This is a genomic window from Paracoccus sp. (in: a-proteobacteria), assembly GCF_030604785.1.
Classification (GTDB): Bacteria; Pseudomonadota; Alphaproteobacteria; order Rhodobacterales; family Rhodobacteraceae; genus Paracoccus.
Genome location: NZ_JAUVVF010000014.1, coordinates 1 through 54525, shown reverse-complemented (window position 1 = coordinate 54525; position 54525 = coordinate 1). Strand labels below are relative to the sequence as shown.

Here is a 54525-nt window from a genome sequence, read left to right as displayed (position 1 = left end):
CATGGCGCGGCCCTCGCGCTGCCAGCCGATGCCTATCACCGCCAGGACAAGGCGGCAGACGACCTGGACATGCGGCCCCGTCCAGGGGCGGCGGGGGCCGTGGAGCACGCGTTCCACCCCGCGCAGGGGCAGGATCATCAGGACACCCAGCAGCAGGATCAAGATGGCGGGCAGGCCGCGCCGGATCACGCGCCACCAATCGCCCGCGCCTTGCGGGCCGGGCAGAGGCGGCGGCACCCCCTCGCGCCATGTCGCCTCACGGGCGGCCGAGGACGGGATCGGCGAGGCGGCGTCGCTCATGCGGTCTGCCGGCGGCTTTCGTAGAAATCGCGGTGCTTCGAGGACATGGCGGCGGTGTCCATCATCAGGAACACGTCGGTCGTGTTGAAGGCGCGGTCGATGAAGGCCCCCTCGCCCACCGTTCCGCCAAGCCGCAGATAGGCCTTGATCAGCGCGGGCATGCCCAGCATCGCCTCGCGCCGGTCCAGCCGGTCGGGGGCGATCAGGTCCATGCGCTGATAACCCTCGGGGCGCGCGACGGGGCGCAGTTCGGCAGGCGCCAGATGGTGGTGGTGCAGCCAGGCCAGCGAGGGCGCCAGCATCGGGATGTCGCTGCCGTGAAAGCTGGCCACGCCGAACAGGATCTCGATCCCGTGGTCCAGCACGTAATCGGCCAGCGCGTTCCACATCAGGAACATCGCCGCCCCGCCCCGCTGTTCGGGATCGACGCAGGACCGGCCCAGTTCCAGCACCGGCCGCCCCGAGGCGCGCAGCGGCGTCAGGTCATATTCGCCGTCGCAGTAGAAGCGCCCGAATGCCGCCGCCCGGTCGCCCGGCAGCAGGCGGTAGACGCCCACGACATGATCCAGCGCCTCGGCGTCGCGGCGGGTGTCGATCAGGCAGAGATGATCGACGACCGGGTCGAATTCGTCGCGTTCCAGCCGCTGGTCGTGATCGACCAGATCGCCGTCGCCGCCCAGTTCCTCGACAAAGACGCGATAGCGCAGGCGCTGCGCTGCCAGCAGGTCCTGCGGGGTCTTGGCCAGACGGATCTGGAAAAAGGCGGGTTCGGCACGGTTCACGGGCAGGTCCGGACTGTTTCAGGGACGGTCTTGGCGGCGGCTTGGGGGCGGTTCTAGGTAAACCGGCCCCCCATTGCAACAGAACTTGCCGCGACCCGGCGGCAGGGGCTTGCGCGGATCAACCTGGGGTTGCAAACTCGGGAGGAATAATCCCGAGGATTACATGTCGTTGAACCGGACCACCTCCAGCATGACGCGCCGCCCGTCGATCACCTGCTTGCCTGCTTCGGCGAAATTCACCGTGATGCGGTCGCCGATGCGCGACTGGACCTGCCCCTCGCCCCATTCGGGGGCCTGGGGGTGGCGCACGATCATGCCGGGTTCCAGAATGTCGTTCACGGCGTCGTCCTCTTGTTCGGCCGGCGCAGGGTATCAGACATGAGCGCGCGGTCAAACGCGATGGCTTCGGCGGATCTGGCGGGGCTGGTGGGATCGCGGCTCTGCCATGATCTGGTCTCGCCGTTAGGCGCGATCGGCAACGGGGTCGAGCTGTTGCAGATGTCGCCCGATTTCCCCGGCCTGGGCGACAGCCCGGAAATGGCGCTGATCGCGGATGCGGTCGCCTCGGCCCGGTCGCGCATCCAGGCCTACCGGATGGCCTTTGGTCTGGCGGCTGGCGATCAGCGCGTCAGTCTGGCCGATCTGAAGCGGCTGGTCGAGGGCGTCACCGGGTCGGGCCGGCTGGCGGTCACGCTGGATGCGGGGGGCGATTTCGCGCGGGCCGAGCTGCGGATGCTGCTGCTGGCGCTCATGTGCCTGGAAACGGCCATGCCTTGGGGCGGGCGGGTTCTGGCGCTGCGGGTGATGCCGGGCTGGCGGATCGTCGCGGAATGCGACCGGGCGCGGATCGATGCCGATCTGTGGGCCTGGCTGACCGGGGCGGGCACACCCCGCGCGCCCCAGCCATCCGAGGTGCAGTTCGCCCTGCTGGCCGAGGCCGCGGGCGCCGCAGGCCGGAACCTGCGGGCCGAGATCGACGAGAGGGGCGCCGAGATCGTCTTTTGACGCGGCTCAGGCGCGGATCGTGCCGTCGCCGGTGACCAGATACTTGAAGCTGGTCAGCTGTTCGGCCCCCACAGGGCCGCGCGCATGCATCTTGCCGGTGGCGATGCCGATTTCCGCGCCCATCCCGAATTCGCCCCCATCCGCGAACTGGGTCGAGGCGTTGTGCATCAGGATTGCGCTGTCCAGACCGGCAAAGAAGCGGTCGGCCACGGACTGATCCTCGGTGATGACCGATTCGGTGTGCTGGCTGCCGTGGCGGCGGATATGAGCGATGGCCTGCTCGATCCCGTCCACGGGACGCGCGGCGATGATCATGTCCAGAAACTCGCGCCCGAAATCGTCGGGTTGCGCCGGAACGGTGCCGTCGATCTGCAATTCGCCCTCGGCCCGGACCTCGACGCCCGCTGCGATCAGGTCGCGGATCAGCTGGTCGCCGTGGCGCGCCAGATAGGCGCGGTCGATCAGCAGGCATTCGGCCGCGCCGCAGATGCCGGTGCGCCGGGTCTTGGCGTTCAGCACCACGCGCCGCGCCTTTTCGGGATCGGCGGCGCCGTCCACATAGACGTGGCAGATGCCTTCGAGATGGGCGAAGACCGGGACGCGCGCCTCGGACTGGACAAGGCCCACAAGGCCCTTGCCGCCGCGCGGGATGATCACGTCGATCAGCCCCTGCGCGCCCAGCATGGCGCTGACCGCCGCGCGGTCGCGCGTGGGAACCATCTGGATCGCGGTCTCGGGCAGGCCCGCCGCGCGCAGCCCCTGCACCATGCAGGCATGGATCGCCGCGCTGGAATGCAGGCTTTCCGACCCGCCGCGCAGGATCACCGCATTGCCGGATTTCAATGCCAGCGCGCCCGCATCGGCGGTGACGTTGGGGCGGCTTTCATAGATCACGCCGATCACGCCGATGGGCGTCCGGACGCGGCGGATATGCAGGCCGGTGGGCCGGTCCCATTCCGCGATGACCTGCCCCACCGGGTCGGGCTGGGCCGCGACCTCGCGCAGGCTTTGCGCGATGGCCTCAAGACGCGGCGCATCCAGCCGCAGCCGGTCCAGCATGGCGTCCGACAGGCCCTTTTCGCGGCCATGTTCCAGATCGGCGGCATTGGCGCGCAGGATTGCGTCCTGCTGGGCGATGACGGCATCGGCGGCGGCGATCAGTGCGGCCTCTTTCGCGGGGGCTGGGGTCTGGGCCAGAACCACCGCCGCCTCGCGGGCAGCCGTGCCGAGGGCTTCGATCAGTTGCCGGGCCTGGACCATATCCGTCATCGCATCCTCCGATAAGACGTTCGCGCCCCCGAATAGCGGCTTTCGTGGCCGAGGGGAATGTCGGGATCGATGAATGAGAGAGGGGGAAGAAGTGGCGCGGTTGACGGGGCTCGAACCCGCGACCCCCGGCGTGACAGGCCGGTACTCTAACCAACTGAGCTACAACCGCGCTTTTCTTCCGGCGATATGATGAGTTGTGGCGCGGTTGACGGGGCTCGAACCCGCGACCCCCGGCGTGACAGGCCGGTACTCTAACCAACTGAGCTACAACCGCCCAACTCATCCCCCGGCTTGCATCGCCGGCCGGGGTGAGGGGGGGTTTACGCAGAGCGCCTGCCCCCGTCAAGAGCGCGCGCCAAAAAAGATCGGCGCGCGGTCCCTTCGCCATCTTTTACTGCGCCGCCTCGCCTGCCTGCTGCTCGGCCATGGCCTCGACCGCGTCCGAGGGCACGGCCAGATAGGCGCGCAGGACGCCGTCCGCGTCGCGCTGGAACGAGACCTCGTCCATGGGCAGCATCAGGTCGCGCTCGCCCAGTCCGAGGAACCCGCCGACGCCCACGAGGATCGTGCCCGAGGCCGCATCGGCGGCGCCGATCTGACCCACGACCTCGTCATCGCTGGCGACGACATCGGCGCCTTCCAGCCCTTCGGCAGCGGCCTCCTCAGGGGTCAGCGCCGCATTGCCCTCGCGCAGGAGGGGCTGGCCCTGCGGCGCCTCGGCGGGCATGCCGGCGGCCGGATCGGCGGCGGTCGCCGCGCCAGCGCCGGTCGCGCCCGGCGCGGGCTCGATCGAGACGGCACCGTCGGGCTGGCCCTCTTCGACAGGCATGCCTTCGCTGACGGGGCCTTCGGTCGCCTCGGCCTGCGTGTTCAGGGTGGTGGCGGGGGGCGTCTCATCGGTCGAGACGCCGGGCTGGACCGCGCCGGTGGGCCCGGCTGCGGAATCGCCGGTCGCTTCGGTCTGGGCATCCGCCGCATCGCCGTCCTGGGCCGGGGCGTCGGCACCTTGCGGCGCGGCTTCGGCCTCGGCAGCATCGGGCGCGGCGGTATCGGCGGCCTGATCGACGGGCTGCGCGGCGGCGGCGTCGGTTTCGCCGACCGTGACCGTCTCGCCCTCGCCGACAAGCCCGGCGGGCGGCTGGGCGGCCTGATCGCCGGTGGCCCCGGCTGCCGCCTCTTCGGTGGCGGCCTGTTCGGTCGCGGCATCGGCGGCGGCCAGATCGGCGGCCGCTTCATCGGCTGCGGTATCGGTTGCAGCCTCGTCCGTGGCCGTGCCGTCCGCGGCCGCATCGCCGGTCGCCGCCTCGTCCGCGGCGGCGTCCGCTTCGGCGGGGGCATCATCCGTGGCCTCGGTCGCCGTGTCGGCAGCGGCCTCGTCCGGGCCTACGCGGGTGACGACCAGTTCGGCGGTCTCGGCGGCGTTGACGACGATCTCGGCCTCGGCCTCGGTGATCTGCGCCTCGCCGCCGGTGATCACGGGCGGGCATTGCACGACCTCGACCACGGGCGGGGATTGCAGCACCACGACCTGCGGGTCGGCGGCGGCATCCTCGGGGATGGTGATGCGGATCTCGGGCGGGGTCTGGGTGACGGTCACGACCGGGGCGCAGGTCTCGACGACCAGCCCTTCGGCCTCTTGCGCGATGGCGGGGCCGCCCAGCAGAGCCAGCACCGCGACGCTTCCCTTCAAGTGATTGCGCATCCTCATCTCCTTGTCCGGCAGGTGAACGGGTCTGCGACCAAACCCCATGCGGGCGCCGGGGTTCCCTGACGCCCCGCCTGCGACCTTTGCGCCGTTTGCGCAGCACCGCCCCGCGCCCGATGATGGCGCGACAGCCGAGCGAGGCCCCGCATGACCCTGCCAGATCCCACCCGCGCCGAGGCGCTTGCCCGGCTGGACGCATTTGCCCCCCGGATGGGGCACCGCTACGCCGCCCGTCGCAACCACGATCACGGCCCCGGGTGCCACCTCGATGTGTCGGGCCTGTCGCCCTGGATCAGGCCCCGGCTGCTGACCGAACAGGAGGTCGTGGCCCGCGCCGTCGCGGCGCATGGCAGCGCGGCCGAGAAATTCGTGCAGGAGGTCGTCTGGCGCAGCTATTTCAAGGGCTGGATGGAACAGCGCCCGGCGATCTGGCACGCCTATCGCAGCGGGCTGGCCGCCGATCTGGCGGCGGCCGCGCGCGATCCCGACCTCGCCGCGCGGATCGAGGCGGCCGAGACGGGCCGCACCGGGATCGGCTGCATGGACGCCTGGGCGCGGGAGCTGCGCGAGACGGGCTATCTGCACAATCACGCGCGGATGTGGTTCGCCTCGATCTGGATCTTCACGCTCGGGCTGCCCTGGCGGGTGGGGGCGGATCTCTTCCTGCGCCACCTGATCGACGGCTGCCCCTCGTCGAACACGCTCGGCTGGCGGTGGGTTGCGGGGCTGCATACGCGCGGCAAGGCCTATGAGGCCACGGCCGAGAACATCGCCCGCTTCACCGGGGGCCGCCACAGCCCCGACCCGTCCCAGCTTGCGCAGGGCATCACCCCGCTGGACCATACCGAGCCCGAGGGCCTGCCCCGCCCGCACCTGCCCCCGCCCGGCCCGGCCCCCGATCCGCGCCTGCCCGCGCTGCTGCTGATCACCGCCGAGGATGCTTGCCCCGAGGATTTCGGTCTGTCGGCCCATGACATCCGGGGCGCGGTGACGCTGGCTGCGGCGCCGCTGCGTTCGGCCCGGCCCGTCGCGGATCGCGTGCTGGCCTTCGAGGTCGGCGCGCTGGCCGATGCCGCCGCCCGCGCAGGCATCCCCGCGCAGCCGATGAGCGCCGGGGATGCCCCTGCGCTGGTCGCCGCCGCACGATCCTGCGGCGCGCGCCAGATCGTGACCCCGCATGTGCCGCAGGGGCCGCTGCGCGACTGGCTGGACGACGCCGCCCCCGCGCTGGAGGCGGAGGGCCTGAGCCTGCGGCACTGGATGCGCGACTGGGACCGGGCCTTCTGGCCGCAGGCGACGGCGGGGTTCTTCAAGGTGAGGGAGCGCGTTCCCCGCACGCTGGCCGCCTTGGGGATCGAGATCCGCGACTGACCCGCGCCCCTTGGGGGCTTGCAACCCCGGCGCGGCTGGCCATGCTGGCCCCATGGCCCCGGATGCGCGCCCCGAATTGTCCCCCGAAATCCTGCCCCACGGGCTGGACGGGCTTCTGGTGCGCTTTTCGCTGTCGCCCGACCCCCGGGCGATGGCTGCGGTGCAGCGGCTGGCCGCCGACCTGTCCGACCGCCCGCCCGAAGGCAGCGTCGAGATCGCGCCGGCGCTGGTCTCGTGCCTTCTGCGCTTCGATCCGGCCCGCACCCGCCCCGAGGCGCTGGAGGCCGATCTGCTGGCGCGCGCCCGCGCGGCCTTGGTCGATGGCGCACCGCTGGCGCCGCGGCGCCGCTGGACCCTGCCCACGGCCTTTGGCGGCGCGGCGGGGCCGGAACTGGAGCCCATCGCCCGGCAGATGGGCCTGACCCCCGATCAGGCCATCGCGCAGATCTGCGGGACCGATCTGGCCGTGCTGGCCATCGGCTTTGCGCCCGGCCAGCCTTATCTGGGCCTGCTGCCCGAGGGCTGGAACCTGCCGCGCCTGCCCGATCTGGTGCCCGAAGTGCCTGCCGGCGCGGTGGTCGTCGCGCTGCGCCAGATCGTGATCTTCGGCAATCCCTCGCCCACGGGCTGGCGGCAGGTGGGCCGCATGGCCTTTCGCAGCTTCTGGCCCGACCGGGCCGAGCCGATGCCTCTGGCGCCGGGCGACGCGATCCGTCTGGTTCCGGTTCCCGCCGATCGCATCGCCGCGCTGGAGGCCGAACCGGACGGCATGGGCGGCGCGACCTGCGAGGCGCCTGCATGACCGCGCTGATCCTGGATGCGGTGTCGGGCCTGCTGAGCGTGCAGGATATGGGCCGCCCCGGCCATCTGGCGCGGGGCCTGTCGCGGGGGGGCGCGATGGACCGGCTGGCCCTGATCGAGGCCGCCGCCCTGCTGGCCAGCCCCGCCCCCCTGCCCGCGATCGAGATGGCGGGCGCGGGCGGGCGCTTTCGGGCCGGGGCGCCTCTGTGGCTGGCGCTGACCGGTGCGCCGATGCGCGCGGCGCTGGACGGGCGGCCCGTTCCCTGGAACGCGACGCTGCGGCTGGAACCGGGCGCGGTGCTGACCATCGGCGCGGCCGAACAGGGCATGCTGGGCTATCTGACGCCTGCGGGCGGGATTGCGGGACCGGGCTGGCTGGGCAGCAGGGCGGCGCATCTGAACATCGGCATTGGCGCGCCCCTTGCGGCGGGGGCGGTGCTGCCCTGCGGCCCCGACCCCGCGCCACAGCGCGGCCCGCGCCTGATCCGCCCCCTGCCGCGCTTCGCGGGCGGCACGCTGCGGCTGATCGACGGGCCGCAGACCGATCTTTTCGCGCCCGAGGAACGCGCCGCCTTCCTGGCCGCGACCTTCCACCGCGCGCCGCGCAGCAACCGCCAGGCCATTGCGCTGGACGGCCCGCGCCCCTTCCGGGCCGAAGGCGCGCGGCAACTGGCCGGGGGGCTGGCCTCGGACGTGATCGGGCCGGGCGACGTGCAGATGGCGGGCGAGGGCGTGCCGACCGTGCTGATGGCCGAATGCCAGACCATCGGCGGCTATCCCCGGATCGGCACAATCCTGCCCGACGACCTGCCGCGACTGGCGCAGACGCCGCCGGGCGGCACGGTCCGTTTCCAGCACCTGACCCTGGCCGAGGGTCGCGCCGTCCATCGCAGCGAAGAGACGCTGCTGCGCGAGGCGCGGACGCGCACCGGGCCGCTGATCCGCGACCCCTCGACCATGCCGGACCTTCTGGCCTACTCTCTGATCTCGGGCGTGGTGCGCGGGAACGAGGCGGATTAGCAGGATGCGGATCGATCTGAACGCGGATATGGGCGAAGGCTTCGGCCCCTGGACGATGGGCGACGACGCGGCCCTGCTGGAGGTCGTGACCTCGGCCAACATCGCCTGCGGCGCCCATGCCGGCGATCCCTCGGTGATGGCCGCGACCATGCGGCTGGCGGCGGCACGCGGCGTGGGGATCGGCGCGCATCCGGGCTTTGCCGATCTGCAGGGCTTTGGCCGCCGCCGCATCAGCCTGTCGGCCGAGGAGCTGGGCAACCTGATCGCCTGGCAGCTTGGCGCCGCACAGGGCATCGCGCGGTCCGTGGGGGCCGAGATCCGGCATCTGAAGCTGCATGGCGCGCTGTCGAACATGGCCAGCGAGGACCCCGCCATCGCACGCGCCTGCTATCAGGCCGCGCTGCGCGTGGACCCCGACATCATCCTTGTCGTGCTGGCCGCAACGCCGATGCAGGCCGTGGCCGAGGAAATGGGCGCGCGCCATGCCAACGAGATCTTCGCCGACCGGGCCTATCGCGACGATGCGACGCTGGTGCCGCGCGGCCAGCCCGGCGCGGTGCTGCATGACGTGGCCGAGATCGGCCCGCGGATCGAAAGGATGCTGCGGGCGGGGGCGATCATCACCGAAAGCGGGCGGCACATCCCCTGCCGGATCGACACGGTCTGCCTGCATGGCGACAGCCCCGGCGCGGTCGCCATGGCGCATGGCCTGCGCGCGCATCTGACCGGTCAGGGCATCCGCCCGCAGATGATGGACGGCTGAGCGAGACGCTCACGTTCTCGTGATCACGTACCAAAAGGGGGCGCGGCCCCGTAACTGCTTTCACAGGCGGCCCCGACCTCATGGCCGGCCCGCCGAACAAAGGGACGATCCGACCGATGACGCACAAGACCCGGACCACAATGGCCATCCTGCTGGTGCTGGTCGCCGCGCTGGCCCTGGGCTGGTGGCTCTGGCCGCTGATCAGCCAGCCCGAGCGGATCCGCGCGCTGGTCGCCTCGGCTGAGGCAGTGCGCGACGAGAGGCCGGTCACGATCCTCGCGCTCTACTTCCTGGCCTATGTCGCCGTGGCGGCGCTGTCGCTGCCGGTCGCGGTCTGGCTGACGCTCGGCGCGGGGGCGCTGTTCGGGCTGGCGGCGGGGATCGTGCTGGTCTCGCTGGCCGCGACCCTTGGCGCGGTGCTGGCCTTTCTGACCGCGCGCCACCTGCTGCGCGACCGGGTGCGCGCCCGGCTGGGGGCGCGGCTGGGCGAGCGGGCCGACGCGATCGAGGCCGGGTTGCAGCGCGACGGCGCGTTCTACCTGTTCTCGTTGCGGATCCTGCCGGCGCTGCCCTTCTTCGCGGTGAACCTGCTGATGGGGCTGACGCCGATCCGGGTCTGGACCTATGCCTGGGTCAGCCTGCTGGGGATGCTGCCGGCGACCGCGATCTATGTGAATGCGGGCACCCAGCTTGCCCAGATCGAGCGGCCCTCGGACGTGCTGTCGCCGGGAATCATCGGGTCTTTCGTGGCGCTGGCCCTGTTTCCCTGGATCGCGCGTTGGGGCCTTGGCCTGTGGCGGCGGCGCCAGCTGGGCCGCAGCGCCGACCGGCCACGCAGCTTTGACCGCAACGTCATCGTCATCGGCGCGGGCTCGGCGGGGCTGGTGGCGGCGAATGTCGCGGCCTCGGCGGGGGCGCGGGTCACGCTGGTCGAGGCGCACCGGATGGGCGGCGATTGCCTGAACACGGGCTGCGTGCCCTCGAAGGCGCTGATCGCCAGCGCAAAGGCCGCCCATGCCGCCCGCAACGCCGCCCGAATGGGCATTGCCGCCGGCCCGGTCACAGTGGATTTCCCGGCCGTCATGGCCCGCATCAGGGCAGCCATCGCCGCCATCGCCCCCCATGACAGCGCCGAACGCTATCGCGGGCTGGGCGTCGAGGTGATCCAGGGCCGCGCCCGGCTGGCCGATCCCTGGACGGTCGATATCGCCCTGCCCGACGGGCTGACACGGCGCCTGACCGCCCGCGCGATCATCCTGGCGACCGGCGCGGCGCCCGTCATGCCCGATCTGCCCGGACTGGCCGAGGCGGGCGCGCTGACCTCGGAAACGCTGTGGGACCGGTTGGCGCAGCGGGGCAGCCTGCCCGCGCGGCTGGTCGTCCTGGGCGGCGGGCCGATCGGTCTGGAACTGGCGCAGGCCATGGCGCGGCTGGGATCGGCCGTCACCGTGGTCGAGGCCGCGCCCCGCCTGCTGCCGCAGGAAGGCGAGCGGACCGCGAGCCTGATTGCAGGCGCGCTGGCCGCAGACGGCGTGACGGTGCTGACCGGCACGCGCGCACTGGCCGCCGGGACCGAAGGCGCGGCGCGCTGGCTGGAGATCGAGGCGGGCGGCACCACACGCCGCCTGCCCTGCGACGAGATCCTTGTGGCGGTCGGCCGCAAGCCCCGGATCGAGGGGCTGGGTCTCGACGGGCTGGGCGTCCCGATCAGCGGCTCAATCGAGACGAACGAGCATCTGCAGACGACCTGGCCGCATATCCTGGCGGCGGGCGATGTCGCGGGGCCGTGGCAATTCACCCATGCGGCGGGCCATCAGGGCGCGCAGGCCGCGCTGAACGCGCTCTTTGGCGATCTGTGGCGGCAGAAGGGCAAGCTGGCCGCGATGCCGCGCGTGACCTTCACCGATCCGCAGATCGCGCGGATGGGGCTGGGCCCGCACGAAGCCGCGAAACGCGGCCTGGCGCATGACGTGACCCGCTACCCGCTGGCCTCGCTGGACCGGGCCGTCGCCGAAGGCGCGACCGAGGGGCTGGTCGAGGTCGTGACCGCCAAGGGCCGCGACAGGGTTCTGGGCGTCACCATCGTCGCCCCCGAGGCGGGCGAGATGCTGGCCCCCTTCGCGCTGGCCATGCAGAACGGGCTGGGCCTGTCGCGGATGCTGTCCACCGTCCTGCCCTATCCCACCTGGTCCGAGGCCAACCGCAACCTTGCCGGCCAGTGGCGGCGCGCCCGGCTGAACCCGCGCCTGATGGCGATGCTGGCCCGCTATCACGAATGGAGACGCGCATGATCGACGCGGCCCTGCAACCGCTGCAGCGGCGCATGCTGGCGCCCGTCGCCGGGCGCATGGCGCAGGCGGGGATCGGCGCCGATCAGGTGTCGGTCGCGGGCTTCCTGATAGGGCTGGGCGCGGTCGCGGCGCTGGCGATGCAGGCCTATATGCTGGCGCTGGTGCTGCTGCTGGCCAACAGGCTGGCCGACGGGCTGGACGGCGCCATCGCGCGGCAGGGCCGCCCCACGGATCGCGGCGCGTTTCTGGATATCGCGCTGGATTTCGTCTTTTACGCGCTGTTTCCCCTGGGCTTTGCCATCGGCCAGCCGGATCAGGCGCTGCCCGCCGCCGTGCTGATCGCGGCCTTTGTCGGGACGGGCTCGTCCTTTCTGGCCTTTGCCGCCATTGCCGCGCGGCGCGGGCCGATCCCCGCGAGCCACGGACCCAAGGGCATCCACTACCTGGGCGGACTGACCGAAGGGGCCGAGACGATCGCGGTCTTCGTGCTGACATGCCTCTGGCCCGCGGGTTTCGCGACGCTGGCCTATCTCTTTGCCGCCGCCTGCCTGCTGACCACGCTGACGCGCTGGCATCAGGGTTGGCTGGCCTTTTCGCCCGAACATGACCGACCCCATCGACAGGAGTGAACGATGATCCCAGCCCGCCCGCTGGCGCTGGCGCTGGCCCTTGGCCTGAGCCTTGCCGCCCCCCTGCATGCCGAGACGACGGATTGGCAGGCCGTCCTTGACGAGGCGCGGGGGCAGAACGTCTTCTGGCACGCTTGGGGCGGCGATGCGCGCACCAACGCCTTCATCGAATGGGTCAGCGCCCGGACCAGCGAGCGTTACGGCGTCACCGTCACGCAGGTCAAGCTGTCGGACACCGCCGAGGCCGTGACCCGCGTCCTGTCGGAAAAGGCGGCAGGCCGGGATGAGGGCGGGGCCGTGGACCTCATCTGGATCAACGGGCCGAACTTTCTGGCGATGAAGGAACAGGGCCTTCTGCACGGCCCCTTTGTCGCGGACCTGCCCAATGCGCGTTTCGTGGACCTGTCACCCGAGGCGCCGGCTTCGGTCGATTTCACCGTCCCGGTCGAGGGGATGGAAAGCCCCTGGCGGCTGGCGCGCTTCGTCTTCGTCCATGACAGCGAACGCGCGCCCGAGCCGCCGCGCAGCATGGCCGAATTCGTGACCTGGGCCGAGGCCCATCCGGGCCGGGTGACGCATCCCGCCGTGTCGAACTTCATGGGCGCGACCTTCCTGAAACAGGCGCTTGTCGAACTGGCCCCCGACCCCGCCATGCTGCAAGCGCCCGCCACCCCCGAGACGTTCGAGGCCACCACCGCGCCGCTATGGGAGTGGTATGACGCGCTGCGTCCGAACCTCTGGCGCGAGGGCCGCACCCTGCCCGAAAATCAGGGCATCCAGCAGCAATTGCTGAACGATGGCGAGATCGACATCGCGATGTCGTTCGATCCGGCCTCGACCGCCGCCGCCATCGCCGAGGGGCTTCTGCCCGACACGGCCCGCGTCTTCGTGACCGAGGGCGGCATGATCGGCAATGTCAGCTTCGTGGCGATCCCCTACAACGCGGCGAACAAGGCGGGCGCCAAGGTCGTGGCCGATTTCCTAATCTCGCCCGAGGCGCAGGCGCATATGCAGGACATCACGGTGCTGGGCTCGTTCTCGGTCCTAGACCCCGCCCGTCTGGATGCCGAGGCGCAGGCGCTTTTCGACGCCCTGCCCAAAGCCGAGGCCCTGCCCCGCCTGGAGGATCTGGGGCCAACGCTGCTTGAGCCGCATGCCAGCTGGATGACCCTGCTGACCGAGGAATGGTCGCGCCGCTACACGCAATGAGGGCCGTTCCCGCGCTGATCCTGGCCGCGCTGGTCGCGCCGGTCGCGCTTGGGCTGTGGCAGACCGGGCGGGCGGCCTTTGGCATCATGCCCGCCCTTGGCCGCGAGACGCCGTCGCTGGACCCCTGGCGGCAGCTTTTCGCCTTGCCCGGTCTGGGCGGCAGCATCCGGCTGTCGCTGGTCAGCGGGCTGGGGGCGGCGATCCTGTCGCTGCTGATCGCGCTGGCGCTGGTTCAGGCGTTGCAGGGGCGGCTGTCGGCGGCGCGGGCCGCGCGCTGGCTGGCGCCGTTCCTGGCGGTGCCGCATGCGGCGCTGGCAATCGGCATGGCCTTCCTGCTGGCGCCCTCGGGCTGGATCGCGCGCGCCCTGGCGCCGCTGATGGACTGGACGCGCCCGCCCGGCATCGCCAGCGTCAACGACCCGTGGGGCATGGCGCTGATGCTGGGGCTGATGGTCAAGGAGATCCCGTTCCTGATGCTGGTGATCCTGGCCGCGCTTGGGCAGGTGCCGCTGGCGCGGATCATGGCGATGGGGCGGGCGCTTGGCTACGGGCCCGGGGCGGTCTGGCTGCGGCTGGTCCTGCCCGCGATCTGGCCGATGCTGCGCCTGCCCTTCTGGGTGGTGCTGGTCTATTCGGTCTCGAATGTCGAGATGGCGATCATCCTTGGACCGGCCAATCCGCCGGTTCTGGGGGTCGCGGTCACGCGCTGGTTCGCCAGCCCCGATCTGGCGATGATCCTGCCCGCATCCGCCGGGGCGATCCTGCAGGCGGGGCTGGCGGGCGCGGTCATCGCTGCAGCCTGGGGGGCCGAGCGTCTGGCCGCGCGGCTGGGGCCGGTCTGGCTGGCGCGCGGCCGGCGCGGCCCGGCCCGCGCGCCGGGCTGGCTGGTGGGCGCGCTGTTGCGGCTGGCGGGCGCTGCGGGTCTGGTGCTGATGGCGGCGGGGCTGCTGGCCATGGCGGCGCTGGCGATCTGGTCGCTGGCATTCCGCTGGTCCTTTCCGCAGATCCTGCCCGAGACCTGGTCGCTGAACGCGTGGTCCATGGCCGCGCCGGGCTGGCGGCGGGCGCTGACGACCTCGGTGCTGCTGGCGGGGGCGACGGCCGGCCTGTCGCTGGCGCTGGCTGTCGCATGGCTTCAGGCGGCGCCCGCGCGGATGCGGGCGGAATGGCTGATCCTGCTGCCGCTGCTGGTGCCGCAGATCGGATTCCTCTACGGGCTGAACGTCGTCTTCCTGCGCGCGGGGCTTCAGGCCGACCTGCTGACGGTGGGCATGGGGCAGATGCTGTTCGTCTTTCCCTATGTGCTTCTGTCGCTGTCGGGGCCGTGGCGGGCGGTGGACCCGCGCCTGATGCGGACGGCGGCGGCGCTTGGCGCGGGGCCGTGGCGGCGGCTGGTCGCAGTGCGGCTGCCGGTCCTGCTGCGCCCGCTGCTGACGGCATGGGCCATCGGCATCGCCGTCTCGGTGGCGCAATACCTGCCGACGCTGTATCTGGGCGCGGGCCGCGTCGCGACCCTGACGACCGAGGCCGTGACGCTGGCCTCGGGGTCGGACCGGCGCGTCTCGGGCGTCTATGCCAGCCTTCAGGCGCTGGTGCCGCTTTTGGCCTATGCCTGCGCCTTCGTGATCCCCGCATGGTGGCACCGCGACCGCCGCGCCCTTGCCGGAGCCTTCCGATGAGCCTGATCCTGGACGACGTCACCATCGCCCGCCCGGACGGCGCGGCGCTGATCCGGGGCCTGACGCTGAACGTCTCGCCGGGATCGGTGACAACGGTGATGGGGCCGTCCGGGATCGGCAAGTCGACGCTGCTGGACGCGATCGCGGGCAGCCTTGCGCCGGGCTTTTCGCTGTCGGGCCGGATCACGCTGAACGGGCGCGACCTGACCGGCCTGCCGCCCGAACGCCGCCGCATCGGGCTGATGTTCCAGGACTCGCTGCTGTTCCCGCATCTGAGCCTTGCGGGCAATCTGGCCTTTGGCCTAGACCCGCGCATCCGGGGCCGGAGCGCCCGCGCGCAGGCGGTCGAGCATGCCCTGACCGAGGCCGGTCTGGCGGGCCTGGGCCCCCGCGATCCGGCCACCCTATCGGGCGGGCAGAGGGCGCGCGCGGCGTTGATGCGAACGCTGCTGGCCGCCCCCGAGGCGCTGCTGCTGGACGAGCCTTTCGGCAAGCTGGACATGGCCCTGCGCGACGAGATCCGGCGCTTTGTCTTCGACCATGCCGCCGCGCGGGGCGTGCCGGTGCTGATGGTCTCGCACGATCCGCAGGACGCGGCGGCGGCGGGCGGGCCGGTGGTCGCGCTGGCCTAGCAGCGCCCGCGTGCCATGAAGCCCCGGTCGATCCGGTCCTTCAGCCGCCACAGAAGCGCGCTGCCCCCGGCCCCGCCAAGGGCCAGACCGCCCCAGAGCGCAATCGCCCGGCGCTCGCCCAACGAGACCAGCTTGAGGAAATCGCGCTGCGGGCGATGGGGCCGAAGCGGGCGGCCAGCGGCCAGCGCGGCAAGGTTATGGGCGAGATCCGGCCCCTGGCGCACGGCATGGACGCCCGCCTTGGGGCGCGGGCTGGCCAGCATCTCGGCGCAATCGCCCACGGCAAGGACATGCGGATATTCGGGATGCTGAAGCGTGGGGCCGACCGGGACGAAGCCGCGCGCATCGGTCAGGCCTGAGCCCTCCAGCCAGCCATGCGGCCGCGCGCCCGCCGCGCCGACGATCAGGTCGGCGCCGTGGATGCGGCCATCGGCCAGATGCAGCGCGTCCGCCTCGATCCGCGTGACGGCGGTGCCGGTGACGACCCCGATGCCGCGCCGGTCCAGCGCCGCCAGCACCATCGCCCGCGCTCGCGCGCCAAGGCCCGGCAGGGGCTGGGACCCCGCCTCGATCAGCGCGACGCGCGCGGCGGGGCCAAGGCGATGCGCCATGGCCAGCGCGATCTCGGCCCCGCCGAGGCCCGCGCCGATCACCGCCACGCGCGGCGCGGGCGGAGCCTTTGCCAGCCAACGGGCCCAGCCCTCGGCGAAGGCGCCCAGAGGCTTGACCGCCAGCGCGTGTTCCGCAAAGCCGGGCAGCGCGTCCATCCGGGCATGGACGCCGATATCCAGCGACAGCAGGCCGAAATCGTGCCAGGACCCGCCGATCCTGACACGGCGCCGGACGGGATCGACGGCATCGGCGGCAGCCTCGACCCGCGTCACGGCGGCGCGGTCGCACAGGCGCGGCAGGTCGATCATCAGCGCGCGCGCAGGATAGTGCCCCGCGACATGGCCGGGCAGCATGCCGCTATACCAGGCCCCCGCCCCCGGATCGGCCAGCAGGATCGGCCCCTCGGGACGGCGCGACGGACGCTCGGCCCACAGGCGCAGGACGCCGATATGGGCATGGCCGCCGCCAAGCAGGATGATCCGCATGACCCTAATCCCTCTCGCAGGCCCGCCTCACTTTGCCGTGATACCGCCACGGCGTGCGGCGGGCGGGCGTATCTAGCATGAGACAGATACGGAGGCACCCGATGAAACGACGCATGGCCCTGACCGTCCTTGGCGCCGCGCTGGCCGCGCCATGGGTCGCGCGCGCGCAGGCGGCGACCCTGGCCTTTGACGGAGGCTGGCAGGCGCTGACCTTTCCGCGCCTGACCCCGACGCGCTATGCGCTGGAGGGCGCTCAGCTGGGGATCGCGGCCGATCAGAGTTCCTCGCTGATCTATCGCGGGCTTGATCCGGCGCTGCGTGGCGCGCGGCAGGCGCGCTGGAACTGGTCCGTCAGCGAAAGCGTCCCCGCCACCGACCTGTCGCGCAAGGGCGGCGACGACCGCAACATCGCGCTGTACTTCATCTTCATGGATGCGGCCTCGGCCCGGAGCCTGCGCCCCGGCACCAGCCCGCAGCGGCTGCTGTCGAACCGCTCGGCACGGGTGATAATGCATGTCTGGGGCGGCAACCACGCCCCCGGCAGCATCCTGCCCAGCCCCTATATGCGCGGGCGCGGCTTCACCATCGTCCAGCGCCCGGCGGGCACCGGCGAGGGCCGCGTGGAGACCGATCTGGCACGCGATCACGCCCGGGCCTTCGGCCCCGAGCCCGAGGCGCTGGTGGGGGTCGCGGTCTCGGCCGACAGCGATGACACGGCGACGCGGCTGCGGGCCAGCATCAGCAATCTGAGCCTTGGCTGAGGATCGGGACGATCGTCCCCTCTCGGGACGGTCGTCCGCGAAAATAAGGAAGCCGGTCCACCACTCGGCGCCGATCAGGAACCATGTTCCGCGCTTCGCCACCATCGCGCAACATTGGCCGGGCGCGCGCGCCAAGGGTTGGTCGGATGTTCGCCCGCCCTCTTGCGCGCGCGAAGGCGGCGCACTTGTCCGGGGCCGGAGGCCGCTCTAGCTGCAAACGGACAGCATCGGAGAGGCGCCATGTCCATCACCATCAGCGCGATGACCAAGCGGTTCCAGAAGACCGAGGTCCTGCGCGGCATCGATCTTGACATCGCGCCGGGCGAACTGGTCGCGCTGCTAGGACCTTCGGGCTCGGGCAAGACCACGCTTCTGAAGATCATCGCGGGGCTGGAATGGCCCGATGCGGGCAGCCTGACCGTGAACCGGTCGGACTGGCTGCAACTGGCCGCGCGCGACCGGCGCGTGGGCTTTGTCTTTCAGCATTACGCGCTGTTTCCGCATATGAGCGTGCGCGACAATCTGGCCTTCGGCCTGAACGTGCGCCCGCGCGCCGAACGCCCCGGCAAGGCCGTCATCGCGGCCAAGGTCAACGAATTGCTGGGCTTCCTACAGATCGCCCATCTGGCCGACCGCTATCCGGCGCAATTGTCGGGCGGCCAGCGCCAGCGCGTCGCGCTTGGCCGGGCGCTGGCGATCCAGCCGCGCCTGCTTCTGCTGGACGAACCCTTCGGCGCGCTGGACGCGGCGATCCGGCGCGACCTGCGCCGCTGGCTGCGCGGCGTCCACGAGGCGACCGGATCGACCACGATCTTCGTCACGCACGATCAGGAAGAGGCCTTCGAACTGGCCGACCGCGTCGTAGTGATGGGCGAGGGCCGCATCGCCCAGATCGGCCATGCCGACGAGATCCACGACCACCCCGCCACCCCCTTCGTCGCCCGATTCATGGGGGCGACGGTGGAGCTGCCGGTGACGCTGGCGCAGGGCCGCGCACTTGGGGCGGGTCTTGACCTGACCGCGCTGCCCCGCCGCGCCCTACCTGACGGGTCGGCCACGCTGTTCGCCCGCCCCGCCGATATTCGCGTCATGCCCGATGCGGTAAGCCCCTGGCGGGTGGCGCAGGTCGTCTCGACCGGGGCCGAGCTGCGCGTCGCCCTGACCCATCCCGACCTGCCCGAGGCCGAGGCCGTGATGCCCCGCCGCGGCACCGCACCCCTGCACCAAGGGGATGCGGTGACGCTGCGGATCGAGGCCGCTGCCCTTTTCCCCGCCAGCCGCCGCGAGGCCGCGCCCGCGCCCCAATCCGAAAACCGCAAGAAAGAGATCGCCCGATGAAGACGCCGCTTCTGGCCACCGCGCTGGCCCTGACCCTTGCCGCCCCCGCCGCAGCGCAGGACCGCCTGCTGAATGTCAGCTATGACATCGCCCGCGAATTGTTCGAGGCGCTGAACCCCGCCTTTGCCGAACATTGGCAGGCGGAAACCGGCCGCACCGTCACCATCGACCAGAGTCATGGCGGCTCGTCCCGTCAGGCCCGTGCCATTCTGGAGGGTCTGGCCGCCGATGTCGTAACCTTCAACCAGGAAACCGATATCGACGTTCTGGCCGAAGGCGGCCTATTGCCCGTGGAATGGCGCGACGCGCTGCCGAACGGCGCCTCGCCCTATTATTCGCTGCCTGCCTTCCTCGTTCGGCAGGGTAACCCCAAGGGGATCGAGGATTGGGACGACTTGGCCCGCGAAGACGTGGCCCCGGTCTTTCCGAACCCCAAGACCAGCGGCAATGCGCGGTACACCTATCTGGCGGCCTATGCCTACGGGCTGGCGCAGAATGGCGGCGATCACGAGGCGACGCAGGAATTCGTGCGCCAGATCTTTGCTGGCGTGCCGGTCTTCGACACGGGCGGGCGCGCCGCGACCCAGACCTTTGCCGAACGCGGCATCGGTGACGTGCTGGTGACCTTCGAGGCCGAGACCGCCCAGATCGCCGAGGAATACGCGGCCCAGGGCTTCGAGCGCGTGACGCCCTCGATGAGCCTCTTCGCGGCCTTCCCGGTCGCGGTGGTCGCTGAGAACGCCGAACGCAACGGCTCGACCGAGGTCGCGACGGCCTATCTGGAATGGCTCTATTCGGCTGACGCGCAGCGCATCCTGGGCGATTTCGACTATCGCCTGACCGACGAGACCGTGGCCGCCGAATTCGCGGAAACCGTGCCCCAGGTCGAACTGGTCACGGTCGACGAGATCTTCGGCGGCTGGGACGCGGTGCGCGCCGAACATCTGGCCGATGGCGGCATCCTGGATCAGGTCTTCGTCAACCAATGATCACGGCGGCCGCCCCCATCCGCGCCAGACGCGTCCTGCCGGGCTTCACGCTGAGCCTCGGCACGACGCTGCTCTATCTGGTGCTGATCGTGCTGATCCCGATCGCCGCCCTGATCCTGAAAGGGGCCGAGATCGGCCCCGCCCGTTTCTGGGCCATCGTCAGCAGCGACCGGGCGGTGGCGGCCTTCCGCATCACGCTGATCGCGGCGGCCATCGCCACGATCTTCAACGCGGTCTACGGCCTTCTGATGGCCTGGGTGCTGACCCGCTACGACTTTCCGGGCAAGCGGCTGCTGGACGCGCTGATGGACGTGCCCTTCGCGCTGCCGACGGCGGTGGCGGGCCTGTCGCTGACGGCGCTCTTCTCCGCGAATGGCTGGTTCGGCGCGGTCCTGCACCCGGCCGGCATCCCGGTCGTCTACACGATCTGGGGCATCGCGCTGGCCATGGCCTTCACCTCGGTCCCCTTCGTGGTCCGAACGGTGCAGCCGGTGCTGGAGGATCTGGACCGGTCGCTGGAAGCCGCGGCCGAAACGCTCGGCGCGCGGCCCTGGCAGATCTTCGCAAAGGTCGTCTTTCCCGCGATCCTGCCGGCCTGGCTGGCGGGCTGCACGACGGCCTTCGCGCGGTCGCTCGGCGAATTCGGCGCCATCGTCTTCATCGCGGGCAACCTGCCCTTCCAGACCGAGATCGCGGCCCTGCTGGCCTATATCCGGCTGGAGGAATTCGACTATAACGGGGCCGCCGCGATCGCGCTGGTGCTTCTGGGCTTCGCGCTGGTCCTTCTGGTCGCATCGAACCTGCTGCAGAACTGGGCGGCCCGTCACCGCGAGGCCCTGAGATGAGCGCCGCCACCCGCCCCGCCAGCCCCGGCGCCAAGGCGCTGGTCGCCATCGCCGCGCTCCTGACGATCCTCTTCGTCGCGGCGCCGCTGGCCTATATCTTCGCCCGCGCCTTTTCGCAGGGGTGGCAGGTCTATGCGTCCAACATCCTGAACCCGATGACGCTGCACGCGATCTGGCTGACCAGCATCGTGGCGCTGGTCGTGGTGCCGCTGAACGTGGCCTTCGGAATCGCGGCCGCCTGGGCCGTGGCCAAGCACCGCTTCCCCGGACGCGGCATCCTGGTGACCATGATCGAGATCCCCTTCTCGATCTCGCCCATCATCGCGGGGATCTGCTACCTGCTGCTCTATGGCCGGCAGGGGCTGCTGGGCTCGTGGCTGCAGGCCAACGACCTCCAAGTCATGTTTGCGCTGCCGGGGATCATCCTGGTGACGATGTTCGTGACCGCCCCCTTCGTCGCGCGCGAGGTGCTGCCCCTGATGCAGGCGCAGGGCAGCGAACAGGAGCAGGCAGCGGTGACGCTCGGCGCCTCGGGCTGGCAGGTCTTCCGCCGGGTGACGCTGCCCAACATCAAATGGGCGCTGCTTTACGGCGCGGTCCTCTGCACCGCGCGCGCGGTGGGCGAATTCGGCGGCGTCTCGGTCGTGTCGGGCAATATACGCGGCCAGACCAACACGCTGCCTTTGCATGTCGAATTGCTGTTCAACGACCTGAACGCGGTCGGCGCCTTCGCCGCGGCCTCGGTCCTGACGCTGATCGCGCTGGTCGCGCTGGTGGTCAAGACGCTGCTGGAGGCCCGCCGCACCTGACGCGCAGAGGGGGCACGCCTTCGCGGCCCCATCGAGGGGCCGCGAAGGCGGTCGGGGCCTAGGCCCCTCCGCCGCCCCTCCTTTGCCTTGGTTCAAATATCCCGGGGGGAATCCGGCAAGGCCGGATGGGGGGCAGCGCCCCCCTGCCCGCCATCGGCAGGCACGGCCTGCAAGCTCAGGCGTCCAGCCGCGTCACGGCCCGGACATCCTTGGCGATCTCGATCCGGCGGGGCTTCAGAGCCTCGGGCACTTCGCGCAGCAGATCGACATGCAGCATGCCGTCGACATGGCTGGCGCCCTCGACGCGCACGTGATCGGCAAGCGTGAAGCGGCGCTCGAAGGCGCGGGTGGCGATACCGCGATGCAGATAGGTACGGCGCTCATCCTCGTCGGCCTTGCGGGCCGAGACGATGACCGCGCCGTCGCGCATCTCGACATTCAGATCGTCGGCGGAAAAGCCCGCGACGGCGATCGAGATGCGATAGCTGTTCTCGCCGGTCTTCTCGATATTGTAGGGGGGATAGGTGGGCGCCGCGACATCGGCGGTCAGGGCGCGGTCCATCAGGTCGGCCAGCCGGTCGAAACCGACCGAGGCACGGTAAAGCGGGGTCAGGTCCAGATTGCGCATGGTCTCATCCTTCTTCAAGCGATGCGATAGGGTGCCCCCCGATCAACCGGGCGGGCGCAGGGGCGGTGCCGTCATGGCCACCGCCATCCCTGATCTAGGCGCGAAAAAGTCGGCTTCAAGACCCTTCAGGCGGGCTCCAGCGCGCGCGGGCGCGGGCCGCCCGTCGCCCAGTCCAGCAGCTCGACCGTATGGACGACGGGCAGGTCCGTGCCGCTGCCGATCTGCATCATGCAGCCGATATTGCCCGCCGCGATCACCTGCGGCGCGACCGCCTGAAGCGAGGCGATCTTGCGCGCCTTCAGCTCCTGCGACAGGTCGGGTTGCAGGATGTTGTAGGTCCCCGCCGATCCGCAGCAGAGATGCGCGTTCGCAGGCTCGGCCACCTGGAAGCCTGCCTTGGTCAGCAGATCCTTGGGCGCGCTGCGGATCCTTTGGCCGTGCTGGAGGGAACAGGCCGAGTGATAGGCCACGCGCAGCCCCTGCCCCTCGGTCGCGCGGATCTCGGGCAGGCCCAGCCCGTCCAGAAACTCGGTCACGTCGCGCGCGAGCGCGGCGACGCGGCGGGCCTCGGCCTCCAGCGGGTCGCCTGCAAACAGATGGCCGTAATCCTTGAGCGTGGTGCCGCAGCCCGAAGTGTTGATGATCACGGCATCGAGCGTGCCCTCGGCCTCGGCCGCCAGAAGGCGGTTGATGCTGTCGCGGGCGCGGGCCTTGCCGTCGGCCTCGTCGCCCATGTGCAGGGTCAGCGCGCCGCAGCAGCCGAAGGATTGCGGGATCACCACATCGCAGCCCGCCCGGCGCAGCAGACGGATCGTCGCATCGTTGATGTCCGTGTTCAGCGCCCTCTGCGCGCAGCCGATCATCAGCACCACGCGCGCCCGGCGCGGACCGATCGCGGGAAAGGTCTGGCCGTCATCGTTGCGGCTGACCGGGGGGATTTCCTTCGGCGCCATCGCGATCATGGCGCGCAGGCGGCGGTCGGGCATCAGCCGCGCGAAGGGCCGCGCGATCCGCGCCCCCAGCAGCGCCAGCCGGAAGCGGCCCGGATGGGGCAGGACCAGCTTCAGCACCCGGCGCAGCGCGCGTTCGCGCCAGGGGCGGCGATAGGTGGCCTCGATATGCTCTCGCGCATGTTCCAGAAGATGCGCGTAGTGCACGCCCGAGGGGCAGGTCGTCATGCAGCTGAGGCAGCCGAGGCAGCGGTCGATATGCTTGACCGTGCGTTCATCGGCCGGCCGGCCCGATTCCAGCATGTCCTTGATCAGGTAGATCCGCCCGCGCGGGCTGTCCAGCTCGTCGCCCAGAACCTGATAGGTCGGGCAGGTCGCCGTGCAGAAGCCGCAATGAACGCAGGTCCGCAGGATCTTGTTCGAGCGCGCGACCAGCGGGTCGGCCAGTTGCTCGGGCGTGAAATGGGTCTGCATCAGTCACATCCCTCGAAGATGCCGCGAGGGTCGAAACGCGCGCGAAGGTCGGTGTTCAGCCGCTGCGTCACCGGATCGGTGGCCGGGATCAGCCCCGGCGCGGCCCCCGTTACGCGGCGCGCATGGCCGTCAAAGGGCGGCAGGTCGGGGGCGCTGCCCACAGGCAGCGCGACATGGATCAGCGCGCCGCCCCAATCCAGCGCCAGGGGTTGCGGCAGGCTTGCCAGAATGGCGGGCGCCTGGGACGGGCGGCAGAGGATGCGCCAGGTCTCAAGGGCAGGATCACAGGCGACGGCATGAAGAAGCGGCCAGGGATCGTCCTCGGCCTGCTCGACCCGACCGAGGGCGGCGAGGCGGGCACTCAGCGAGGCCGCGCGTTCGGCGACCGACCCCGCCAGCCCTTCCAGCCGCAGCAGCGCGCCGCGTGCAGGCAGCCAGGCCGCGCCCGACACGTCCCACGCGCCGCCAAGCGCAAGGGTCAGGGCCGGGATGGCGGCGGCGGCATCCAGATCGGGCAGGCTCAGCGTGACGCTGACCGGCGGGATCGGCGCGGTGCGGAAGGTCAGTTCAGTCAGAACGCCCAGCCGGCCCCGGCTACCCGCCATCAGCTTGACCAGATCGTAGCCGGTGACGTTCTTCATCACCCGCCCGCCATTGCGGATGATATTGCCCTCTCCGTCGATCATGCGGATGCCCAGAAGCGCGTCGCGCGCCGCGCCCAATTGCAGGCGGCGGGGTCCGGCGGCATTGGTCGCGGCCACCCCGCCGATGGTCGAGCCGGGCGCGCCTGCGGGTTCGAAGCCCAGCATCTGCCCCTCGGCCCGCAGCGTGTCCTCGACGACGGCCAGCGGGGTTCCGGCGCGGACCGTCAGGGTCAGTGCCTCGGGTTCGTAGAGCGTGACACCCGTCAGCCCGCGCGTGTCGAGGGGCGCGGCCGCGCCCTCGCCCGGCCAGCGGCGGGTCGCGCCGCCCGTGATCGACAAAGGCGCGCGCGCCTCGCGGATGATCTGGGCCAGATCGGCCTCGGTCTCAGGCCGCATCGGCGGGCCTGTTCAGGCGGCGTTCCCGGCGCGGGGCCGAAGCGTCCAGCGGAAAGACCTTGGCCGCGTTCAGCAGCCAATGCGCGTCGAAGGCATCCTTGACGCGCATCTGCGCCTCGAGATCGGGGGCGGCGAATTGCACATGCATCAGGTCGCGCTTTTCGATGCCGACACCGTGTTCGCCGGTCAGGCAGCCGCCCATCTCGACGCAAAGGCGCAGGATTTCGGCGCCAAGCGCCTCGGCCCGGTCCAGATCGCCGGGCTTGTTGGCGTCGAAGATGATCAGCGGGTGCATGTTGCCGTCGCCCGCATGGAACACGTTCGACACCGCGAGCCCGTAGCGGCGCGAGAGGTCCGTGATGCCCGCCAGAACCTGCGGCAGCGCGTTCACCGGGATCGTGCCGTCCAGGCAGATATAGTCGCCCAGGCTGCCCATCGCGCCAAAGGCGGATTTGCGGCCCAGCCAGATGCGCCGCGCCTCGTCGTCAGAGCGGCTTTCGCGGAACTCGATCGGATCGAAGCGCAGGGCGATGTCGCGGATCAACGCGAGTTGCTCGTCGATCTCGGTGGGCGTGCCCTCGACCTCGACGATCAGCAGCGCCTCGCAATCGGGATAGCCCGCGCCGGAATGGGCCTCGGTCGCCAGGATGCAGGGGCGGTCCATGAACTCGATCGCGACGGGCAGGACGCCCGCGCGGATGATCGCGGCGACGCAGGCCCCCGCCGTTTCGGTCGCGTCGAAAGCCACAAGGACCGGGCGCGCGCCTGCGGGCTTGGGCAGGATGCGCAGGCTCGCCTCGGTCACGATGCCAAGCTGGCCTTCCGAGCCGCAGACGACGCCCAGCAGGTCCAGCCCCGGCGCCTCGCCCATCGGGCCGCCCAGTTCCACGACCGACCCGTCCATCAGGACCAGCGTGACGCCCAGAAGGTTGTTCGTCGTCACGCCGTATTTCAGGCAATGCGCGCCGCCCGAATTCATGGCGATGTTGCCGCCGATCGCACAGGCCAGCTGGCTGGAGGGATCGGGCGCGTAGAAGAAGCCCAGATGATCCACCGCCCCCGACACGGCCAGATTGGTGCGACCGGCCTGAACGCGGATCATGCGATCCTCGGGCGCGATTTCCAGCACCTCGGTCATGCGGGCAAGGCCGATCACCACCGCATCCTCGGTCGGCATCGAGCCGCCCGCGAGGCTGGTTCCCGCGCCGCGCGGCACGACCGGCACGCGCAGGTCGTGACACAGCCGCATCAGGCGCGACACCTCCTCGGTCGAGCGGGGCAGCACCACGGCAAGGGGCGGGCAGCGATAGGCCGTCAGCGCGTCGCATTCATAGGCGCGCGTCTCGGCGGGATCGTCGATCACCGCGCCGGGCAGCGCGTCGTTCAGCGCGGCGACGATCGCCGCACGGCGCGACAGCACGCCGGGATCTGGCTGGGGTAGCTGGATCATGGTTCCTCCTCGCGGGGTGCCGCACCGGCGGGCATGACACTCCTACGCAAGGTTAGTGCCAGCCGCGCCCCCTTTTCAAGCGGCAGCCATGCCGCATAGAACGAACAGATGATGTTTCAGTCTCTTCTGGATAGCCGTCTGGCGCTGCCGGACCTTGTCGCGGTGGCGCTGCTTTTCGCGGCATGGATCGGCATCGGCTGGCTGACCGAAAGCCCGCCTGCGGGCCGGCCCTCGGTCTCGGTCCTGATGACGCGGTTCCGGCGCGAGTGGATGCGGCAATTCGTGTCGCGCGACAACCGCATCTTCGACGGCAACATCCTGGCCAGCCTGCGCGAGGGCACCGCGTTCTTCGCCAGCGCCTGCATGATCGCGACCGGCGGCCTGCTGGCGCTGATCGGCAATGGCGAAAGGCTGCGCGGCATCGTGCGCGAATTCGAGATCGAATCCGTCGCGGGCACGGGCTACGAGATGCGCCTCCTGGTCACGATGTTCTTCGTGGTGAACGCCTTCCTGAAATTCGTCTGGGCGCACCGGCTGTTCGGCTATTGCGCGGTCACGATGGCCTCGGTGCCGAACCGGCCCGACGATCCGGTGGCGCTGGACCGCGCGATGCAGGCCGCCGATCTGAACATCACAGCGGCGCGCAACTTCAATGCCGGGCTTCGCAGCGTCTATTTCGCGCTTGGCTCGCTGACCTGGCTGGCCGGGCCCTGGGGCCTGATTGCGGGCACGGCGGTCGTGCTGTTCGTGTCGTGGCGGCGCGAATTCGCCTCGACCTCGCGGCAGGTCATCCTGCGATCGCTGCCCGCACCCGAGCTTTCCGTTCCTGTCGCCGGGCAAGTGTCAGGACCACGGCGCCCGCAGCCGTAAGCGCGATGCCCACAAGGCCGGGCGCGCGCCAGCCCCAGCCCGCCGCCAGCGCCAGACCGCCAAGGAACGGCCCAAGCGCATTGGCGGCGTTGAAGGCCGCGTGGTTCATCGCGGCGGCCATGTTCTGGGCGCGGCCCGCGACCTCCATCAGCCGGGTCTGAAGCGGGATGACCAGCCCCGCCCCCGCCGCGATCAAGAAGGACGAGGCGACCATCAGCGGCCAGCTTCCCACGACCAGCGCCGCGAAGCCCTGCGTCACCGCCATCGCGGCCAGGCTGAGGTAAGCGGCGCGGTCGGTGCCCAGCCGTTCGGTGTAGCGCCCCGCCGCCCAAGTCCCCAACGTGCCGCCGATGCCGAAGACCGCCAGCGTCAGCGGGATGACGTAGGCCGGCGCATCGGTCGTGGCCAGGATCGCCGCCGTCAGGAAGGCATAGACCGAGAACAGCCCTCCGAAGCCGATCGCCCCCACCGCCAGCGTCCACAGGACGCGCGGATTGGACAGGGCGGCCAGTTCGTCCCATGGCCGGGCATGGGGATTGCCGCCGACGCGCGGCGCCAGCCGCAGGATCGCCAGCGCCGAGGCCAGCGCGATCACGCCGGGCATGGCAAAGCCCCACCGCCAGTTCAGCACCTGCCCCATCCAGCCCGCCAGCGGCACGCCCACGATATTGGCGACCGTCAGCCCCAGGATCACCTGCGCCGCGCTCCGCGCCCTCTGGCCCGCAGGCAGCGCATCGGCAGCGTAAAGCATCGCGACGCCCAGAAAACCGCCATGCGGCAGGCCGGCCAGAAACCGCGCCGTCGTCAGCGAGGCAAAGCCCGGCATCATCGCGGCCGCAAGGTTCATCACCCCGTAGAACGCCATCAGCGCCGCCAGAAAGCGCCTGCGCGGCAGCCTCGCCCCCATCATCGAGGTCAGCGGCGCCCCCACCACGACCCCGATCGCATAGGCGCTGATCACATGCCCCGCCTGCGATTCACTGAGGCCCAGATCGCCCGCGAAGAACGGCAGCAGCCCCATGGCCGAGAATTCGGACGTACCGATGGCAAAAGCGCCAAGCGCCAGCGCCAGAATAGCCGGGCGCAGATCGCGGCTGGGGGTGTCGGTCATGGGCTGGTCCTTCTGGGGGCTTTTCGGCCCTCACATCAGCTTGCCCCGGCAAGGGCAAGGGGCCGCGCGGCGGGCCGGACCCTGCACGGCGTGCAATGCCTCAGATGTGGCCGCGCTGCATCATCAGCCAGACCGCCCCTGCCGCGATCAGCAGCAGCGCCAGAACCAGTTTCGCGGTCACGCCCAGGATGCGGCCCTGCACGCGGGACAATTCCCCCAGCGGACGCAGATGCGCCGACAGGGCGGCATGGTCGCGCGCCAGCGCCGCCAGCGGCAATTGCCGCGCGATCCGGGGCTGGCAGGCCAGCCGGTCGGCCCGCGCCAGCCGCCATCCCTGCCGGCGCAGCCGTCCGGGCAGCGCGCCGCCGCGTCGCTGCATCATCTGTTCCAGCGTGGGTCTTTCGCCGCGCGCGCCCCCGCCCAGCCGCGAGACCATCAGATCGGCCACGTCATCGGCCATCTTGCGGATATCCTCGAACGAATGGGGCGCATTGCTCATGGCGGCACGATAGACGGGATGGCGGCGGCGCGCCAGACGCTCTAACCTGCCGCGATGAAGCTGAATCACGTCCTTGCCGGGGATGATACCGGTCTGCCCGTCCTTCTGGTCCACGGCCTGTTCGGCCAGGCCCGCAACCTTGGCGCACAGGCGCGCCGGCTGGCCGAAAGCCGCCGCGTGGTCAGCGTCGATCTGCGCAATCACGGCGACAGCCCGCATGATCCCGACGCATCCTACGATGCGCTGGCCGCCGATCTGGCCGAAACGATCGAGGCCTTGGGCGGGCGCGCCGATCTGGTCGGGCATTCGATGGGCGGCAAGGCGGCGATGGTGCTGGCGCTGCGGCGGCCCGAACTGGTGCGCAAGCTGGTCGTCATGGACATCGCGCCGGTGGCTTACGGCCATGACCAGACGCCCAATATAGATGCGATGGAAAGCCTGGACCTGACCGGGATCGAGCGGCGCGGACAGGCCGACCGGGCGCTGGCCGACCGGATCGAGGATCGCGGCACCCGCGCCTTTCTGCTGCAAAGCCTGGACCTGTCGCGCCAGCCGCCGGGCTGGCGGCTGAACCTCGCGGCGCTGCGGGCGCATATGCCGGGCATCGTGGGCTGGCCCGACGGCCTTCCGCAGGCCGGCTTCGACGGCCCGGTCCTGGCGATGCGGGGCGCAAGGTCGGACTATGTCACCCGCGAGGGAGAGGCCGCCTTGCGCGCCTATTTTCCTCAGGCGCGGGTGCTCACGATCAAGGATGCAGGCCATTGGCTTCATGCTGATGCGCCCGAGGCGGTGGCCGAGACGCTGGCCGCGTTTCTGGGCGCAGGCTAGGCCTGCTGCTCCGCAAGCCGCTCGGCCAGCGATTCCGCGCGCGCGGCCAGTTCGGCCATCGCCTCGCGCAGATCCTCGGGGACGACGGGCACCTCGACACGGGGCGGGTTGGCCTGAAGCCGGGCGATCTGGCGTTCGGCCTTGTCCAGCCGTTCCTCCAGCCCGGCATAGCGGTCGGCCAGCATCAGCCCGGCCAGCAGCAGCAGGCGCTGTTCCGGCACGCGCCCGGCCTGAGACAGGATCTGCTGCGCCTCGCGGTCCAGGATCTGGGCGGCTCGGGCCAGCAGCCCCTCTTCGCCATCGGCCGATCCGACGCGGTATTCCTTGTGTCCGATGGTGAATTCGACTTCGGCCATGTCAGCGCTCTCCCTCGGGGTTGGGCGTGTCGGCGGGGCCGTCCGCGGGCAGCAGGCGGCCCAGTTCGGCCATGATCTCGGCCATCTGGGCCATCTCGGCCTCGCGGGCGGCGCGCAGGGCGGCGATCTCGGCCTCCAGCGCCTCGACCGCCTCGTCGCGGGTGATGCCGCCGGTTTCGGCCGCCTCGATCAGCAGCCGGTTCGCGGAGGCCAGCACGTCATTGGCCGCGCTCAGCCGCGCGGCTCCGTCCTGGGCGTCGCGCAACTGCGCCTCGGTCTCGCGCAGGGCGGTCTCGAGCTGGCCGATCTGTGGATCGTCGCCCGCGCGGGGCCTCGCCGTGCCGGCCTCGAGAAGCTGGTCGATGCGGTCGAGCGCGGCGGCAAGCCGGCGTTCGCTGGCTGAGATTTCGGTCATGGCGGCATCGGTCCCGTATCTGCTGTGGCCCGGTTGTCGCATGACCGGACAGGCCAAGACAAGCATCAGCGGGCCGGGCAGGCCCATCCCCGCCCGGCCCGCACGCGTTCACGCCAGTTCGCGCCGCTCGGCCCGAAGGCCGCTGACTACCGCATAGCAGGCGCCCAGAAGCACCAGCGTAAAGGGCAGCCCGGTCGAGACCGCCATCGCCTGCAGCGCGACCAGCCCGCCGCCCAGAAGCAGCGCGATGGCCACCGCGCCCTCGATGCCCACCCAGAAGATGCGCTGCGGAACGGGCGCGTTCACCTTGCCCCCCGCCGCGATCGTGTCGATCACCAGCGAGCCCGAATCCGACGAGGTGATGAAGAACACGATCACCAGCACGATCCCCACGACCGAGGTGAGGGCCGCCAGCGGCAACTGGCCCAGCATCTCGAAGAGCTGCAATTCCAGCGGTGCCTCCAGGATGCCCGCAAAGCCCTCCTGCGTCAGCGCAATGGCCGTGCCGCCAAGCGCGGTCATCCACAGCACCGAGATCAGCGAGGGCACGATCAGCACCGCCGTCAGCAATTGCCGCACCGTCCGGCCGCGCGAGACGCGCGCGATGAACATGCCGACAAAAGGCGACCAGCTGATCCACCACGCCCAGTAGAAGGCCGTCCAGCCCTGCCGGAAATTGTCGTCATCGCGCCCGAACGGATTGGACAGAGGCGCAAGCTCGGCCACATAGGCGCCCAGATTGCGGAAGAACCCGCCCAGGATCGCCAGCGTCGGCCCGACCAGGATGACGAAGACCAGCAGGATCAGGGCCAGGACCATGTTCGCCTCGGACAGGCGCTTGACGCCCTTTTCGACGCCCATCACCACCGAGACGCCTGCGACCAGCGTGATCGCCAGGATCAGCCCGACGCGCATCCAGTCATCGTTGGCGGCACCGAACAGATAGGCCATTCCCGCCGTCGCCTGCTCGGCCCCCAATCCAAGCGAGGTCGCCAGCCCGAAGATCGTCGCCAGCACCGCCAGAATGTCGATGACATGGCCCGGCCAGCCCCAGATCCGTTCCCCGAGGATCGGATAGAAGACCGAGCGCAGCGTCAGCGGCAGACCCTTGTTATAGGCAAAAAGCGCCAGCGCCAGCGCGACGACCGCATAGATCGCCCAGGGGTGCAGGCCCCAGTGGAAGATCGTCGCCGCCATGCCCAGCCGTTCCGCCGCGGCCGCATCGCCCGCGGCCCCGCCAAGGGGCGCCCAGTCGACGCGCGCGCCGCCCTCCAGCGCGGGGCCGGCCAGCGCGGCCTCGAAATGACCAAGGGGTTCGCTGACGCCGTAGAACATCAGCCCGATCCCCATGCCCGCCGCAAAGAGCATCGCAAACCAGCCCGGAAGGCTGAAATCGGGCGTCGCGTCCGGCCCGCCCAGCCGGACCGAGCCCAGAGGCGACACGATCAGCGCCAGGCACAGCAGCACGAAGACATTGCCCGCGAGCAGGAAGAACCAGTCCATCCGCGCGGTCAGCGTGTCACGCAGGCCGCCGAAGAAGGGCTCCATCTGGTCGGGAAAGACCAGCGTCACCGCCGTGAAGACCACCACCGCCAGCGCCGAGATGCCGAAGACCGGATTGTGGATGTCGAAGGGGACGGCGCCCTTGCCCTCGATATTGTCCTGCCCGATCGTGTAGTCGGTCTCGATGATCGCGGTGGGGCCCTCCGGTTCGGGCAGCGGTTCAACCTCGGGTTCGGCAGGTTCCGGGGTGGGTTCGGGGGCGGGCCTGTGGCGCCCCGACAAGGCCTCGGCCTCGCGTTGCCGGTCTCCGGGCTGGCCGCGATGGCCGCGCCGTCCTCCGGGTTCGGTTCGTTTCTCCGACATTCTGTCCCTTTCATCGGTTGCGCGCAGGCCGGGCGGAAAGCCGCCATGTCACGCAGATTTAACCATTGATGCGGGAACAAAATGCCTGCCGCCGCCCGGGGGTTCCGCCCCGATGTCCAACGGTCCGTCTTGGCGCGCGGCCGGGCTGCGCCTATAAGGCCCGCAGGCGAGACAAGGATATCCCATGCGCAAGGCCACGATCACCCGCACCACATCCGAGACCCAGATCGAGGTCGCGCTGAACCTTGACGGGACCGGGCGCTACGACAACCAGACGGGCGTGGGCTTTTTCGACCACATGCTGGACCAGCTGTCGCGCCATTCTCTGATCGACATGACCATCCGCGCCAAGGGCGATCTGCATATCGACGACCACCACACGGTCGAGGATACCGGCATCGCCATCGGCCAGGCGCTGGTCGCGGCGCTTGGCGACAAGAAGGGCATCCGCCGCTACGGCAATTTCCTGCTGGCGATGGACGATTCGCTGGTGCGGGCGGCGCTGGACCTGTCGGCGCGGCCCTATCTTGTCTGGAACGTGGACTTCCCGACCGAGAAGATCGGCACGTTCGACACCGAACTGGTGCGCGAATTCTTCCAGGCGCTGTCCACGCATGGCGGCATCACCCTGCATGTCGACCGCCTGCACGGCCTGAACAGCCACCACATCGCCGAGGCCGCCTTCAAGGCCGTGGCCCGCGCGCTGCGCGAGGCGGTCGAACCCGATCCGCGCATGGCGGGCGTGCTGCCCTCGACCAAGGGGGCGCTGTGATGCGGGTCGCGCTGGTCGATTACGACAGCGGCAATCTGCATTCGGCCGAAAAGGCGTTCCAGCTGATGGGCCGCGATGCGGGCGCCGAGGTCGTGGTGACCTCCGACCCCGAGGTCGCCGCCCGTGCCGACCGCATCGTGCTGCCGGGCGACGGGGCCTTTCCCGCCTGCCGCGCCGCCCTGGGCGAGGTGGACGGCATGGCCGAGGCCATCCGCGACGCGGTCCTGACGCGCGGCGTGCCGTTCATGGGGATCTGCGTCGGCATGCAGATGCTGGCCACGACGGGGCACGAATACCGCCTGACCCCCGGCCTCGACTGGATCGGCGGAGAGATCCGCGCCATCGCCGCCCCCGGCCTCAAGGTGCCGCATATGGGCTGGAACGATCTGGTGATCGACCGCCCGCATCCGGTGCTGGACGGGATCGCCACGGGCGATCACGCCTATTTCGTCCATTCCTGGCAATTCCAGGTCGCCGATCCCGCGCATCTGCTGGCCCATGTGGATTACGGCGGGCCGGTCACGGCGGTGGTGGGGCGCGACAATATCGTCGGCACCCAGTTCCACCCCGAAAAATCCCAAGCCGTTGGCCTGCGCCTGATCGCCAACTTCCTGCGCTGGAACCCCTGACGCATATCCGGCGGACAGTTCCGGGCTGAGGGCGGAAAACGCCCCGCCCCGGCCCGCCGCGCCTCTGGACGCCGGACGCCGCGCAGGCTTTCCTGTCCCCGATCACAGGAGACGCCCATGGACCCGCTTGAACGCCGCATCGCCATCGCCCGAGGGGACGCGCCCGCCGATATCGTGCTGCGTGGCGGGCAGGTATTCGACCTGATCACCGGCACGATGATGCCGGGCGATGTCGCCATCGCGGGCGACCGCATCGCGGGGATCGGCCGCTATGACGGCGCGCGCATCATCGACGTGGCGGGACTGACGCTGGTGCCGGGCTTCATCGACACGCATCTGCATGTGGAAAGCAGCCTGATCACGCCGCATGAATTCGACCGCTGCGTGACCCCGCGCGGCGTCACAACCGCGATCTGCGACCCGCACGAGATCGCCAATGTCGCCGGTCTGGACGGCATCCGCTGGTTCCAGAAGGCGTCCGAATGCCTGCTGATGGACCTGCGGGTGCAGCTTTCCTCCTGCGTGCCCTCGACCGAGATGGAGACCGCGGGCGCGCGGATCGAGGCCGCCGATCTGGCAGAGGTCATGGGCCACCCCTCCTCGATCGGTCTGGCCGAGTTCATGAACTATCCCGGCGTGATCCACCGCGATCCCGCCGCCATGGCCAAGCTGCGCCTGTTCGCGGGCGGCCATGTCGACGGCCATTGCCCGCAGCTGACGGGCTGCGATCTAAACGCCTATATCGCCGCGGGCATCCGCACCGAACACGAGGCGACCACGGCCGAAGAGGCGCTGGAAAAGCTGCGCAAGGGCATGCGCGTCCTGATCCGCGAGGGCTCGGTCAGCAAGGATCTGGATGCGCTGGCCCCGGTCCTGACCGAGACGACCAGCCCCTATCTGTGCCTCTGCACGGATGACCGGAACCCGCTGGACATCGCCGAACACGGGCATCTGGACCACATGATCCGCCGCCTGATCGCGCTTGGCACGTCCCCGCTTGCGGCCTATCGCGCCGCATCGCTGTCGGCGGCCGAGGCGTTCGGGCTGAAGGATCGCGGCCTGATCGCGCCGGGCCTGCGCGCGGACATTGTGGCGCTGGACGATCTGGCGACCTGCCGGGCGCGGCTGGTGCTGGCGGGCGGGCGCGTCGTGGACGAAGCGGCCTTTGCGTCCCGCCCCGCGCTTGACCCCATCGCCCGCGCCTCGGTCCGCGCGCCGACACTGGCGCCGCAGGATTTCCGCGCCTCGGGCAACCGCGTCCAGACCCCGGTGATCGGCATCATCGAGGGCAAGATCATCACCGAGCACCTGACGATCGACATCGCGCCCGAGGATGGCGACAAGCGCCCTGACATCGACCGCGACCTCTGCCGCATCGCGGTGATCGAACGGCACGGGCGAAACGGCAACATCGCCACGGGCTTCGTGCGCGGTTTCGGGCTGGAACGCGGGGCCATCGCCTCGACCGTGTGCCACGACCACCACAACATCGCGGTGGTCGGCACCGATTATGACGACATGACGCTGGCGGCGAACCGTCTGGCTCAGATAGAGGGCGGCTTCGTCGTGGCCCGGGAAGGGCGGATCCTGGCCGAACTGCCGCTGCCCGTCGCGGGCCTGATGAGCCTCGATCCGTTCGAGACGGTGCACGAGAAGCTGATCGCCCTGCGCGCCGCCGCGCGCAGCCTGGGGACAACGCTGGAAGAGCCCTTCCTGCAACTGGCCTTTCTTGCCCTGCCGGTCATTCCCGCGCTGAAGATCACCGATCGCGGCATGGTCGATGTCGCCCGGTTCGAGATCATCGCCCCCTGAACCCGCCCCGGACCTGTTCGGGATGCTGCGGCAGCCCCGTCAGCCGGCCTGGACGCGCGCGACCTCGGCGATGGCGCGGGCGACGGCATCCTCGATGCTCAGCGCACTGGTATCCAGCAGCACGGCATCATCCGCAGGCCGCAGGGGTGCCGTTGCCCGGGCGCTGTCGCGGGCATCACGCTCGCGCAGTTCGGCTAGCATCCGTGCGGGATCGGCGCCCAGTTCGGCCGCCCGGCGCGCGGCGCGCACCTCGTCCGAGGCGACGACATACAGCTTCAGCGCCGCCTCGGGGCAGATCACCGTGCCGATATCGCGGCCGTCCAGCACCGCGCCCGGCTCCTGCATGGCAAAGCGGCGCTGGAAGTCGACCAGAGCCTCGCGCACTTCGGGGATGGCGGCGACGCGGCTGGCCGCCTGCCCGGCCTCGGCGCTGCGCAGGTCGTCACGCTCCATGTCGATGGGGCGCAGGGCGCGCGCCGCCTCCACCGGATCGCCACCCTTGGCGCCGGTCGCCCGGTAAAGCAGCCCGGTATCCAGATGATGGAACCCGAAATGCTGCGCGATGGCCCGCGCGATCGTGCCCTTGCCCGAGGCCGCCGGCCCGTCGATGGCGATTGTGAATGGCATGGCTGCTTCGCCCTCCGCCTGCGCGCTGTTGGTGGTGCTGCGCCTGCATCATTTGCATGTCCGGGTCGCCATCGTCCAGCAACCGCCGGGGATTTTCTTGTTTCGGGCCGAAGTTTTCCCTTGGCATGACCGCAGTCACGATTACCAATGAAATTATTGCGAAAGATAACTATTGAAGCCGAGATTTCATGCCCATCGATCACCTCCAGAAGATCGCCCGAGCCCCCGACATCGACAGCCTGCGGGCGGCCTTTCTCGATGCGGTGGCGGCGCAGGGCTTCGCGAACGTCTTCTATGCCGCCCGTTTCCTGCCCGCGCTGCCGAACCTGTCGCGACAGGACCAGGATGTCGTGATCACCAACATGCCCGAGGCGCTGCTGCGCGCGGTGCGCCAGACGCGCGACGGCCAGCCCGCGCTCTGGGCTCAATGGGCCTCGCGCAACGACGGATCGATCTCTGGGCGCGAATTGCGAAAGATGCTGGTCGATCCCGGTGCGGCTCTGCCCCCCGATCTGGAGGCCGCGCGCCAGTTCGGGATGGAGGCGATCCAGATCGTCAGCCTGCGCAGCCAGGTAATGCGCTGGACGGGTGCGGTGCTTCTGAACCCCCGCGCCGGTGCAAGCCACGATGAACTCGAGCAATTGTGGAGCGACTGCCGCCGCGAGGTGGGTCTGATCTGCCGCGTGGCGCATTTGCGGCTTGCCACCATTCCCCATAACAGCGGCCAGCCCCTGTTGACCCCGCGCCAGCGCGAGGTTCTGGAATGGCGCTCGGCGGGCAAGACTGTGGGCGAGATCGCCACGATCATCGGCGTCACCCCCGCCACGGTCGAAAAGCACATGCGCCTGGCGCGCGAGGCGCTTGGCGCGCAGACCACGGCGCAGGCGATCCTGCGCGCCCATGTCGCGCACGAGCTGTTCCCGCGACAGAGCCAGATCAAGCCGCTGGCCTGATCCGGCAGCGAACGGGGTCAGGGGTGGGGTTTCCCCGACTTTTCATGCAGGGCCGGGGACGGCACATCTTGGGTGTTCCGTGAGAGGTGGCACTTTGTGCCAGGAACCCGAGCCCCGCCTTGCGGTGTTGCCTTCGGCGGGGAGCGGCCGGACCCTGGGTTCGGCGGACTGCCGGTCGGGCCATGCCTGCCGGCAGTTTCGCGTTGCGGCCCCGGCCGGCCCTTTTCAGCCTCGGCGATCCGCGCCAGACTGCACGAACCGCGCAGCAGGAGGCAGCCTTGACCGACACCATCGACCCCGAGATCCGCGCCCAGCTAGAGGCGAGTTTCGCCGCTCAGGGCCTGATGGCCCATCTGGGTGCAAGGCTGGCCGCCATCGCGCCCGGCGAGGTTACGCTGCACCTGCCCTTTGGCGGGCACCTGACCCAGCAGCACGGCTATTTCCACGCGGGCGGCACGGCGGCGATTGCCGACAGCGCGGGCGGCTACGCGGCCTTCACGCTGTTTCCGCCGGGCTTCAACGTGCTGACAACCGAATTCAAGCTGAACCTGCTCAGACCCGCCGAGGGCGATCACCTCGAGGCGACGGGCCGCGTCATCAAGGCGGGCCGCACGCTGACCATCTGCCAGCTGGATGTCTGGGGCGTGACCGGGACCGGACGCCGCCACGTCGCCACGGGCCTGCAGACGCTGATCCGCGTGCCCGACCCGGCGGCCGGGACCGCCGGACACGCCGCCCCGTGACAGCGCGTTATCGTTAGCGTAAACACTGGCTTGAACGAAATGGCTGGGGGAATGCGCGGCATGGAAAAGGCGGGAATCGGGCTGATCGGATTGGGCACGATGGGGGCGGCTCTGGCGCTGAACATCGCCGAAAAGGCCAGCCGGATCGCGGTCTGGAACCGCACGACCGAGGTGACGCGGCGCTTTCACGCCGATGCGGGCGATCTGGCCCCGCGCATCATCCCGACCGAAAGCCTGGCCGATCTGGTCGCCTCGATCGAAAGCCCGCGCGCGATCATCCTGATGGTGCCCGCGGGTCAGGCGGTCGATGACCAGCTTGCCGCGCTGACGCCGCTGCTTGATGCCGACGATCTGGTGATCGATGCGGGCAATGCCGATTTCCATGACACGAATCGCCGGGCGGCGGCGGAGCTGCCGTTCCGCTTTCTGGGCATGGGCGTGTCCGGCGGCGAGGAAGGCGCGCGCAACGGCCCCGCCATCATGGGGGGCGGCAGCGCCGAGGATTGGGCGCGCGTCGCCCCGATCATGGAGGCCATCGCCGCCCGCGCCGAAGACGGCACCCCCTGCGCGGCCCGGATGGGCGATGCGGGCGCGGGCCATTTCGTGAAGATGGTCCATAACGGCATCGAATATGCCGACATGCAGATGATCGCCGAGGTTTACGGCCTGATGCGCGACGGGATGGGGCAGGATGCCGCCGCGATCTCGGACATCTTCGCCCGGTGGAATCAGGGCGTGCTGCAATCCTACCTGATCGAGATTTCCGCCGCCGTCACCGCCGCGCGCGACCCGCTGACCGGCCAGGCCATGCCCGACGTGATCCTGGACCGCGCCGGCCAGAAGGGCACCGGCCGCTGGACCGCGATCGAGGCGCAGCACATCGCCGCCCCGATCCCGGTCATCGAGGCCGCGGTGATGGCGCGCAACCTCTCGGCCCGGCTGGCCGAGCGGCAGGCCGGGCAGGCGCTGTTCGGCGCGGCGCCCGGACCGGTGAACCTTGCCCCCGAGGCGCTGGAACAGGCGCTGATCGCCGGCAAGATCCTGTGCTATGCGCAGGGCTTCGCGATGATCGAAGCCGCCTCGGCCCGCTTCGGCTGGACGCTGGACCTGCCGCAGATCGCGCGCGTCTGGCGGGCGGGCTGCATCATCCGCTCGGCCATGCTGAACGACATGGCCGAGGCTCTGGCCGAGGACCCGTCGCGCAATCTGGTCATGGCGCCGTTCTTCGCGGACCTCTTGCGCCGGGCCGTCCCCGATCTGCGGGCGGTGGTGACGGCGGCGATCGGCGCGGGCCACGGCCTGCCCGCGCTGGCGCAGGGGCTGATCTGGTTCGACATGGCGCGCACCGCGCGCGGCACCGCGAACCTGATCCAGGCGCAGCGCGACTTCTTCGGCGCGCATGGCTACGACCGGATCGACGGGCAGGACGCCCCGCACGGCCCCTGGGGCCTGAAGGGCTGAGGCAGGATCACCCGCGCGGGCGGCCGATCTCTCCCAGGGTCAGGACGGGCGATGCGTCGATGCCGCTGGCATTCAGCATCGCCGCGACCCGCTCCAGACTGGCGACCAGCATCGCCTGTTCCCAATCCTGCAGGGCCTGAAAGCCCTGCACGAAATTCTGCTGCAACGCATCGGGGGATTCGGCCAGTGCCTTGGCCCCGGCCTCGGTCAGCTTGACCAGCAGGTGCCGGCGATCCGCGACAGATCGTTCGCGCAGCACATAGCCGCGCTTCTCCAGCTGATCGACCAGGGCCGTCACCGTGGCTTGGCTGACCCCCATCCGCCCCGCCAGCCGCGAGGGCGGCGCCTGCCGGCCCGTCTCGGCCGACAGGATCTGAAGCACGCGCAGCTTGGCCGGGGTCAGCCCGGCCGCCTGCGCCAGTTCGCGTTCATATTGTTCGGTGGCGCGCAGGATGCGGCGCAGCGCGATCAGCGCAGCGTCGGTGCGCGCAACGGGGATGGGGTCACTCATCCCTTCTTCTAACATCCCTTCGCCCCGCAAAGCAATTCGCCGCGCATCGGCGATTCTTTGCCAATCGAAGCATCCCCAGCCAGCACAGGCTGCAGAAGCCGTTCGGGTCGCAGAAACCCGGCTGAAAATGCACGGGATCATCCGCCCTTCGGCAGAAGGTTGAAACCAGATCACGCGCCAGTTATTTAGTATGCCTAAGCAATAGAGGACAGAGCCCATGCCGCGAGACCTGCCGCTTGACGACCGGACCGACCGCACCCTTCGGCTGCGCAAGCCCGAGCCGACGGACGGACCCGCCATCTGGGCGCTGATCCGCGCCTGCAAGCCGCTGGACGAGAACTCGCTTTACTGCAACCTCGTGCAGGCCGAGCATTTCTCGGACACCTGCATCCTTGCCGAACGCGAGGGCGAGGTTCTGGGCTGGATTTCGGGGCACATGATCCCGAACGAGGATGCGCTGTTCATCTGGCAGGTCGCGGTCAGCCCCAAGGCGCGCGGCCTGGGACTGGGGCGGCGCATGCTGAACGACCTGATCCGGCGCGAGGCGTGCCGCGATGCGCGCCAGCTTCGCACCACCATCACGCGGGACAATCAGGCCAGCTGGGCGCTGTTCCGCAGCCTTGCCCGCCACCTGGGCGGCGAGATCAAGGCCCGCCCCCACTATACCCGCGCCGAGCATTTCGGCGGGCGGCACGCGACCGAGCATCTGGTCACGATCCCCCTGCCCCCGGCAGCGCGCCGCAGTGCCGCACGCCTGCGCGCCGCCTGAACACCCCCCCCACACACATCACACGCGGCACATCCGCGAAAGGACAAGACATGCCCAAGGACATGGCGCAAGCCAGCTTCGAGACCGACATCTTCACCCGACGCGAAAGCGCGGCGCGATCCTATTGCCGCAGCATTCCGGCCCTCTTCACCAGCGCGCAGGGCTCGATCATGCGCGACGCCGATGGGCGCGAGCATATCGACTTCCTGGCGGGCTGCTCGTCGCTGAATTACGGCCATAACGATCCCGACATGAAGGCCGCCCTGATCGAGCACCTGACGGGCGACGGGATTGCGCATGGGCTGGACCTGCATACCGACGCCAAGGCGCGGTTCCTTGACGCCTTCGAGCGTCACATCCTGACGCCGCGCGGCATGGACCACCGCGTCATGTTCACCGGCCCCACCGGCGCCAACGCCGTCGAGGCCGCGATGAAGATGGCGCGCAAGGCGACGGGCCGGACGAACATCATCGCCTTCACCAACGGGTTTCACGGCGTGACGATGGGCGCGCTGGCCGCGACCGGGAACGGCTATCATCGCGGCGGGGCGAGCATGGACACCCAGGGCGTCACGCGCATGCCCTATGACGGTTATGCCGAAGGCGTGGACAGCGCCGCGCTGCTGGAACAGATGCTCTCCGACCGCTCGGGCGGGATCGACGCGCCGGCAGCGATCATGCTGGAACTGGTTCAGGGCGAAGGCGGGCTGAACGCAGCCTCGCCGGAATTCGTGCAGCGCGTGGCGCGGATCGCGCGCGAGCATGGCGCGCTGCTGATCATTGACGACATCCAGGCCGGTTGCGGCCGCACCGGGCGCTTTTTCTCGTTCGAGGAGATGGGCGTGACCCCCGACCTGGTGCCGCTGGCCAAGTCGATCTCGGGCTTCGGGCTGCCGCTGGCGATGGTGCTGGTGCGTCCGCAACACGATCTGTTCGGCCCGGCCGAACATAACGGCACCTTCCGGGGCAACAACCATGCCTTTGTCACCGCACGCGTAGCGGTCGAGAAGTTCTGGTCCGACGATGCCTTCCAGGCCGATCTGACCCGTCGTGCCGCCCTGATCGAGCGCCGCCTGAAGGCCGTCGCCGCGCTGATCCCCGGCGCCTATCTCAAGGGGCGCGGGCTGATGCGGGGCGTCGATGTCGGCTCGGGCGAGGTGGCGGGCGCGATCTGCGCGCGCGCCTATGAGGGCGGCCTGATCATCGAGACCTCGGGCAACGAGGATCAGGTGGTCAAGGTTCTGGCCCCCCTGACGACGCCCGATGCGCTGTTCGACAAGGGCTTCGACATCCTCGAGGCCGCGACCCGCGCCACCCTGTCCGAAAACGCCATCGCTGCGGAGTAACGCCATGATCGTTCGCAATTTCCACGACCTGAAGAACACTGACCGCTCGGTTTCCGACAAGCACTGGAATTCGGTCCGAATGCTCTTGGCCGATGACGGGATGGGGTTTTCCTTCCACATCACCACGATCGGCGGCGGGACCGAGCACACGTTCCACTACAAGCACCATTTCGAAAGCGTCTATTGCATCTCGGGGAAGGGCTCGATCGAGGATCTGGCCACCGGCGAAGTCCATCCGATCACGCCCGGCGTGATGTATGCGCTGGACAAGCACGACAAGCACGTCCTGCGCTGCGAGGAAACGCTGGTCTTCGCCTGCTGCTTCAACCCACCCGTGACCGGAACCGAAGTTCACCGCGAGGATGGCAGCTACGCCCCTGCCGAGGAGACCGCATGACCAGGGCCAGCCATACCGTCGAGAAGATCGGAGGCACCACCATGTCGCGCATCCATGCGCTGCGCGACAGCCTGCTGATCCGCGATCCCGCCTCGCCCTATGGCCGCGTCTTCGTCGTCTCGGCCTTTGGCGGCATCACCAACTTGCTGCTGGAGCACAAGAAATCCGGCGAGCCGGGCGTCTATGCCGCCTTTGCCAGCGGCGAGGGCGATCACGGCTGGCTGGCGGCGCTGGATCGCGTGCAGGACGCGATGCGGGCGGCCCATGCCGATGTGCTGGACCACCCCGCCGATCTGGAACGCGCCGATGCCTTTGTCCGCGACAGGCTGGAAGGGGCGCGCAACTGCCTGATCGACCTGCAACGCCTGTGTTCCTATGGCCATTTCCGTCTATCGGAACACATGCTGCAGATGCGCGAGCTGCTGTCCGGTCTGGGCGAGGCGCATTCGGCCTTTGCCACCACGCTGATGCTGCAGCGTGCAGGCATCGCGGCGCGCTTCGTCGATCTGTCGGGCTGGCGCGATCAGGACGAGGTCGATCTGGACCAGCGCATCACGGCCGCGATGGCGGCTGTCGATCCGGCCAGCGAAATGCCCATCGTCACCGGCTATGCCCAGTGCCGCGAGGGGCTGATGCGCGAATTCGACCGGGGCTATTCCGAAGTGACCTTCTCGCGGCTGGCCGCGCTGACCGGCGCGCGCGAGGCGATCATCCACAAGGAATTCCACCTGTCCTCGGCCGATCCGCGTCTGGTGGGCGAACAGGCGGTCCGAAAGCTGGGGCGCACCAATTACGACGTGGCCGATCAGCTGTCCAATCTGGGGATGGAGGCGATCCACCCCAAGGCCGCCAAGACCCTGCGCCAATCCGGCGTGGCGCTGCGCGTCACCAACGCCTTTCAGCCCGACGATCCCGGCACCCTGATCGACGATTGCGCCGCCGAGACCGCCGCGGTCGAGATCGTGACCGGGCTGGAGCTTTACGCGCTGGAGCTGTTCGAACAGGACATGGTCGGGGTCAAGGGCTACGACGCCGCCATCATCGAGGTGCTGACGCGCCACAATGTCCGCATCGTGTCCAAGGTCTCTAACGCGAACACGATCACGCATTACGTCGACGCCAGTCTCAAGCTGCTGCGCCGCGTGACCCGCGATCTTGAGGAACGCTACCCTTCGGCGCAGGTGGGGCTGCGCGCCGTGGCGATGGTGGCGGCTGTCGGGCGCGATCTGGACGGGCTGTCGGTGCTCAATCGCGGGCTGAACGCCCTGGCCGATGCCGGCCTGTCCGCGATCGGCGCCAGCCAAGGGCCTCGCCAGGTCGATGTGCAGTTCATCACCGAACGCGAACAGATGGAGGACGCGATCCGCGCCCTTCACGCCGCGCTGATCGAGGCCGAGGCCCCCGCGATCCGCGCTGCTGCGTGACTTTCGCGCGCCGCCCTGGAGGGGGCGGCGCGCTGTATCCTCAGACGATACGGGTGGTCAGCGGGGACAGGCCGTCGATCTCGACCAGCAGCGTCTGACCCCTGGTGCAGGCGGCCACGCCTGCGGGCGTGCCGGTATAGATCAGGTCGCCCGGCGCCAGCGCGACCAGTCGCGACAGATGCGCGATGATCTGCGGAACCGGCAGGATCATCTGCGCCAGATCGCCTTGCTGACGCACGGCGCCGTCAACCGACAGCCGGATGAAGCCCGCCTCCAGCGGCCCGGTCTCTGACACCGGACGCAGCATCCCGCAAACGGCCGAATTGTCGAAGCCCTTGGCCACGTCCCAGGGGCGGCCCTTTTCCTTGGCCTCGGCCTGAAGATCGCGGCGGGTGAAGTCGATCCCCGCCGCATGGCCCCAGACCAGCGCCGATGAATCCTCGGGCGCGATGTCGCGTCCGCCGCCGGAAAGGGCGACGACCAGTTCGGCCTCGAAATGCAGTTCCCGGGTTGCGGGCGGATAGGGCATGTCGGCGTCGCCGGTCAGCACCGCATCGGCGGGCTTGCCGAAAAAGAACGGATCGGCGGGGTCATGGCCCATCTCGCGCGCATGGTCGGCGTAATTGCGCCCCACGCAGAAGATGCGCCGCACGGGAAACCGGCCGCCGCCGGCGACCGGGACAAAGGGGCGTTCGGGCGCGGGAATGATGAAATCGCTCATGCGGCAAAGACCCCTTCCCAGTCGCGGAAGCCCTTGATCTCGATGGGATTGCCGCTCGGATCGGTGAAGAACATCGTGCGCTGCTCGCCCGGCTCGCCCTGAAACCGGATGACGGGCGGGATGTCAAAGGCGATGCCATGCGCGGCCAGACGGTCGGCCAAAGCCAGCCAATCCTCCAGCGGCAGGACGGCGCCGAAATGAGGCATCATCACGCGATGCTCGCCCACATGGCCGGTGCGGTCGGTGGCGAAGGGCTGGCCCAGATGCAGCGAAAGCTGGTGGCCGAAAAAGTCGAAATCGACCCAGGTCGGGGCCGAGCGCCCCTCGGCGCAGCCCAGGACGCCGCCGTAGAAGGCGCGCGCCTCGTCGAGATCGGTGACATGGATGGCAAGATGGAACAGTGATCGCATGGAATCCTCCTGCCCCTAGGGATAGCGCAGCCGCGCGCCCGGCACCACCGCCGAGACACGTGGAACGATTTTCCACATGTGACGCACCCCTTGCGGCCAGACCCGCCCGCGCCTATGTTGAGCCTGTTCGGGGCAACCCGGACTATGGACATAAACGCGCTCGTAATAAGCGGATCGGACCCGGGGGCGGTACCCGGCGGCTCCACCAGATCACCCTCGTTGGGGGACAATGGGGCCGAAACAGGATCGACGAACGTCTAAAGGGGTTTGCTTTGTCTCGGTGAGCTACCACCGATATCGGTGCAAATTGTACAGTTGCCAACGACAACCGTGCTCCGGTCGCTCTGGCTGCGTAAGCAGCTCGGGTAACCGAAACCTAAAGCCCTTGCGCCTAGCAGCGTAAGGCGGGGCCCGCAGGAGCCTGGCAACAGAATCCTGCATTTTCCCTTCCTCATCGCCTCTTTTCATCCCCGCCCATATCCCTATGCTTGGCGCCGAGACAGGAAGGGTGATCACATGGCGCGTGCCGGAATCGATTATGGCGGGATGATGCATCGCGCGATGCAGGGCTTGATCGCCGAGGTCCTGCGCAAGATCGCCGACGAGGGGCTGCCGGGCGAGCATCACTTCTTCATCACCTTCGACACGCGCGATCCCGACGTGCAGATGGCCGACTGGCTGCGCGCCCGCTATCCCGAAGAGATGACCATCGTCATCCAGCACTGGTTCGACAATCTCAGCGTCGATGACGAGGGGTTCACCATCACGCTGAACTTCGGCAATTCGCCCGAACCGCTGCGCATCCCGTTCGATTCGCTTCGCACCTTCGTCGACCCCTCGGTCGAGTTCGGCCTGCGCTTCGAGACGCAGGACCATGACGACGAGGATGAGGACGAGGACGCCGAGTTCGAGCTTGATGCCGAGGATGACGGCGACGACACGCCCCCCTCGGGCGGCGGCGAGGTCGTGCGTCTGGACCGCTGGCGCAAGTAGCAGCCGACCGGCCGCCGCTGATCGAGGCATCGCGGGGGCTTGCCTGAGGCGGCGCGACCAGGCTTGATGCGGACCATCGCAGCAGAGGAAATCCCATGTCGGTCATGCGCGGCCTGTCGGCCTTTCCCATCACTCCCGCCACGCCCGAAGGTCGGGTGATCGAGGCCGATCTGCGCCGCATCCTGACCCGCCTGGTCAGGGCCGAGGTGGACAGCATCGGCCTGTTGGGCAGCACCGGCAGCTATGCCTATCTGACGCTGGACGAACGGCGCCGCACGCTCGAGATCGCGCTGGACGTGACCCGCGGGCGTGTTCCGGTGATCGCCGGGATCGGCGCCCTGACCACCCGCGACAGCGTGGCGCTGGCCCGGCACGCGGCCGAGGCGGGGGCAGAGGGGCTGCTGCTGGCGCCCGTCAGCTATACGCCCCTGACCGAGGACGAGATCGTCGCGCATTACGCCGCCGTGGCCGATGCCGGGGGGCTGCCGCTCTGCATCTACAACAACCCGACGACGACCCGCGTCACCATGAACCACGCCCTGATCGCGCGACTGGCCGCCCTGCCCCATGTCGAGGCGATCAAGATGCCGCTGCCCGCGGCGGGCACCATCGCGGACGAGGTCGCAGCCCTGCGCCCCCTGCTGCCCGAGGATTTCGTGATCGGCTACAGCGGCGACTGGGGCTGCACGCGCGCGCTTCTGGACAAGGCCGATGCCTGGTTCAGCGTTGTGGCGGGCCTGTGGCCCGACATGACGCTGACCCTGTCCTGCGCCGCGCAGGCCGGGGATGCGACCGGAACAAGGCGGACCGAGGAACGCTTTCAGCCGCTCTGGGATCTGCTGCGCCGCTATGGCAGCCTGCGGGTCGCCCATGCCGCCGCCCGGCTGATGGACCTGACCGAAGCGCAGCCCCAGCCCCCGATCATGCCCCTGCCCGAGGCCGAGATCCCGGCCCTGCGCGCGGCGATCCGTGCGATGGAAGCGTGATGTTAGCGACGGCATACCGTCGCATACGAATTGCACCCGAGCGCCCTTCCCGCTAAACCACGCGCGAAACCGTGAGGGAGCGACCCGATGACCAAGACCCGCACCGAAACCGACAGCTTCGGCCCGCTCGAGGTTGACGCCTCGAAATACTGGGGCGCGCAGACGCAGCGTTCGATCATGAACTTCCCGATCGGTTGGGAACGCCAGCCGGTCCCGATCATCCGGGCGCTCGGCGCGATCAAGCTGGCCGCCGCGCGGGTGAACCGGGCGAACGGCGATCTGCCCGCCGATCTGGCCGACGCTATGGAACAGGCCGCGATGGAGGTCTTCCAGGGCAAGTTCGATGACAACTTCCCGCTGGTTGTCTGGCAGACCGGCTCGGGCACGCAGTCGAACATGAACGCGAACGAGGTCATCTCGAACCGCGCGATCGAGATCATGGGCGGCGAGATGGGCTCGAAGAAGCCCGTCCACCCCAACGATCACTGCAACATGGGCCAATCCTCGAACGACACCTTCCCGACCGCGATGCATGTCGCCATCGGCATGCTGGCGCGGGACACGCTGCTTCCGGGGCTGGAAAAGCTCGCCGCCGCGCTGGAGGCGAAGTCGGACGAGTTCAAGGACATCATCAAGATCGGCCGCACCCATACCCAGGACGCCACGCCCCTGACCCTGGGCCAGGAATTCGGCGGCTACGCCCATCAGGTCCGCAAGGGGATCGAGCGTGTCCGCGCCTGCCTGCCCGACATCTACGAGCTGGCGCAGGGCGGCACCGCCGTCGGCACCGGGCTGAACACCAAGAAGGGCTGGGACACGGCCATCGCGGCCGAGATCGCTAAGATCACCGACCTGCCCTTTGTCACCGCGCCGAACAAGTTCGAGGCGCTGGCCGCCCACGACGCGATGGTCATGTTCTCGGGCGCGCTGAAGACGGTGGCGGGCAGCCTGTTCAAGATCGCCAACGACATGCGCCTGCTGGGCTCGGGCCCCCGCTCGGGTCTGGGCGAGCTGATCCTGCCCGAGAACGAGCCGGGCAGCTCGATCATGCCGGGCAAGGTGAACCCGACCCAGGCCGAGGCGCTGACCATGGTCTGCGCCCATGTCATGGGCAACGACGCCGCGGTGGGCTTCGCCGGCAGCCAAGGTCATTTCGAGCTGAACGTCTACAACCCGATGATGTCCTACAACGTGCTGCAATCCATGCAGCTTCTTGGGGATGCGGCCTCCAGCTTCACCGACAACATGGTCGTGGGCACCAAGGCCAATGTCGAGCGGATCGAGAAGCTGATGAAGGAATCGCTGATGCTGGTGACGGCACTGGCGCCGACCATCGGCTATGACAACGCCACCAAGGTCGCCAAGACCGCGCACAAGAACGGCACGACCCTGCGCGAAGAGGCGATCAATCTGGGTTTCGTCGATGGCGAGACCTTCGACCGGATCGTGCGCCCCGAGGACATGATCGGCCCCAAGGGCTGATCCCTCTTGACCATCACGACAAGGGCGCGCCAGATTGGCGCGCCCTTCTGCATTGCAAGGCCGTGGCCATGACCAAGCCGATCAACCTGCGCCAGTTCCGCAAGAACCGCGCCCGCACCGAGGCCCGCGCGGCCGCCGATGCGAATGCCGCCAGGCATGGCGAACCCCGCGCCCTGCGCGAGGCCCGCGAGGCCGAGGCCCGCCGCGCCGACCAGCGGCACGAGGATCACCGCCGCGATGATTGACCTGCCCCCGATGTCCGCGCCGCGCAAACGCTCGGTCACGATCGAGGGGCACGCGACCTCGGTCTCGCTGGAGGACGCGTTCTGGCGTGCGCTGGACCAGCAGGCGCGGCTGATGGGGCTGACCCGTGCCTGCCTGATCGGCCGGATCGACCGCGCCCGACCGCCCGAGGTCGGGCTGGCCACCGCGCTGCGGCTTTTCGTGCTGGCGCAGGTCCAGGCCGGGCCCGCTCAGCCCGAGGCCGCAACCGAGGCGGCCAGTTCGTCCCAGCATGCCAGCGCGTGACCGGCATACATCACCGCCGGCCCGCCGCCCATCTGGATGCACATGGCCAGCACGTCGCAAAATTCCTCGCGCGTGCCGCCCGCCTTCATCAGCGCCTCGACATGGAAGTTGATGCAGGGCTCGCAACGCTGCCCAAGCGCCGAGCCAAGCGCCACGAATTCCTTTTCCTTGACCGACAGCACGCCCTGATCCTTGGCCGCCTTGCTCAGCGCGCCGAAGGCCCGCGTCGCCTCGGGGATGGCCTTGTTCAGCGCGCGCAGCTCGCCGCGCATGGCCTCGATCTTGTCGGAATAGCTCATTCATCCTCTCCCGCGGCGGGATCGCCGCAAGGCAGGATCGGTCACGGCGGGGCGCGCCGCCTTGACCTCGATCAAGTCACATTCTGCGTTCGGAATATCACCGCCGCAGACGCGCGATCAGCGAGGACGTGTCCCACCGCCCCCCGCCCATGCGCTGAACCTCATGGTAGAACTGGTCGACCAGGGCGGTGACGGGCAGCGAGGCGCCGATCTCGTCCGCGGTCTCAAGGCAGATGGCCAGATCCTTGCGCATCCAGTCCACCGCGAAGCCGTGGTCGAAATGGCCTTCGGCCATGGTCTTGTGGCGGTTGGCCATCTGCCAGCTTCCGGCGGCGCCCTGGCTGATCACCTCGACCAGCAGGGCCGTGTCCAGACCTGCGCGTTCCGCGAAGGCCAGCGATTCCGACAGGCCCTGCACCAGCCCGGCAATGGCGATCTGGTTGCACATCTTGGCCATCTGCCCGGCGCCGGCATCGCCCATGCGGCGACAGATCCGGGCATAGGCGTCGATCACGGGCTCAGCCTTGGCGTAATCTTCGGGGCTGCCGCCGCACATGACCGAAAGCTGCCCGTTCTCGGCCCCCGCCTGCCCGCCCGAAACCGGGGCATCGACATAGCCCAGCCCCGCCCGATGCGCGGCCTCGGCCAGTTCGCGCGTCACCTTGGCCGACACCGTGGTGTGGTCGACGAAAACCGCGCCCGGGGCCATGCCCGCGAATGCGCCGTCGGGGCCAAGGCAGACCTGCCGCAGATCGTCGTCATTGCCCACGCAGGCCATCACGAAATCGGCGCCCGCCGCCGCTTCGCGCGGGGTGGGCGCATGGGCGCCGCCATGCTGCGCGACCCAGGCCTCGGCCTTGGCGGGGCTGCGGTTGTAGACCGTCACCGCATGGCCCGCGCGCATCAGATGCCCCGCCATCGGAAAGCCCATCACCCCCAAGCCCAGAAACGCCGTCTTCGCCATGTCGCGCCCTCGTTGCCGTGATCCTGCCTGCGTGCCGGCCGCGTTGAAATGGCCTGCTTGCTGGCTTATGGACCACAGCATCACCCGAAGCGCGGCAGGGTCAATCCCCTGCCGCCCAACAGCCGACCCTCAGCCCCAAGGACCGTCCCCCGATGCTGACCCTGTTTCGCTGGCTGCTGCGGCTGACCGTCGGCCTTTTGGTGCTGACGGTGCTGGCGGGGGTGCTGACCTGGTATTTCGCCGTCCGCTCGCTGCCCGATTACGCGATCAGCCATCGGGTCGAGGGCATCTCGGCCCCGGTCGAGATCGTCCGCTCGACCGAGAACGTGCCCCATATCTTCGGCGAGACGGATGCGGATGTGTTCTTCGCACTCGGCCTCGCTCATGCCCAGGACCGGCTGTTCCAGATGACGCTGCTGCGGCGCACCGCTCAGGGTCGCCTGGCCGAGCTTCACGGCCCCCGCGCCGTGCCGCAGGACGACCTGATGCGGCGGCTGGGCCTTTACACGCTGGCGCGGCGCTCGGTCGAGGCGCAGGACGCCCCCACGCGCGAGGCGCTGGCTGCCTATGCTGCCGGGGTGAACCAGTGGATCCGCATCGTGAACGAGGGCGCGCGAGGACGCGGCGCGCCGGAATTCTTCCTCTTTCCCGACGAGATCGCCTATTGGCAGCCTGCCGATTCGCTGGCGATCCTCAAGCTTTACGCGGCCAGCATGACCGATGCGGCCTCGGACGAGATCCTGCGCGCCCGGCTGTCGCTGGCCTGGCCCCAGCACGGGGCCGAGATCGTCGCGCGGCCCGGCCTGCCGCGCCCCGCCGCCCCCTATGCCGACATCTTCCCCGAGGCACGTTTCGCCAATCCCGAACGCCGCAGCGATCATGACTCGGTGCGCGCGCCGCGGAGCTATCTGCGCCCGGGCCTGTCGCTTGGCGCCAGCGCCTTCGCCGCCGCCCCGCGCCGCACCATCGGCGAAGGGGCGCTGCTGGCGGGCGATCTGCATGGCCGGCTGACGGCGCCGTCGCTGTTCTATCTGGCGCGGCTGGAACTGTCCTCGGGCGGGGTGATCGGCGCGACGATCCCCGGCATGCCGGTGGTGCTGACGGGCCGCAACCCGTCTCTGGCCTGGGCGCTGACGCCTGCGGGTCTGGACGACGCCGATATCGTCATCGAAGAGGTCCAGCCCGGCAATCCGAACCGCTATCGCGGCCCCGAAGGTTGGCTGGATTTCGAGACGCGGCGCGAGATCATCCGCGTCCTCGACGGCGAGGACCAGACCATCACGCTGCGAAACACCCGCAACGGCCCGGTCGTGCCGGGGCTGGAGCCGGGATTGCGCGATGTCGTTCCCATCGGCCATGTCGCGGCCCTGCGCTGGACCGGGCTGTCGGCTCAGGACAGCAGCATGTCGGCGCTGATGGCGCTGATGCAAAGTGCCGATGCCGACCGCGCCGCCACCGCGCTGGAACCCTTGGTCGCACCGGCGCTGAACGTGCTGCTGGCATCCGAGGATGCGGTGCATTCGCTGATGGCAGGGGCAAGGCCCGAGCGCGGCGCCGACCATCCGACGGGCGGCTTGCTGCCCGCGCCCGGCTGGCTGCCCCAGTCGGAATGGACCGGCCTGACCGGCCTGGTCGCCGCGCCCGCCCAGCCCGACAGCGGGATGGCTCTGGCCACCGAAGAGCCGGGCCGCCTGGACCCGCGCCGGTCCCGGCTCGCGCGTCTTCTGGGCGACCGCGAGGTTCATTCCCGCGACAGCTTCATCGCGGCGCAGCTGGACATCGTCAGCCCGGCAGCCCGCGCGCTGCTGCCTGTGGTCGGTGCCGACCTGTGGTTCACGGGCGATCCCGCCCCCCCCGGCACGCCCGAGCGGCAGCGGCAGGACGCGCTGGCCCTGCTGGCGGAATGGGACGGCGCGATGAACGAGCACCTTCCCGAGCCGCTGATCTATTCTGCCTGGATGAGCGCGCTTCAGGACCGGCTGATCCGGGACGAGATCGGCCCGCTGGCAGACGACATCCACAGCCTGCAACCGGCCTTCATCGAGGCGGTCTTCCGCAATGTCGACGGCGCCTCGCGCTGGTGCGACATCGTGCAGAGCGCGGCGACCGAGGATTGCATGACCATCGCCCGTCAGTCGCTGGACCGCGCCATCCAGGACCTGACGGCGCGCTTCGGCCCCGATGTCGAAAGCTGGCGATGGGGCGACCGGCACGAGGCCCGGCATATCCATCCGGGTCTGGGCAACCTGCCCGCCCTGGGCTGGATCACGAACATCACGCAATCGATCTCGGGCGGCGATTTCACGGTGGCGCGCAGCGGTCTGTTCGGGCGCGGACCCGAACCCTTTGCCGCCGAGGACGGCGCGACCTTCCGCGGCGTCTTCGATCTGGCTGATCCCGACTCGTCGGTCTTCATCATCTCGACGGGGCAATCCGGGCACCCGCTGTCGCGCCATTACGACGACCTGTCGCGGCTGTGGCGCCGGGGCGAATATGTGGGCATGTCGCTGGACCCGGCGCTGGCGCGGGCGGCGGCGGTCGGGGTCACCACGCTGACCCCGGCGAACTGAACGCGTAAACGCAAACGGGGGGCGTAAGGCCCCCCGTCATGACGATCAGCTGACGCAATCAGAAATGAATGGCGCGTCCATAGGCGTCCAGAACCGCCTCGTGCATCATCTCGGACAGGGTTGGATGCGGGAAGACCGTCTCCATCAGGTCCTGCTCGGTCGTCTCGAGCTGACGGCCGACGACATAGCCCTGGATCAGCTCGGTCACCTCGGCGCCGACCATGTGCGCGCCCAGCAACTCGCCCGTCTTCGCATCGAAGATCGTCTTGATCATCCCCTCGGGCTCGCCGAGAGCGATGGCCTTGCCGTTGCCGATGAAGGGGAAGCGCCCGACCTTGACGTCATAGCCCTGCTCCTTGGCCTTGGCTTCGGTCAGCCCGACGCTTGCGACCTGCGGGTGGCAATAGGTGCAGCCGGCGATCGAGCCCGGCTTGATCGGATGGGGATGCCCGCCCGCGATCAGTTCGGCCACCATGACGCCCTCGTGGCTGGCCTTGTGCGCCAGCCAGGGCGCGCCGGCCAGATCGCCGATGGCATAGACGCCCTCGACCCCGGTGCGGCAATACTCATCCGTCACCACATGGGTCCGGTCGACCTTGATCCCGGCCTCTTCCAGACCCAGCCCCTCGGTGTTGCCGACGATGCCGACGGCCGAGATGACCGTGTCGAAATCGCGCGTCTCGGTCTTGCCGCCGGTCTCGATATGGGCGGTGACGGTCGAACCCTTGCGGTCCAGCTTCTTGACCGTCGCCTTTTCCAGGATCGTCATGCCCTGCTTGACGAACTGCTTCTTGGCGAAGGCGCTGATCTCGGCATCCTCGACCGGAAGGACGCGGTCCATCACCTCGACCACGGTCGTCTCGGCGCCGAGCGTGTTGAAGAAGCTGGCGAACTCGATCCCGATGGCGCCCGAGCCGATGACCAACAGCTTCTTCGGCATATGCGGCGGCACGAGGGCGTGTTTGTAGTTCCAGACCTGCTTGCCGTCCGGCTCCAGCCCCGGCAGTTCGCGCGCGCGCGCGCCGGTGGCCAGCACGATGGACTTCGCGGTCACCTCCTCGGTGCCCTTGTCGCTCTGGACGGTGACCTTGCCCTTCCCGGCCAGCTTCGCCTCGCCCATGATGACCGTCACCTTGTTCTTCTTGAACAGGTGCCCGATCCCGCCGGAAAGCTGCTTGGCAACCCCGCGCGAGCGTTTCACCACCGCGTCGAGGTCATAGCCGATCCCGTCGGCCTTCAGCCCGAAATCCTTGGCCCGGTGCATGAGGTGATAGACCTCGGCCGAGCGCAGCATGGCCTTGGTCGGGATGCAGCCCCAGTTGAGGCAGATGCCGCCCAGATGTTCGCGCTCGATGCAGGCGACCTTGAGGCCAAGCTGCGCGCCCCGGATCGCCGCGACGTAACCGCCCGGTCCGGCGCCGATCACCACCATGTCGAAACTCTGGGCCATGACATTCCCCGCTGCCTGAGATATAGTTCAGCGTTAAACCATTTGCGCGCAGGCGGCAAGCGCGCCCTCGGACAGGCCGGAAGCCCCGGTCAGGCGGTGCCTTGGGCGCCGTCCGATTGCGCTTCGTCCAGCACGATCTCGACCGCGACGGGGGTGGCGCTTGGGGTGATGACGGCAAAACTGCCCTGTTCGTCGGGCGTCAGCGCCCGGCGCTGCGTCGCACGCCATGCGGCATAGGCGGTCAGCGCGGCCAGCAGCACGCCCATATAGACCCAGTATCCGTCCGGCCCGATCACATCCATCAGCCAGCCGGTGATGACCGGGCCGCCCATGCTGCCGATCCCGTAGATGAACAAGAGCCCCGCCGAGGCCGCGGCCATGTCGCTCTGGTCCAGGTAATCGTTCGTGTAGGCCAGAAGCAGGGCATAGATCGGGTTCGCCACGCCGCCCATGATGGCCCCGGCGATCACCAGCCCGACCGTCCCCGGCTGCGCGGCGATCACCAGCAGCCCGCAGAGGCCCCCTATGGCCGACAGGATCAGCACCAGCTTGCGGCGGTCATAGCGGTCCGAGATCCAGCCGATCGGATATTGCAGCACCAGCCCGCCCGCATAGATCGCGGCGACGAACAGGCTGATCTGCGCCACCGACAGGCCGATCATCGCCCCCCAGACCGAGGACATGCCCGACAGCGCCGCAAAGACCCCGCCCATCAGGAAGATCCCCACGCAGCCAAGCGGCGAGGCGCGGTAGAGCCTGCCAAAGGACATCCGCTTGATCGTCTCGAATTGCGGGGCGGGCTGGGCCGACAGCAGGATCGGCGTGAAGGCCAGCGAGACCAGCACCGAGGGGATGATGAACAGCAGATAGCCCGCCGGATCGCCCACGTTCAGCAG

57 protein-coding genes, 2 tRNA genes and 1 other RNA gene (1 of these 60 only partly in view) are annotated in these 54525 nt (G+C 69.6%); 35 read left to right on the top strand and 25 right to left on the bottom strand.

The features are described from left to right. The 3 genes from QAR72_RS06705 to QAR72_RS06695 all read right to left on the bottom strand — a co-directional run. Positions 1-300, bottom strand: partial view of a lysophospholipid acyltransferase family protein gene (locus QAR72_RS06705; RefSeq protein ID WP_304616593.1) — the 5' end (the start) only. 570 nt of this gene lie to the left of the window's left edge; 300 of the gene's 870 nt are visible here — the first part of the coding sequence; its start codon is at positions 298-300; its stop codon lies beyond the left edge, outside the window. Next, positions 297-1082 carry a GNAT family N-acetyltransferase gene (locus QAR72_RS06700; RefSeq protein WP_304616592.1) on the bottom strand — a complete coding sequence of 262 codons (786 nt, stop codon included), beginning with the start codon at positions 1080-1082 and terminating at the stop codon, positions 297-299. Before QAR72_RS06700 ends, QAR72_RS06705 begins: the two co-directional genes overlap by 4 nt. A 159-nt stretch (positions 1083-1241) precedes the next feature. Beyond that, positions 1242-1421 (bottom strand): DUF3553 domain-containing protein, encoded by a 180-nt coding sequence (locus QAR72_RS06695; RefSeq protein WP_304616591.1) that lies wholly within the window; start codon positions 1419-1421, stop codon positions 1242-1244. A 39-nt stretch (positions 1422-1460) separates the two neighbouring features. On the opposite strand from QAR72_RS06695, the gene QAR72_RS06690 reads away from it, so the two are divergent. Further along, positions 1461-2087 (top strand): histidine phosphotransferase family protein, encoded by a 627-nt coding sequence (locus QAR72_RS06690; protein WP_304616590.1) that lies wholly within the window; start codon positions 1461-1463, stop codon positions 2085-2087. 6 nt (positions 2088-2093) lie between these two features. Here the strand turns inward: QAR72_RS06690 and QAR72_RS06685 are convergent, their stop codons facing one another. The 4 genes from QAR72_RS06685 to QAR72_RS06670 form a co-directional block, all read right to left on the bottom strand. Beyond that, the gene (locus tag QAR72_RS06685; protein ID WP_304616589.1) at positions 2094-3356 is read right to left on the bottom strand and encodes a glutamate-5-semialdehyde dehydrogenase; all 1263 of its coding nucleotides are present in this window, start codon (positions 3354-3356) and stop codon (positions 2094-2096) included. 92 nt (positions 3357-3448) lie between these two features. After that, positions 3449-3525 (bottom strand) — tRNA-Asp (locus tag QAR72_RS06680). A 28-nt stretch (positions 3526-3553) separates the two neighbouring features. Continuing rightward, positions 3554-3630: transfer RNA gene (locus tag QAR72_RS06675), tRNA-Asp, on the bottom strand. Positions 3631-3747: 117 nt separating this feature from the next. After that, entirely contained in the window at positions 3748-5058 is a 1311-nt protein-coding gene (locus QAR72_RS06670; RefSeq protein ID WP_304616588.1) for a hypothetical protein, read from the bottom strand. Between the two features lie 150 nt (positions 5059-5208). Between QAR72_RS06670 and QAR72_RS06665 the strand changes: the two genes are divergently transcribed. From QAR72_RS06665 to QAR72_RS06625, 9 genes are all read left to right on the top strand, one after another. Further along, positions 5209-6432 carry an FAD-binding domain-containing protein gene (locus QAR72_RS06665; RefSeq protein ID WP_304616587.1) on the top strand — a complete coding sequence of 408 codons (1224 nt, stop codon included), beginning with the start codon at positions 5209-5211 and terminating at the stop codon, positions 6430-6432. A gap of 52 nt (positions 6433-6484) precedes the next feature. Next, a complete protein-coding gene (locus QAR72_RS06660) occupies positions 6485-7234 on the top strand; it encodes a 5-oxoprolinase subunit B family protein (protein ID WP_304616586.1) in 750 nt (249 codons plus the stop codon). Further along, positions 7231-8253 carry a biotin-dependent carboxyltransferase family protein gene (locus QAR72_RS06655; RefSeq protein WP_304616585.1) on the top strand — a complete coding sequence of 341 codons (1023 nt, stop codon included), beginning with the start codon at positions 7231-7233 and terminating at the stop codon, positions 8251-8253. The genes QAR72_RS06660 and QAR72_RS06655 overlap by 4 nt, the downstream gene beginning before the upstream one ends. Positions 8254-8257: 4 nt before the next feature. Further along, positions 8258-9016, top strand: a complete 759-nt coding sequence (locus tag QAR72_RS06650) for a LamB/YcsF family protein (RefSeq protein WP_304616584.1) — start codon at positions 8258-8260, stop codon at positions 9014-9016. A gap of 116 nt (positions 9017-9132) precedes the next feature. Further along, entirely contained in the window at positions 9133-11307 is a 2175-nt protein-coding gene (locus tag QAR72_RS06645; RefSeq protein ID WP_304616583.1) for an FAD-dependent oxidoreductase, read from the top strand. After that, on the top strand, positions 11304-11936 hold the full coding sequence (locus tag QAR72_RS06640) for a CDP-alcohol phosphatidyltransferase family protein (RefSeq protein WP_304616582.1): 633 nt from the start codon (positions 11304-11306) through the stop codon (positions 11934-11936). Before QAR72_RS06645 ends, QAR72_RS06640 begins: the two co-directional genes overlap by 4 nt. 6 nt (positions 11937-11942) lie before the next feature. Continuing rightward, complete coding sequence (locus tag QAR72_RS06635; protein WP_442953563.1) at positions 11943-13145, top strand: ABC transporter substrate-binding protein; 1203 nt, start codon at positions 11943-11945, stop codon at positions 13143-13145. Beyond that, positions 13142-14824, top strand: coding sequence for an ABC transporter permease (locus QAR72_RS06630; protein ID WP_304616580.1), 1683 nt, complete (start codon positions 13142-13144; stop codon positions 14822-14824). Before QAR72_RS06635 ends, QAR72_RS06630 begins: the two co-directional genes overlap by 4 nt. Then, entirely contained in the window at positions 14821-15456 is a 636-nt protein-coding gene (locus QAR72_RS06625; RefSeq protein ID WP_304616579.1) for an ATP-binding cassette domain-containing protein, read from the top strand. The genes QAR72_RS06630 and QAR72_RS06625 overlap by 4 nt, the downstream gene beginning before the upstream one ends. Here the strand turns inward: QAR72_RS06625 and QAR72_RS06620 are convergent. Beyond that, positions 15453-16553, bottom strand: a complete 1101-nt coding sequence (locus QAR72_RS06620) for an FAD-dependent oxidoreductase (protein WP_304616578.1) — start codon at positions 16551-16553, stop codon at positions 15453-15455. The two genes, QAR72_RS06625 and QAR72_RS06620, sit on opposite strands and share 4 nt — an antisense overlap. Before the next feature lie 113 nt (positions 16554-16666). Between QAR72_RS06620 and QAR72_RS06615 the strand changes: the two genes are divergently transcribed. From QAR72_RS06615 to cysW, 5 genes are all read left to right on the top strand, one after another. Further along, positions 16667-17314, top strand: coding sequence for a DUF3047 domain-containing protein (locus tag QAR72_RS06615; RefSeq protein WP_304616577.1), 648 nt, complete (start codon positions 16667-16669; stop codon positions 17312-17314). A gap of 240 nt (positions 17315-17554) precedes the next feature. Continuing rightward, on the top strand, positions 17555-18652 hold the full coding sequence (locus QAR72_RS06610; RefSeq protein WP_304616576.1) for a sulfate/molybdate ABC transporter ATP-binding protein: 1098 nt from the start codon (positions 17555-17557) through the stop codon (positions 18650-18652). Then, positions 18649-19641, top strand: coding sequence for a sulfate ABC transporter substrate-binding protein (locus QAR72_RS06605; RefSeq protein ID WP_304616575.1), 993 nt, complete (start codon positions 18649-18651; stop codon positions 19639-19641). The genes QAR72_RS06610 and QAR72_RS06605 overlap by 4 nt, the downstream gene beginning before the upstream one ends. Further along, positions 19638-20486 (top strand): sulfate ABC transporter permease subunit CysT, encoded by an 849-nt coding sequence (cysT, locus tag QAR72_RS06600; RefSeq protein WP_304616574.1) that lies wholly within the window; start codon positions 19638-19640, stop codon positions 20484-20486. Before QAR72_RS06605 ends, cysT begins: the two co-directional genes overlap by 4 nt. Continuing rightward, positions 20483-21295 (top strand): sulfate ABC transporter permease subunit CysW, encoded by an 813-nt coding sequence (cysW, locus tag QAR72_RS06595; RefSeq protein ID WP_304616573.1) that lies wholly within the window; start codon positions 20483-20485, stop codon positions 21293-21295. Before cysT ends, cysW begins: the two co-directional genes overlap by 4 nt. A 175-nt stretch (positions 21296-21470) precedes the next feature. Here the strand turns inward: cysW and QAR72_RS06590 are convergent, their stop codons facing one another. From QAR72_RS06590 to QAR72_RS06575, 4 genes are all read right to left on the bottom strand, one after another. Beyond that, positions 21471-21923, bottom strand: a complete 453-nt coding sequence (locus tag QAR72_RS06590) for an Hsp20 family protein (protein ID WP_304616572.1) — start codon at positions 21921-21923, stop codon at positions 21471-21473. A gap of 125 nt (positions 21924-22048) precedes the next feature. After that, on the bottom strand, positions 22049-23347 hold the full coding sequence (gene glcF, locus QAR72_RS06585; protein ID WP_304616571.1) for a glycolate oxidase subunit GlcF: 1299 nt from the start codon (positions 23345-23347) through the stop codon (positions 22049-22051). Then, positions 23347-24387 carry an FAD-binding protein gene (locus tag QAR72_RS06580; RefSeq protein ID WP_304616570.1) on the bottom strand — a complete coding sequence of 347 codons (1041 nt, stop codon included), beginning with the start codon at positions 24385-24387 and terminating at the stop codon, positions 23347-23349. Before QAR72_RS06580 ends, glcF begins: the two co-directional genes overlap by 1 nt. Beyond that, the gene (locus QAR72_RS06575) at positions 24377-25837 is read right to left on the bottom strand and encodes an FAD-linked oxidase C-terminal domain-containing protein (RefSeq protein WP_442953562.1); all 1461 of its coding nucleotides are present in this window, start codon (positions 25835-25837) and stop codon (positions 24377-24379) included. Before QAR72_RS06575 ends, QAR72_RS06580 begins: the two co-directional genes overlap by 11 nt. Before the next feature lie 108 nt (positions 25838-25945). Here QAR72_RS06575 and QAR72_RS06570 point away from each other — a divergent pair, with 108 nt between their 5' ends. Next, on the top strand, positions 25946-26707 hold the full coding sequence (locus tag QAR72_RS06570; RefSeq protein ID WP_304616569.1) for a DUF599 domain-containing protein: 762 nt from the start codon (positions 25946-25948) through the stop codon (positions 26705-26707). Here QAR72_RS06570 and QAR72_RS06565 read toward each other — a convergent pair. Both QAR72_RS06565 and QAR72_RS06560 read right to left on the bottom strand, forming a co-directional pair. Next, the gene (locus QAR72_RS06565; RefSeq protein ID WP_304616568.1) at positions 26625-27818 is read right to left on the bottom strand and encodes an MFS transporter; all 1194 of its coding nucleotides are present in this window, start codon (positions 27816-27818) and stop codon (positions 26625-26627) included. The two genes, QAR72_RS06570 and QAR72_RS06565, sit on opposite strands and share 83 nt — an antisense overlap. Before the next feature lie 100 nt (positions 27819-27918). Next, on the bottom strand, positions 27919-28386 hold the full coding sequence (locus QAR72_RS06560) for a hypothetical protein (protein ID WP_304616567.1): 468 nt from the start codon (positions 28384-28386) through the stop codon (positions 27919-27921). On the opposite strand from QAR72_RS06560, the gene QAR72_RS06555 reads away from it, so the two are divergent. Further along, positions 28372-29145 (top strand): alpha/beta fold hydrolase, encoded by a 774-nt coding sequence (locus QAR72_RS06555; protein WP_304616566.1) that lies wholly within the window; start codon positions 28372-28374, stop codon positions 29143-29145. The two genes, QAR72_RS06560 and QAR72_RS06555, sit on opposite strands and share 15 nt — an antisense overlap. On the opposite strand, the gene QAR72_RS06550 is transcribed toward QAR72_RS06555, so the two are convergent. The 3 genes from QAR72_RS06550 to QAR72_RS06540 form a co-directional block, all read right to left on the bottom strand. Next, a complete protein-coding gene (locus tag QAR72_RS06550; protein WP_304616565.1) occupies positions 29142-29501 on the bottom strand; it encodes a cell division protein ZapA in 360 nt (119 codons plus the stop codon). The two genes, QAR72_RS06555 and QAR72_RS06550, sit on opposite strands and share 4 nt — an antisense overlap. Position 29502: 1 nt before the next feature. Beyond that, on the bottom strand, positions 29503-29916 hold the full coding sequence (locus QAR72_RS06545) for a hypothetical protein (protein ID WP_304616564.1): 414 nt from the start codon (positions 29914-29916) through the stop codon (positions 29503-29505). A 108-nt stretch (positions 29917-30024) separates the two neighbouring features. Further along, complete coding sequence (locus tag QAR72_RS06540; protein WP_304616563.1) at positions 30025-31782, bottom strand: BCCT family transporter; 1758 nt, start codon at positions 31780-31782, stop codon at positions 30025-30027. A gap of 184 nt (positions 31783-31966) precedes the next feature. Between QAR72_RS06540 and hisB the strand changes: the two genes are divergently transcribed. The 3 genes from hisB (at position 31967) to ade (ending at position 34995) form a co-directional block, all read left to right on the top strand. Further along, on the top strand, positions 31967-32554 hold the full coding sequence (hisB, locus tag QAR72_RS06535) for an imidazoleglycerol-phosphate dehydratase HisB (RefSeq protein ID WP_304616562.1): 588 nt from the start codon (positions 31967-31969) through the stop codon (positions 32552-32554). Then, positions 32554-33183 carry an imidazole glycerol phosphate synthase subunit HisH gene (hisH, locus tag QAR72_RS06530; protein ID WP_304616561.1) on the top strand — a complete coding sequence of 210 codons (630 nt, stop codon included), beginning with the start codon at positions 32554-32556 and terminating at the stop codon, positions 33181-33183. The genes hisB and hisH overlap by 1 nt, the downstream gene beginning before the upstream one ends. Before the next feature lie 117 nt (positions 33184-33300). Continuing rightward, the gene (gene ade, locus QAR72_RS06525; RefSeq protein WP_304616560.1) at positions 33301-34995 is read left to right on the top strand and encodes an adenine deaminase; all 1695 of its coding nucleotides are present in this window, start codon (positions 33301-33303) and stop codon (positions 34993-34995) included. Between the two features lie 39 nt (positions 34996-35034). Here ade and QAR72_RS06520 read toward each other — a convergent pair whose 3' ends face one another. After that, positions 35035-35622: a (d)CMP kinase gene (locus tag QAR72_RS06520; RefSeq protein WP_304616559.1), complete on the bottom strand. Its 588-nt coding sequence runs from the start codon at positions 35620-35622 to the stop codon at positions 35035-35037. On the opposite strand from QAR72_RS06520, the gene QAR72_RS06515 reads away from it, so the two are divergent. From QAR72_RS06515 to gndA, 4 genes are all read left to right on the top strand, one after another. Continuing rightward, positions 35603-35773 carry a hypothetical protein gene (locus tag QAR72_RS06515; RefSeq protein ID WP_304616558.1) on the top strand — a complete coding sequence of 57 codons (171 nt, stop codon included), beginning with the start codon at positions 35603-35605 and terminating at the stop codon, positions 35771-35773. The genes QAR72_RS06520 and QAR72_RS06515 overlap by 20 nt on opposite strands. Positions 35774-35810: 37 nt before the next feature. Next, positions 35811-36575 (top strand): helix-turn-helix transcriptional regulator, encoded by a 765-nt coding sequence (locus QAR72_RS06510; RefSeq protein ID WP_304616557.1) that lies wholly within the window; start codon positions 35811-35813, stop codon positions 36573-36575. A gap of 278 nt (positions 36576-36853) precedes the next feature. Further along, positions 36854-37318, top strand: coding sequence for a PaaI family thioesterase (locus QAR72_RS06505; protein WP_442953561.1), 465 nt, complete (start codon positions 36854-36856; stop codon positions 37316-37318). 60 nt (positions 37319-37378) lie between these two features. After that, positions 37379-38779, top strand: coding sequence for an NADP-dependent phosphogluconate dehydrogenase (gene gndA / locus QAR72_RS06500; protein ID WP_304616556.1), 1401 nt, complete (start codon positions 37379-37381; stop codon positions 38777-38779). A gap of 7 nt (positions 38780-38786) precedes the next feature. Here gndA and QAR72_RS06495 read toward each other — a convergent pair whose 3' ends face one another. After that, the gene (locus tag QAR72_RS06495) at positions 38787-39290 is read right to left on the bottom strand and encodes a MarR family winged helix-turn-helix transcriptional regulator (RefSeq protein ID WP_304616555.1); all 504 of its coding nucleotides are present in this window, start codon (positions 39288-39290) and stop codon (positions 38787-38789) included. 217 nt (positions 39291-39507) lie between these two features. On the opposite strand from QAR72_RS06495, the gene ectA reads away from it, so the two are divergent. The 4 genes from ectA to QAR72_RS06475 are packed head-to-tail and all read left to right on the top strand — an operon-like array spanning position 39508 to position 43226. Continuing rightward, positions 39508-40059 (top strand): diaminobutyrate acetyltransferase, encoded by a 552-nt coding sequence (gene ectA / locus QAR72_RS06490; RefSeq protein WP_304616554.1) that lies wholly within the window; start codon positions 39508-39510, stop codon positions 40057-40059. Between the two features lie 50 nt (positions 40060-40109). Next, positions 40110-41405 (top strand): diaminobutyrate--2-oxoglutarate transaminase, encoded by a 1296-nt coding sequence (gene ectB / locus QAR72_RS06485; RefSeq protein WP_304616553.1) that lies wholly within the window; start codon positions 40110-40112, stop codon positions 41403-41405. A gap of 4 nt (positions 41406-41409) precedes the next feature. Then, entirely contained in the window at positions 41410-41802 is a 393-nt protein-coding gene (locus QAR72_RS06480; RefSeq protein ID WP_304616552.1) for an ectoine synthase, read from the top strand. Next, on the top strand, positions 41799-43226 hold the full coding sequence (locus QAR72_RS06475) for an aspartate kinase (protein WP_304616551.1): 1428 nt from the start codon (positions 41799-41801) through the stop codon (positions 43224-43226). Before QAR72_RS06480 ends, QAR72_RS06475 begins: the two co-directional genes overlap by 4 nt. 40 nt (positions 43227-43266) lie before the next feature. Here the strand turns inward: QAR72_RS06475 and QAR72_RS06470 are convergent, their stop codons facing one another. Both QAR72_RS06470 and QAR72_RS06465 read right to left on the bottom strand, forming a co-directional pair. After that, positions 43267-43947, bottom strand: a complete 681-nt coding sequence (locus tag QAR72_RS06470) for a fumarylacetoacetate hydrolase family protein (protein ID WP_304616550.1) — start codon at positions 43945-43947, stop codon at positions 43267-43269. Next, positions 43944-44357, bottom strand: coding sequence for a VOC family protein (locus QAR72_RS06465; RefSeq protein WP_304616549.1), 414 nt, complete (start codon positions 44355-44357; stop codon positions 43944-43946). The genes QAR72_RS06470 and QAR72_RS06465 overlap by 4 nt, the downstream gene beginning before the upstream one ends. A gap of 86 nt (positions 44358-44443) precedes the next feature. On the opposite strand from QAR72_RS06465, the gene ssrA reads away from it, so the two are divergent. The 6 genes from ssrA to QAR72_RS06435 all read left to right on the top strand — a co-directional run bounded on the left by ssrA (position 44444) and on the right by QAR72_RS06435 (position 48346). Continuing rightward, positions 44444-44799, top strand: a transfer-messenger RNA (tmRNA) gene (gene ssrA, locus QAR72_RS06460). Positions 44800-44873: 74 nt separating this feature from the next. Further along, on the top strand, positions 44874-45350 hold the full coding sequence (locus QAR72_RS06455) for an SspB family protein (RefSeq protein WP_304616548.1): 477 nt from the start codon (positions 44874-44876) through the stop codon (positions 45348-45350). A 95-nt stretch (positions 45351-45445) separates the two neighbouring features. Then, positions 45446-46336: a dihydrodipicolinate synthase family protein gene (locus tag QAR72_RS06450; RefSeq protein WP_304616547.1), complete on the top strand. Its 891-nt coding sequence runs from the start codon at positions 45446-45448 to the stop codon at positions 46334-46336. An 87-nt stretch (positions 46337-46423) separates the two neighbouring features. After that, positions 46424-47818 (top strand): class II fumarate hydratase, encoded by a 1395-nt coding sequence (fumC, locus tag QAR72_RS06445; RefSeq protein WP_304616546.1) that lies wholly within the window; start codon positions 46424-46426, stop codon positions 47816-47818. 68 nt (positions 47819-47886) lie between these two features. After that, on the top strand, positions 47887-48063 hold the full coding sequence (locus tag QAR72_RS06440) for a DUF4169 family protein (RefSeq protein ID WP_304616545.1): 177 nt from the start codon (positions 47887-47889) through the stop codon (positions 48061-48063). Continuing rightward, a complete protein-coding gene (locus QAR72_RS06435) occupies positions 48056-48346 on the top strand; it encodes a ribbon-helix-helix domain-containing protein (protein ID WP_442953560.1) in 291 nt (96 codons plus the stop codon). Before QAR72_RS06440 ends, QAR72_RS06435 begins: the two co-directional genes overlap by 8 nt. Here QAR72_RS06435 and QAR72_RS06430 read toward each other — a convergent pair. Next, entirely contained in the window at positions 48292-48645 is a 354-nt protein-coding gene (locus tag QAR72_RS06430) for a carboxymuconolactone decarboxylase family protein (protein WP_304616544.1), read from the bottom strand. The two genes, QAR72_RS06435 and QAR72_RS06430, sit on opposite strands and share 55 nt — an antisense overlap. Positions 48646-48742: 97 nt before the next feature. Then, on the bottom strand, positions 48743-49609 hold the full coding sequence (locus QAR72_RS06425; RefSeq protein WP_304616543.1) for an NAD(P)-dependent oxidoreductase: 867 nt from the start codon (positions 49607-49609) through the stop codon (positions 48743-48745). A gap of 152 nt (positions 49610-49761) precedes the next feature. On the opposite strand from QAR72_RS06425, the gene QAR72_RS06420 reads away from it, so the two are divergent. After that, positions 49762-52179: a penicillin acylase family protein gene (locus tag QAR72_RS06420; RefSeq protein WP_304616542.1), complete on the top strand. Its 2418-nt coding sequence runs from the start codon at positions 49762-49764 to the stop codon at positions 52177-52179. 58 nt (positions 52180-52237) lie between these two features. On the opposite strand, the gene lpdA is transcribed toward QAR72_RS06420, so the two are convergent. After that, positions 52238-53629, bottom strand: a complete 1392-nt coding sequence (gene lpdA, locus QAR72_RS06415) for a dihydrolipoyl dehydrogenase (RefSeq protein ID WP_304616541.1) — start codon at positions 53627-53629, stop codon at positions 52238-52240. Between the two features lie 89 nt (positions 53630-53718). Then, positions 53719-54525 (bottom strand): MFS transporter (locus QAR72_RS06410; protein WP_304616540.1); only part of this gene is annotated, 807 nt, incomplete at its 5' end.

What these genes read in the sequence shown, in the direction of transcription:
- QAR72_RS06690 (WP_304616590.1), top strand. Translation starts at nt 1,461, where the DNA reads ATGAGCGCGCGGTCAAACGCGATGGCTTCGGCGGATCTGGCGGGGCTG.
- QAR72_RS06685 (WP_304616589.1), bottom strand. Translation starts at nt 3,356, where the DNA reads ATGACGGATATGGTCCAGGCCCGGCAACTGATCGAAGCCCTCGGCACG.
- QAR72_RS06670 (WP_304616588.1), bottom strand. Translation starts at nt 5,058, where the DNA reads ATGCGCAATCACTTGAAGGGAAGCGTCGCGGTGCTGGCTCTGCTGGGC.
- QAR72_RS06665 (WP_304616587.1), top strand. Translation starts at nt 5,209, where the DNA reads ATGACCCTGCCAGATCCCACCCGCGCCGAGGCGCTTGCCCGGCTGGAC.
- QAR72_RS06660 (WP_304616586.1), top strand. Translation starts at nt 6,485, where the DNA reads ATGGCCCCGGATGCGCGCCCCGAATTGTCCCCCGAAATCCTGCCCCAC.
- QAR72_RS06655 (WP_304616585.1), top strand. Translation starts at nt 7,231, where the DNA reads ATGACCGCGCTGATCCTGGATGCGGTGTCGGGCCTGCTGAGCGTGCAG.
- QAR72_RS06650 (WP_304616584.1), top strand. Translation starts at nt 8,258, where the DNA reads ATGCGGATCGATCTGAACGCGGATATGGGCGAAGGCTTCGGCCCCTGG.
- QAR72_RS06645 (WP_304616583.1), top strand. Translation starts at nt 9,133, where the DNA reads ATGACGCACAAGACCCGGACCACAATGGCCATCCTGCTGGTGCTGGTC.
- QAR72_RS06640 (WP_304616582.1), top strand. Translation starts at nt 11,304, where the DNA reads ATGATCGACGCGGCCCTGCAACCGCTGCAGCGGCGCATGCTGGCGCCC.
- QAR72_RS06630 (WP_304616580.1), top strand. Translation starts at nt 13,142, where the DNA reads ATGAGGGCCGTTCCCGCGCTGATCCTGGCCGCGCTGGTCGCGCCGGTC.
- QAR72_RS06625 (WP_304616579.1), top strand. Translation starts at nt 14,821, where the DNA reads ATGAGCCTGATCCTGGACGACGTCACCATCGCCCGCCCGGACGGCGCG.
- QAR72_RS06620 (WP_304616578.1), bottom strand. Translation starts at nt 16,553, where the DNA reads ATGCGGATCATCCTGCTTGGCGGCGGCCATGCCCATATCGGCGTCCTG.
- QAR72_RS06615 (WP_304616577.1), top strand. Translation starts at nt 16,667, where the DNA reads ATGGCCCTGACCGTCCTTGGCGCCGCGCTGGCCGCGCCATGGGTCGCG.
- QAR72_RS06610 (WP_304616576.1), top strand. Translation starts at nt 17,555, where the DNA reads ATGTCCATCACCATCAGCGCGATGACCAAGCGGTTCCAGAAGACCGAG.
- QAR72_RS06605 (WP_304616575.1), top strand. Translation starts at nt 18,649, where the DNA reads ATGAAGACGCCGCTTCTGGCCACCGCGCTGGCCCTGACCCTTGCCGCC.
- cysT (WP_304616574.1), top strand. Translation starts at nt 19,638, where the DNA reads ATGATCACGGCGGCCGCCCCCATCCGCGCCAGACGCGTCCTGCCGGGC.
- cysW (WP_304616573.1), top strand. Translation starts at nt 20,483, where the DNA reads ATGAGCGCCGCCACCCGCCCCGCCAGCCCCGGCGCCAAGGCGCTGGTC.
- QAR72_RS06590 (WP_304616572.1), bottom strand. Translation starts at nt 21,923, where the DNA reads ATGCGCAATCTGGACCTGACCCCGCTTTACCGTGCCTCGGTCGGTTTC.
- glcF (WP_304616571.1), bottom strand. Translation starts at nt 23,347, where the DNA reads ATGCAGACCCATTTCACGCCCGAGCAACTGGCCGACCCGCTGGTCGCG.
- QAR72_RS06580 (WP_304616570.1), bottom strand. Translation starts at nt 24,387, where the DNA reads ATGCGGCCTGAGACCGAGGCCGATCTGGCCCAGATCATCCGCGAGGCG.
- QAR72_RS06575 (WP_442953562.1), bottom strand. Translation starts at nt 25,837, where the DNA reads ATGATCCAGCTACCCCAGCCAGATCCCGGCGTGCTGTCGCGCCGTGCG.
- QAR72_RS06570 (WP_304616569.1), top strand. Translation starts at nt 25,946, where the DNA reads ATGATGTTTCAGTCTCTTCTGGATAGCCGTCTGGCGCTGCCGGACCTT.
- QAR72_RS06565 (WP_304616568.1), bottom strand. Translation starts at nt 27,818, where the DNA reads ATGACCGACACCCCCAGCCGCGATCTGCGCCCGGCTATTCTGGCGCTG.
- QAR72_RS06555 (WP_304616566.1), top strand. Translation starts at nt 28,372, where the DNA reads ATGAAGCTGAATCACGTCCTTGCCGGGGATGATACCGGTCTGCCCGTC.
- QAR72_RS06550 (WP_304616565.1), bottom strand. Translation starts at nt 29,501, where the DNA reads ATGGCCGAAGTCGAATTCACCATCGGACACAAGGAATACCGCGTCGGA.
- QAR72_RS06545 (WP_304616564.1), bottom strand. Translation starts at nt 29,916, where the DNA reads ATGACCGAAATCTCAGCCAGCGAACGCCGGCTTGCCGCCGCGCTCGAC.
- QAR72_RS06540 (WP_304616563.1), bottom strand. Translation starts at nt 31,782, where the DNA reads ATGTCGGAGAAACGAACCGAACCCGGAGGACGGCGCGGCCATCGCGGC.
- hisB (WP_304616562.1), top strand. Translation starts at nt 31,967, where the DNA reads ATGCGCAAGGCCACGATCACCCGCACCACATCCGAGACCCAGATCGAG.
- hisH (WP_304616561.1), top strand. Translation starts at nt 32,554, where the DNA reads ATGCGGGTCGCGCTGGTCGATTACGACAGCGGCAATCTGCATTCGGCC.
- ade (WP_304616560.1), top strand. Translation starts at nt 33,301, where the DNA reads ATGGACCCGCTTGAACGCCGCATCGCCATCGCCCGAGGGGACGCGCCC.
- QAR72_RS06515 (WP_304616558.1), top strand. Translation starts at nt 35,603, where the DNA reads ATGGCGATTGTGAATGGCATGGCTGCTTCGCCCTCCGCCTGCGCGCTG.
- QAR72_RS06520 (WP_304616559.1), bottom strand. Translation starts at nt 35,622, where the DNA reads ATGCCATTCACAATCGCCATCGACGGGCCGGCGGCCTCGGGCAAGGGC.
- QAR72_RS06510 (WP_304616557.1), top strand. Translation starts at nt 35,811, where the DNA reads ATGCCCATCGATCACCTCCAGAAGATCGCCCGAGCCCCCGACATCGAC.
- gndA (WP_304616556.1), top strand. Translation starts at nt 37,379, where the DNA reads ATGGAAAAGGCGGGAATCGGGCTGATCGGATTGGGCACGATGGGGGCG.
- QAR72_RS06495 (WP_304616555.1), bottom strand. Translation starts at nt 39,290, where the DNA reads ATGAGTGACCCCATCCCCGTTGCGCGCACCGACGCTGCGCTGATCGCG.
- ectA (WP_304616554.1), top strand. Translation starts at nt 39,508, where the DNA reads ATGCCGCGAGACCTGCCGCTTGACGACCGGACCGACCGCACCCTTCGG.
- ectB (WP_304616553.1), top strand. Translation starts at nt 40,110, where the DNA reads ATGCCCAAGGACATGGCGCAAGCCAGCTTCGAGACCGACATCTTCACC.
- QAR72_RS06480 (WP_304616552.1), top strand. Translation starts at nt 41,410, where the DNA reads ATGATCGTTCGCAATTTCCACGACCTGAAGAACACTGACCGCTCGGTT.
- QAR72_RS06475 (WP_304616551.1), top strand. Translation starts at nt 41,799, where the DNA reads ATGACCAGGGCCAGCCATACCGTCGAGAAGATCGGAGGCACCACCATG.
- QAR72_RS06470 (WP_304616550.1), bottom strand. Translation starts at nt 43,947, where the DNA reads ATGAGCGATTTCATCATTCCCGCGCCCGAACGCCCCTTTGTCCCGGTC.
- QAR72_RS06465 (WP_304616549.1), bottom strand. Translation starts at nt 44,357, where the DNA reads ATGCGATCACTGTTCCATCTTGCCATCCATGTCACCGATCTCGACGAG.
- QAR72_RS06455 (WP_304616548.1), top strand. Translation starts at nt 44,874, where the DNA reads ATGGCGCGTGCCGGAATCGATTATGGCGGGATGATGCATCGCGCGATG.
- QAR72_RS06450 (WP_304616547.1), top strand. Translation starts at nt 45,446, where the DNA reads ATGTCGGTCATGCGCGGCCTGTCGGCCTTTCCCATCACTCCCGCCACG.
- fumC (WP_304616546.1), top strand. Translation starts at nt 46,424, where the DNA reads ATGACCAAGACCCGCACCGAAACCGACAGCTTCGGCCCGCTCGAGGTT.
- QAR72_RS06440 (WP_304616545.1), top strand. Translation starts at nt 47,887, where the DNA reads ATGACCAAGCCGATCAACCTGCGCCAGTTCCGCAAGAACCGCGCCCGC.
- QAR72_RS06435 (WP_442953560.1), top strand. Translation starts at nt 48,056, where the DNA reads ATGATTGACCTGCCCCCGATGTCCGCGCCGCGCAAACGCTCGGTCACG.
- QAR72_RS06430 (WP_304616544.1), bottom strand. Translation starts at nt 48,645, where the DNA reads ATGAGCTATTCCGACAAGATCGAGGCCATGCGCGGCGAGCTGCGCGCG.
- QAR72_RS06425 (WP_304616543.1), bottom strand. Translation starts at nt 49,609, where the DNA reads ATGGCGAAGACGGCGTTTCTGGGCTTGGGGGTGATGGGCTTTCCGATG.
- QAR72_RS06420 (WP_304616542.1), top strand. Translation starts at nt 49,762, where the DNA reads ATGCTGACCCTGTTTCGCTGGCTGCTGCGGCTGACCGTCGGCCTTTTG.
- lpdA (WP_304616541.1), bottom strand. Translation starts at nt 53,629, where the DNA reads ATGGCCCAGAGTTTCGACATGGTGGTGATCGGCGCCGGACCGGGCGGT.